The organism is Elusimicrobiota bacterium, assembly GCA_028718185.1.
Lineage (GTDB): Bacteria > Elusimicrobiota > UBA8919 > UBA8919 > UBA8919 > JAQUMH01.
Genome location: JAQUMH010000007.1, coordinates 57,672 through 115,342 on the forward strand (window position 1 = coordinate 57,672; position 57,671 = coordinate 115,342).

The 57,671-nt window shown below is 30.4% G+C and carries 47 protein-coding genes and 1 pseudogene; 5 read left to right on the forward strand and 43 right to left on the reverse strand.

Annotation, left to right across the window (positions count from 1 at the left end):
* Nucleotides 1-43: 43 nt before the first annotated feature.
* The 43 genes and pseudogenes from PHE88_09255 to PHE88_09465 all read right to left on the reverse strand — a co-directional run bounded on the left by PHE88_09255 (nt 44) and on the right by PHE88_09465 (nt 50,645).
* The gene (locus tag PHE88_09255; GenBank protein MDD5688002.1) at nt 44-1,360 is read right to left on the reverse strand and encodes a glycosyltransferase family 39 protein; all 1,317 of its coding nucleotides are present in this window, start codon (nt 1,358-1,360) and stop codon (nt 44-46) included.
* A complete protein-coding gene (asnB, locus tag PHE88_09260; GenBank protein ID MDD5688003.1) occupies nt 1,332-3,218 on the reverse strand; it encodes an asparagine synthase (glutamine-hydrolyzing) in 1,887 nt (628 codons plus the stop codon). The genes PHE88_09255 and asnB overlap by 29 nt, the downstream gene beginning before the upstream one ends.
* A complete protein-coding gene (locus PHE88_09265; GenBank protein ID MDD5688004.1) occupies nt 3,218-4,228 on the reverse strand; it encodes a glycosyltransferase family 2 protein in 1,011 nt (336 codons plus the stop codon). The genes asnB and PHE88_09265 overlap by 1 nt, the downstream gene beginning before the upstream one ends.
* Nucleotides 4,225-5,685 carry a B12-binding domain-containing radical SAM protein gene (locus PHE88_09270; protein ID MDD5688005.1) on the reverse strand — a complete coding sequence of 487 codons (1,461 nt, stop codon included), beginning with the start codon at nt 5,683-5,685 and terminating at the stop codon, nt 4,225-4,227. Before PHE88_09270 ends, PHE88_09265 begins: the two co-directional genes overlap by 4 nt.
* A gap of 21 nt (nt 5,686-5,706) precedes the next feature.
* Nucleotides 5,707-6,738, reverse strand: a complete 1,032-nt coding sequence (locus tag PHE88_09275) for a class I SAM-dependent methyltransferase (GenBank protein ID MDD5688006.1) — start codon at nt 6,736-6,738, stop codon at nt 5,707-5,709.
* Entirely contained in the window at nt 6,735-7,760 is a 1,026-nt protein-coding gene (locus tag PHE88_09280) for a glycosyltransferase family 2 protein (protein ID MDD5688007.1), read from the reverse strand. The genes PHE88_09275 and PHE88_09280 overlap by 4 nt, the downstream gene beginning before the upstream one ends.
* A gap of 51 nt (nt 7,761-7,811) precedes the next feature.
* A complete protein-coding gene (locus PHE88_09285; GenBank protein MDD5688008.1) occupies nt 7,812-9,032 on the reverse strand; it encodes a glycosyltransferase in 1,221 nt (406 codons plus the stop codon).
* 25 nt (nt 9,033-9,057) lie between these two features.
* A complete protein-coding gene (locus PHE88_09290) occupies nt 9,058-10,776 on the reverse strand; it encodes a radical SAM protein (GenBank protein MDD5688009.1) in 1,719 nt (572 codons plus the stop codon).
* Nucleotides 10,773-11,999 carry a glycosyltransferase gene (locus PHE88_09295; protein ID MDD5688010.1) on the reverse strand — a complete coding sequence of 409 codons (1,227 nt, stop codon included), beginning with the start codon at nt 11,997-11,999 and terminating at the stop codon, nt 10,773-10,775. The genes PHE88_09290 and PHE88_09295 overlap by 4 nt, the downstream gene beginning before the upstream one ends.
* A gap of 7 nt (nt 12,000-12,006) precedes the next feature.
* Entirely contained in the window at nt 12,007-12,873 is an 867-nt protein-coding gene (locus PHE88_09300) for an SDR family NAD(P)-dependent oxidoreductase (GenBank protein MDD5688011.1), read from the reverse strand.
* Nucleotides 12,870-14,825: a cobalamin-dependent protein gene (locus tag PHE88_09305; GenBank protein MDD5688012.1), complete on the reverse strand. Its 1,956-nt coding sequence runs from the start codon at nt 14,823-14,825 to the stop codon at nt 12,870-12,872. Before PHE88_09305 ends, PHE88_09300 begins: the two co-directional genes overlap by 4 nt.
* On the reverse strand, nt 14,822-16,201 hold the full coding sequence (hemN, locus tag PHE88_09310; protein ID MDD5688013.1) for an oxygen-independent coproporphyrinogen III oxidase: 1,380 nt from the start codon (nt 16,199-16,201) through the stop codon (nt 14,822-14,824). Before hemN ends, PHE88_09305 begins: the two co-directional genes overlap by 4 nt.
* A 20-nt stretch (nt 16,202-16,221) precedes the next feature.
* Entirely contained in the window at nt 16,222-17,646 is a 1,425-nt protein-coding gene (locus PHE88_09315) for a radical SAM protein (protein MDD5688014.1), read from the reverse strand.
* 5 nt (nt 17,647-17,651) lie between these two features.
* Nucleotides 17,652-18,977, reverse strand: a complete 1,326-nt coding sequence (locus PHE88_09320; GenBank protein MDD5688015.1) for a radical SAM protein — start codon at nt 18,975-18,977, stop codon at nt 17,652-17,654.
* 162 nt (nt 18,978-19,139) lie between these two features.
* On the reverse strand, nt 19,140-19,718 hold the full coding sequence (locus tag PHE88_09325) for an NUDIX hydrolase (protein ID MDD5688016.1): 579 nt from the start codon (nt 19,716-19,718) through the stop codon (nt 19,140-19,142).
* Between the two features lie 8 nt (nt 19,719-19,726).
* Nucleotides 19,727-20,686 (reverse strand): NAD-dependent epimerase/dehydratase family protein, encoded by a 960-nt coding sequence (locus PHE88_09330; protein MDD5688017.1) that lies wholly within the window; start codon nt 20,684-20,686, stop codon nt 19,727-19,729.
* Nucleotides 20,683-21,669, reverse strand: a complete 987-nt coding sequence (locus PHE88_09335; GenBank protein MDD5688018.1) for an NAD(P)-dependent oxidoreductase — start codon at nt 21,667-21,669, stop codon at nt 20,683-20,685. Before PHE88_09335 ends, PHE88_09330 begins: the two co-directional genes overlap by 4 nt.
* A 21-nt stretch (nt 21,670-21,690) precedes the next feature.
* A complete protein-coding gene (locus PHE88_09340) occupies nt 21,691-23,259 on the reverse strand; it encodes a UxaA family hydrolase (GenBank protein MDD5688019.1) in 1,569 nt (522 codons plus the stop codon).
* Nucleotides 23,260-24,071: 812 nt separating this feature from the next.
* Nucleotides 24,072-24,992, reverse strand: a pseudogene (locus PHE88_09345) (GDP-L-fucose synthase).
* Between the two features lie 12 nt (nt 24,993-25,004).
* Nucleotides 25,005-25,514 (reverse strand): type 1 glutamine amidotransferase, encoded by a 510-nt coding sequence (locus PHE88_09350; GenBank protein ID MDD5688020.1) that lies wholly within the window; start codon nt 25,512-25,514, stop codon nt 25,005-25,007.
* Between the two features lie 21 nt (nt 25,515-25,535).
* Nucleotides 25,536-26,438 (reverse strand): transketolase C-terminal domain-containing protein, encoded by a 903-nt coding sequence (locus tag PHE88_09355; GenBank protein MDD5688021.1) that lies wholly within the window; start codon nt 26,436-26,438, stop codon nt 25,536-25,538.
* Complete coding sequence (locus PHE88_09360) at nt 26,399-27,304, reverse strand: thiamine pyrophosphate-dependent enzyme (GenBank protein MDD5688022.1); 906 nt, start codon at nt 27,302-27,304, stop codon at nt 26,399-26,401. Before PHE88_09360 ends, PHE88_09355 begins: the two co-directional genes overlap by 40 nt.
* A gap of 15 nt (nt 27,305-27,319) precedes the next feature.
* Nucleotides 27,320-28,330 carry a GDP-mannose 4,6-dehydratase gene (locus PHE88_09365; protein ID MDD5688023.1) on the reverse strand — a complete coding sequence of 337 codons (1,011 nt, stop codon included), beginning with the start codon at nt 28,328-28,330 and terminating at the stop codon, nt 27,320-27,322.
* Nucleotides 28,317-29,255, reverse strand: a complete 939-nt coding sequence (locus PHE88_09370) for an NAD-dependent epimerase/dehydratase (GenBank protein ID MDD5688024.1) — start codon at nt 29,253-29,255, stop codon at nt 28,317-28,319. The genes PHE88_09365 and PHE88_09370 overlap by 14 nt, the downstream gene beginning before the upstream one ends.
* 13 nt (nt 29,256-29,268) lie before the next feature.
* A complete protein-coding gene (locus PHE88_09375) occupies nt 29,269-30,429 on the reverse strand; it encodes a DegT/DnrJ/EryC1/StrS family aminotransferase (protein MDD5688025.1) in 1,161 nt (386 codons plus the stop codon).
* The gene (locus PHE88_09380; GenBank protein MDD5688026.1) at nt 30,426-31,442 is read right to left on the reverse strand and encodes a kinase; all 1,017 of its coding nucleotides are present in this window, start codon (nt 31,440-31,442) and stop codon (nt 30,426-30,428) included. Before PHE88_09380 ends, PHE88_09375 begins: the two co-directional genes overlap by 4 nt.
* Nucleotides 31,443-31,444: 2 nt before the next feature.
* Nucleotides 31,445-33,055, reverse strand: coding sequence for a murein biosynthesis integral membrane protein MurJ (gene murJ / locus PHE88_09385; GenBank protein MDD5688027.1), 1,611 nt, complete (start codon nt 33,053-33,055; stop codon nt 31,445-31,447).
* On the reverse strand, nt 33,052-33,582 hold the full coding sequence (locus PHE88_09390) for a hypothetical protein (protein ID MDD5688028.1): 531 nt from the start codon (nt 33,580-33,582) through the stop codon (nt 33,052-33,054). The genes murJ and PHE88_09390 overlap by 4 nt, the downstream gene beginning before the upstream one ends.
* 47 nt (nt 33,583-33,629) lie before the next feature.
* Entirely contained in the window at nt 33,630-34,778 is a 1,149-nt protein-coding gene (locus tag PHE88_09395; protein ID MDD5688029.1) for a glycosyltransferase family 4 protein, read from the reverse strand.
* Between the two features lie 72 nt (nt 34,779-34,850).
* Complete coding sequence (locus PHE88_09400) at nt 34,851-36,473, reverse strand: YfhO family protein (protein MDD5688030.1); 1,623 nt, start codon at nt 36,471-36,473, stop codon at nt 34,851-34,853.
* 14 nt (nt 36,474-36,487) lie between these two features.
* Nucleotides 36,488-37,270, reverse strand: a complete 783-nt coding sequence (locus PHE88_09405; GenBank protein MDD5688031.1) for a glycosyltransferase family 2 protein — start codon at nt 37,268-37,270, stop codon at nt 36,488-36,490.
* Between the two features lie 36 nt (nt 37,271-37,306).
* Nucleotides 37,307-39,199: a hypothetical protein gene (locus PHE88_09410; protein ID MDD5688032.1), complete on the reverse strand. Its 1,893-nt coding sequence runs from the start codon at nt 39,197-39,199 to the stop codon at nt 37,307-37,309.
* Between the two features lie 7 nt (nt 39,200-39,206).
* Entirely contained in the window at nt 39,207-41,018 is a 1,812-nt protein-coding gene (locus tag PHE88_09415) for an O-antigen ligase family protein (protein MDD5688033.1), read from the reverse strand.
* 168 nt (nt 41,019-41,186) lie between these two features.
* Nucleotides 41,187-42,746, reverse strand: coding sequence for an O-antigen ligase family protein (locus PHE88_09420; GenBank protein ID MDD5688034.1), 1,560 nt, complete (start codon nt 42,744-42,746; stop codon nt 41,187-41,189).
* Nucleotides 42,740-43,351 (reverse strand): tetratricopeptide repeat protein, encoded by a 612-nt coding sequence (locus PHE88_09425; GenBank protein MDD5688035.1) that lies wholly within the window; start codon nt 43,349-43,351, stop codon nt 42,740-42,742. Before PHE88_09425 ends, PHE88_09420 begins: the two co-directional genes overlap by 7 nt.
* On the reverse strand, nt 43,352-45,295 hold the full coding sequence (pilQ, locus tag PHE88_09430; GenBank protein ID MDD5688036.1) for a type IV pilus secretin PilQ: 1,944 nt from the start codon (nt 45,293-45,295) through the stop codon (nt 43,352-43,354).
* Complete coding sequence (locus PHE88_09435) at nt 45,279-45,899, reverse strand: hypothetical protein (GenBank protein MDD5688037.1); 621 nt, start codon at nt 45,897-45,899, stop codon at nt 45,279-45,281. Before PHE88_09435 ends, pilQ begins: the two co-directional genes overlap by 17 nt.
* 3 nt (nt 45,900-45,902) lie before the next feature.
* Nucleotides 45,903-46,445, reverse strand: a complete 543-nt coding sequence (gene pilO, locus PHE88_09440) for a type 4a pilus biogenesis protein PilO (protein MDD5688038.1) — start codon at nt 46,443-46,445, stop codon at nt 45,903-45,905.
* 36 nt (nt 46,446-46,481) lie between these two features.
* Nucleotides 46,482-47,045 (reverse strand): PilN domain-containing protein, encoded by a 564-nt coding sequence (locus PHE88_09445; GenBank protein MDD5688039.1) that lies wholly within the window; start codon nt 47,043-47,045, stop codon nt 46,482-46,484.
* A gap of 4 nt (nt 47,046-47,049) precedes the next feature.
* Nucleotides 47,050-48,216, reverse strand: coding sequence for a type IV pilus assembly protein PilM (pilM, locus tag PHE88_09450; GenBank protein ID MDD5688040.1), 1,167 nt, complete (start codon nt 48,214-48,216; stop codon nt 47,050-47,052).
* A 171-nt stretch (nt 48,217-48,387) separates the two neighbouring features.
* Nucleotides 48,388-48,975 carry a hypothetical protein gene (locus PHE88_09455; GenBank protein ID MDD5688041.1) on the reverse strand — a complete coding sequence of 196 codons (588 nt, stop codon included), beginning with the start codon at nt 48,973-48,975 and terminating at the stop codon, nt 48,388-48,390.
* A 29-nt stretch (nt 48,976-49,004) separates the two neighbouring features.
* Entirely contained in the window at nt 49,005-50,162 is a 1,158-nt protein-coding gene (locus PHE88_09460) for a DUF362 domain-containing protein (protein MDD5688042.1), read from the reverse strand.
* Entirely contained in the window at nt 50,163-50,645 is a 483-nt protein-coding gene (locus PHE88_09465) for a hemerythrin domain-containing protein (protein MDD5688043.1), read from the reverse strand.
* A gap of 106 nt (nt 50,646-50,751) precedes the next feature.
* Between PHE88_09465 and PHE88_09470 the strand changes: the two genes are divergently transcribed.
* The 5 genes from PHE88_09470 to mfd all read left to right on the forward strand — a co-directional run bounded on the left by PHE88_09470 (nt 50,752) and on the right by mfd (nt 57,670).
* Nucleotides 50,752-51,153 (forward strand): NUDIX domain-containing protein, encoded by a 402-nt coding sequence (locus PHE88_09470; GenBank protein MDD5688044.1) that lies wholly within the window; start codon nt 50,752-50,754, stop codon nt 51,151-51,153.
* Between the two features lie 259 nt (nt 51,154-51,412).
* Complete coding sequence (gene gatB, locus PHE88_09475) at nt 51,413-52,876, forward strand: Asp-tRNA(Asn)/Glu-tRNA(Gln) amidotransferase subunit GatB (GenBank protein ID MDD5688045.1); 1,464 nt, start codon at nt 51,413-51,415, stop codon at nt 52,874-52,876.
* Nucleotides 52,877-52,915: 39 nt separating this feature from the next.
* Nucleotides 52,916-53,203 (forward strand): DUF1805 domain-containing protein, encoded by a 288-nt coding sequence (locus tag PHE88_09480; protein MDD5688046.1) that lies wholly within the window; start codon nt 52,916-52,918, stop codon nt 53,201-53,203.
* A 6-nt stretch (nt 53,204-53,209) separates the two neighbouring features.
* The gene (rlmD, locus tag PHE88_09485; protein MDD5688047.1) at nt 53,210-54,577 is read left to right on the forward strand and encodes a 23S rRNA (uracil(1939)-C(5))-methyltransferase RlmD; all 1,368 of its coding nucleotides are present in this window, start codon (nt 53,210-53,212) and stop codon (nt 54,575-54,577) included.
* Between the two features lie 111 nt (nt 54,578-54,688).
* The gene (gene mfd / locus PHE88_09490) at nt 54,689-57,670 is read left to right on the forward strand and encodes a transcription-repair coupling factor (GenBank protein MDD5688048.1); all 2,982 of its coding nucleotides are present in this window, start codon (nt 54,689-54,691) and stop codon (nt 57,668-57,670) included.
* The last annotated feature ends 1 nt before the right edge of the window (nt 57,671 follow it).

Sequence of the window (57,671 nt, forward strand, 5' to 3'; positions counted from 1 at the left end):
TCAAGGTAGTTTTTATTAATTTTTCTTACAAAAACAATTATTCCTATAATTCTCTTGTTTTCCTGATTATCAATTTTAATACTGAATGAATAGGTTCTGAATAAATATAAACCAAAACATTACTTACCACCCAAATAGTAAAAAAAGAATATCTATAAATATTCTTTTTAAATCTATCAAAAATAGAATATATTCCAATAGCTGCAAAAATAATAATTTCCGAAGAAATCGGACTTCTAAGACGTTCATTAGTATAAAATACCAGAGTTGAGATAAAATAAGTAATAATTAATAATAATAATAATAAACTTTGTATATTTCTTAATTTGACTGCAAAATACATACCTAATATCCAAAACGGTAGAATAATTCCAAAGGTTAAATCATATTTTGGTACTGGCTTATTAATACGTCCTTCAAAAAAAGGATAAAAGAATACAGAAGTTTTGAGTAAATATAATTTTATAATCTGTAAAAAAGATTGATTTTTCAACCACATTAGACCTTCATTAAAATATTTATTATTCTTCTCAAGTTCAGATAAATTACTGTATTTTCCCCAATCTGGACCATGTTCATTCCACTTTCCTCCTGCGAGAGAATTATTTGCACCCCAAAAAACCATACCGGCTTGAATGTGTACAGGAACAAAAGCATGATGAACAAGATAATTTCTCATTGTCCATGGTAATAATACTAATAAAAAAAGAATACTAGTTAAAAAAATCTTTTTAATCATTGCTTTTAGCGGGTATTTCAAAAAAAACCAGAAAAAAATAAAAAAAGGAAATACAAGTGTAGTGGAACGAGTTAAAGTAGCCGTTCCTAAAAGTATAGGAGCAACAATTTCATATATAGGCTTTCTATCCATCCTTAAATAAAACAAGATAGAAAGAGATAATAAAAAGGTAAATAATGTCTCAGTAAGAATGTTAGATGGCATTATGTATAAACTATAAAAAAAACATGAGAAAAAACCTGAAAAAACAGCTACGCTTTTATTGCTTATTTCTAAACCGATAAGAAAAATAATTATACAGTTAAAAGCACTAATTATTAATTGTATTATCTGCACAATAATAAAAGAATGTCCAAATATAGCATAAACACCTGCTAGAAAAAATGGATACCCAGGAGGACGAAAACTGTGAATACCATTATTTTGATAACCATTACCACTAAGTAAATTTACAGCATAACTATTATATTCTGTTGCATCTGGACCATATATACACTCCAAATCGGAAAATTTTAAAAAATAAACTAATCTTACCGACAAAGCAACTATAAAAATTAATAATATAATATTTTTATCACGTAATTTCATGTTATTAAGTAACTCTTTTATCCAGATAAACATTATGCCATATTTCCAATATCAAAAGTGCCCACATGCGATAACCATGATTTCTTTTCCCTGAAATATGTTCATCAAACAGCTGTTCTAATGACTCTTTTCTGAAATATCCACGGGATATTGCTTTTGATGATAAAACAGTTTCTTGGAAATAACTTTTCCAGTCGTTTTTAAACCATTTCCCTATGGGAATTCCAAAACCCATTTTCCTCCTGTATAATATTTCCTTCGGTAAAATATCCTCAAATGTTTTTTTTATAATATATTTTGTCGTTAAACCGTGTAATTTCCAGTCAGATGGCAGAGATGCAGAAAATTCCATTAATTTATAATCTAAAAACGGGCTTCTTGCTTCGAGCGAGTTCGCCATTGATGCTATGTCCATTTTAACTAAAAGACATTCCGGTAAATATGCTTTTATATCAGTATAAAACGTCCTGTCCATTATATCATTTGCAGGTGCATTTTTAAATATATTTTCCATGTAGCTATATTTACTATTATACAATTTTTTTTGCATATTGTCAGTATATAAATTTTCTTTTGCTTCATTTGAAAAAAAGTAATGCCACTGTATGTTCCTCAATGCTACCGGTTCAGAAAGTGCTGAAATAAGCCGCCATAGGTATCTGAAATATTTTTTATTTTTAAAAGGTATAAGTGAAGCAAGGTTTTCTGTTAATTTTTTTCCTAATATTTGAAATGGAAATGAAAAATAGAGTGACCCTTTCATGGCTTTATACCGCAAATATCCTCCGAATGTTTCATCACCGCCATCGCCATTTAACGCAACAGTAACATGTTTCCTGGTTTCTTTTGAAACAAAATATGACGGTAAAGCAGAGGAATCAGCAAATGGTTGACCGTAATGCCATATAAGTTTTGGAAGAATATCAATAAAGTTTGGTTTAACTATAAGTTCGTGATGGTCCGTTTTAAAATGTTTAGCAACAATTTTTGCGTATTTTAATTCTGAAAATTCAGATTCCTCAAAACCGATAGAAAATGTTTTTATCGGCTGAGTTGATAATGAACTCATTAGTCCGACAATTATGCTCGAATCAACACCACCTGATAAAAATGCCCCCAAAGGGACATCTGATATCATTCTTAATCTTGTTGATTCTATCAACAAATCTTTTGTTTTTTCACATGCATCTTTGAAAGAAATATCACTTTTTCTTACAAAATCCAAATCCCAGTATTTTTCTATACGTACACTTCCATTCTTATCGCACGTTAGTGTGTGCGCCGGCATAAGTGATTTTATGTTAGAAAAGATTGTTTTAGGAGAAGGAATATACTGATAAGTTAAAAAAAGATCAATTGCTTCTAAATCAATTTCCGGTGTCTTATTTATATATTCTATTATAGATTTTATTTCAGAAGCAAAAACAAACGAGCCGTTAACCAAAGTATAATAAAAAGGTTTTTTGCCAATTCTATCTTTTGCAACGAAAAGTTTTTTGTTTTTTTTGTCCCATATTGCAAATGCAAACATTCCCCTAAGATACTGCACACATTTTTCACCATAATCTTCGTATAGATGCACTATAATTTCCGTATCAGTTTTTGTATAAAACTTATGTTTTTTTTCAAGTTCGGTTCGCAACTCTAAATAATTATAGATTTCGCCGTTAAGAACAATCCAAATAGTATTATCTTCATTATGTATCGGCTGATCTCCTGTCTTTAAATCAATGATGGCTAACCGTCGTATACCTAATCCAATCTCATTTTCTAAAAAAAGACCTTCCGAATCAGGTCCCCGGTGCTTTATAATATCACACATTTTACTTAGAATATTTCTTTCTATATGTTTATTATTACCAAAATTATAAATACCGGTTATTCCGCACATTATATTTCTCTTCCTAATTCCTTAAACCATTTTTCCGTTTTTCCAAATTCTTCCGGAGCAAATGCTTTTAATTTTAATGTTCTATATTTTTTATAAAAAAACCTTAAAATAGCTAATACGAACTTAGGTGTAAATGAAAACGCATAAAGTAAAAATGTTTTATAATTATTCTTTTTATTCCCAATTTTACCTATACATTCCCTTGTTTTTTCTCCAAATCCATTTTTTAAATATATAACAGCCTGATTATAATATACATAATTTTTTAATGTTTCGGATACTTCAGGCGGAGGATTAGCTGTATCTAAAGATATTAAAAAATCCTCCAAACCTTTTTCATATTTTAAAGTTAAACTTTGCGGATTTTTTGATAATGAGTGAATTCTATATACGGAAAGCGGTTCCGGTATATAATCTACCTTATAATATTTAAGAACTTTAGTATACAATTCCATATCCTCAAGATGACTCATATCTTCCCTGAAATAACCGATTTTAGCAATCGCTTCTTTTAGAAACGCTACATTTGTTGTTACATATGGTAACCAGTAATTTGAAATTGCCATATAAGGATATAGTTTTCCGGTAGGTATTTTTCTGTTTTCTCTGAAAAATTTACCTATAATAGTGTTATCTTGAAATATATATCCGTTAGAAAATATAAATCCAGTGTCATTATTATCTATAGAAAGTTTATAAAATTTTTCTAATCTACCGGGCAACCACACATCGTCGGCGTCAAGAAATGTTAAAAATTTGCCATTTGCCTGTTTAATTGCTAAATTTCTGCAATATGCCTGACCTTTATTTTTTTCAAGTCGTATAAAATTCCAGTTTTGATTATCTGAATATTTTTTAAAAACTTCTGATGTTTCATCGCTGGAACCATCATCTATGACAAACGCCTCATAATCACTAAAAATCTGCATTTTAAGACTTTCTAATGTCTGGTTTAGCAGATTAGCTCTATTATATGTCGGAATAATTACTGAAAAAAACGGTTTTTTCATATTTTTAATATTATTGTCTTTATTCTGCCAAAAATGCTAATATCATTAAAAATGCGTTGGATAATATTTGTTGCATAAATATTTGCGATTATATTAGCAAAAACTCCTTTTATGTGTTTATCGCTAAGTTTTTTAATATAAATATTTACTTTTAGTTTTTTGGCAGAATCTCTTGCCAGTTTGAGCATAGATTTGCGTGATTTTATTGTAAATTCAATAGTTTCAAACACCGGAACATCCATATTTGAATTAATTTTATTCAAATAATATGACGGCGAATAAAGAAAATGACCATTTTTCTTTATCCAGTCAAACAATTCAGTTCCGGGATATGGAATTAAATTGAAAAAGAAAACATTATCTACAGGGTATTTAGAAGCAATTCTGATAGAATCTTTAACATCTTCTTCGGTTTCGCCCGGAGAACCAACTAAAAAAAATAAATCAATATAATACCCGATTTTACAAGCATCATTTATCGCTTTTTCAATTGTTTCTATAGTTTCATGCTTTTTTAAATTTTTAAGTATTTTATTGTTCCCGCTTTCTACACCGAACCCGATATATCTGAATCCTGCTGAATACATCTTTTCAAGAAGTTCATAATCAATTTTATCTGCACGGATCCCGTTTGGTAAATTTAATATCAATCCTTTTAAGTTCTGTCTCTCTATTTCTTCACAAAGTTGCCATACTCTTTCTCTAATTAAAGTAAAATTATCATCGACAATTGAAAATCTTTTATAGCCGATGTTATACCAGTACTTTATTTCTTCTGTGATATTATTTATATTACGGTAGCGAAATTTTTGCCCTATAGTTGTCTTTACCGGACAATAAATACAATCATGCGGACATCCTCGTGAGGTTACAATCGGGATGACTCTTTCGCTTAACAGAGATTTTCTTAACGGATAATTTTCTAATTCAAAATTTATATATTTCGGGAAATTAAGTGTATCTAAATTCTCCCTAAAAGGTTTCATTTCATTATAAATTATTCTATTTTCGTCACGATAAATTAATCCGGAAATATCTTCATATTTTACACCTGCACAAAGTTGGACAATTACTTCTTCTCCTTCACCTGCAATAGCAAAATCTATTTCTGTGCACTCTTCAAGAACCGTTCCCCGAAATGTCGTAACATGGGGACCCCCGCAGACAATTACAATATCCTTAAACCTTTTTTTAATAATTTTTATAATATCATAGCTATATTTATATTTATAAGATAAAAGAGTGATACCTATGATATCAGGATTAAATTGCTCTATTTTTTTTAACAAGTAATTTACGTTATATCCTAAAGAAAGATCTACAACTTTGTAGCTTATATTATTATCATACAAGACTTGTGCTATATAACCCAAACCAGCCCGCAATACAGCTCTCTTTTTAAAAGCAGAAGTCTCATGCGAAGTTAAATTTGCTAATATTACTTTTTTAAATCTCATAAACTTCATCAACCTCGTTATCTAATCTTTTAACTGTGCTAAAACAAAAATGCTACAACCGTGGTGTTTTATTAATCTATAATATAAAGTGAGCGATATAGTTATCGGTAGCAATAAAACATAGAAAAAGTTTTTAATAAATTTAACTGTAATTTTTCTTAAAAATAAGTTTCCGAAAAAGATATTAAAAATACCTACCCTATGCTTAATTCTATCATCTTTTTTGTACAATTCCTGAAAATCAGTTTTCTCAACTTTTGCCGCATTTTCAATAAATAACATTTTTTTTATTTTCGTAATTACTTCTTTTAGAAACTTTTTAAATACTATTCCAAAAACTTGATTATAAATATGTTCTATTGGCAAGTAAGAATCTTTAATATCAATAATTTTAAAACCTTTTAATTCTAATAATTTACTTAACGATTGACTGGTCCAGCGAGTCAAGTGATGCGGTGGATAATCCCATACTTCTCTCTTTAGAAATATTGGTCTTAACTCATTAGGGACTTCTATAGCTAAATATTTACTTGACTTAAGTATACTTCTACACAATTCTATTACATGGTTCGGGTCAGATTGATGTTCTAAAAAACCAAAAACAGTAATTATGTCATATTTCGCATCTTTATTATTCTCACAAAACTCATCTAAACCAATAGCGTAAACATTTTCTAAAAATAATATTTCTTTTGCCTTTAATATTTGCTGTTTACTGAAATCTATTCCTGTAACATTGTAACCTGATTTTTTTGCAGTATAAATAAAATTTCCATATCCGCAACCAATATCAAGAAGTTCACCAGACCTAGGAATATTTAACTTAAAAAATGTTTTAAATCGTATGTTTAATTTTGTTGTTACTAATTCTTCTGCTTCATTATAATAATCACATTTAGCATACCATTCTGGACAAGGTGACTTCAACGGATTGGCAAATGATACACCACAATTTGAGCATAAATAGATTTTATATTCTTCATTTTCGATTGAATCACAATGTGTTTCAATCAATATTATTCCGGTATTTTCAAGACATATAGGACATTTCATAACTTTTCGGGCAGAATTTTTTCTCTTAATTTTGAAATAAAGTTAATTTTAGAATATAAAGCAAATAACTTAAGATATAAACCCGGCTCTAATAAAGCCAAAAATAATGTAATTTCTTTAAATATTACATATTTAGTAATGGGATATCTAAATATTGTCAAGAATGCTTTAATTGCTCTATAAAATTGCATCTCTTTTCTAAATAAAATAATCTTTTCCTTTATAATCTCAAATTCCTGTTCTCTTACAGCAGGTGCAATAGCATATTTACCAGGCAATATTATTTTTAAATTATTTTCAAAGATAGTGTTTACTCTTTCAAGTACTGATATATGCATCTCCAGCATTTTTAAATTAGAATACCTTTTAGCATACCAGTTAGAAGTGTGAATTCGATGTGCAGTAAATGCATTATTTATATTATATATTCTGCTATATAACAGTGTATTCCAGTAAAGATATTGATCTGCAAAATTACCCATTTCCTCCGGTTCAGGCAGAATTTTCACTAAATATTGTTTTCTAAAACTTAGATTGCTTGTTCCATAAAAAAACGTCCGATAATTTAGAAAATAATCCAAATCATAAAATTCGGGTAATTTCCAGGATGTTTTATTAATCACTTTGTTAGATATATCTATATGTATGGAGGGGTGCTGTACAAGACCTACGTCAGGATATTTTTCAAATATATCACAAACTGCTTTTAACTTATTAGGATACCAGTAATCATCTGCATCTAAAAGACATATTATATTGCCTTGCGCACAACCGAATCCGGTGTTGAATACTCCGGCTTGACCTTTATTTTTCTGATAGATATATTTTATTTGCTTCTCATATTTTGATATCTTTACTTTCGTATCATCAGTTGAACCGTCATCTATCACTAATATTTCCAACTGATCTTTCGGGAAGTCCTGATTAAGAACACTATCAACACATTGTTCTATAAATATTCCATAATTAAACGTATCTATAATAACTGTAACTAGTGGTTTTAAGGACGATGTCGTTGTCATTTATTTAATAATTATAAACCAAGATTTTCTGTAATATATTTAAATATTATCCTATAATCCAAATAGTTTATTATATCTACTTTTTATTACTCTAATTAGTCCACTCCCAAAACCTTTAATAAAAATATAAAAACCATATTTAAATAATGTAAAAAATGTTTCTATTATATATTTAATTTTACCGTGTTTTATCATAGCAAACATCGAAAAAGTTAAACTGTTTATTTGCTTAACCTTAAAATTAGTACTCATGAATATCTCAGTTCTTCTTATGCTTGTAGTTACCACATCACTTCTTCTTAAAATATCTTCAAGTTTTTTTAATGTTCTAGGCAAAGATATTTCGATTTCATAATTATTAATTGCCCGCTCATATCCTAATTTAGCAATTTCTTCTCTTTTTTTATCATTAGCAAGATAATATTTTACTTTGTCAAGCAATTCTTCTTTATTGTTAAAAATATCTATTTCTTTTCCTATTCTGCAAATAATATTTAGACTCGGAGCATACTCAGAAAGACAGAAAGTCTTTGTTAAGGCAATCTGACTAAAATGACCTTTATTTTGCCTGACCCTATTTAGCAAAGGTTCATCTTTAGTAAACCAATTTAGTTTATCCAATTTATTAAAAGTTATATTTATTTTACTCATTGAACATATTTTTGAAAAATCTGCCCAGTTAATGAAACCATTTTTAGAACCCTTTCCAAAAGTTTCTAAGGCAATACCGTTTTTAAGCAAATAATTTATATATTCCATTCTGTCACTTTTAGTACAATCTCCTATAAAACAAACATCAATATCTTTATTTAAATCAATAGGATAATAGTCTTTTTTACTATGAGCTGGTGGAAAGAAAATTGCCGGAATATCAAACCTTTTATATCCAAAAATTGTAAAATAATCTGTAGTCATAACAGCATCTGCCAATTGATTATAATATTTAGAGAAAACATCAAAAGCCAGATCATCATCATTCGCTACTATAACAACCTTAACCTTATCTTTCAATTTAGCATAAAAATCAATTGACAAATCATAAACTGTTCCATAAGGAAAACATAAAATCCAATCAATTTTATTATCAAATATAAATTTTTCTATAAAATTCTCAGTGTTTTTAATACCATTTTTATTAAAGTAATCTAAATAATTAAAAAAATTAATGTACGCAAAATAATATTTTAAATGATTACGAAGTGTATTAAAATACTCGCTATCATTAAATGGAAACAATGCCAACACCTTTTTATTTATTATTATTTTCTTCATTAGCTCTTATACAAACAACCCTGTCTTATACTCCATTTCTTAAAACAGTCGTATGAATATCGTCTTTCCTTATCGTAATAGGTATACTTTTGTTGATTTCTCTAAGCGACTTATTCAGGTTAGAAAAATAATATTTCTTTTTTGAAGAAAGTTTTTTGAAAATTACCCGGAAGATTGCTTTAAATCCAAAATATCTTACGATTCCAAGATATCTCAATAAATATTTTCTTAATTTTCTTGGAAAAATCATATATATTAATCCATATTTGTATCTATTTGCTTTTTTAAATTTTAATGTTCTTAAAATACCATGCTTTCTCATATAAGCAACTACCAGCTCTAAAAATATATAGTCTTTCCAATAGGCAATTTCTTCTTTTTCATAATCTGTAAAATTGAGATAGCGTTTTATATCATTGGCGTTCACATTATAAAGCCCTTCAATATATTTCTCTTCATCGTCAAGAGATAAACCGACAAAACCTATTCTTCTTGCATATTCATAACCTGGTGTACCTGGAACTGCCTGAAACCAATTAAAACACATCTCATAAGGAATATTTATGTCATCAGGTATAACGGTAGATAAATTATTTATTGTCTCTTCTATTGTTTCCTCTGTTTCCCCCGGCATTCCTATAAGCAAAAGTATTCCTGAATATAAATTATATTCAATGCATAATTTAATTGCATTTAAGTTTTCGGTTACGGTAGTTCTTTTTTCCATTATATCTAGCATTCTTTGAGAACAAGATTCAATACCAAACCCTATGTATACACATCCTGCATCTTTCCATTTTTTTATATTATCTTTATTAATAGTTTTTGCTTTCACAGCTCCTGCCATCCAATTTATTTTTTTCTCTTTTAAGTAATTTATTATTTTATCAGTCACAACGGAATTTAAACCAAAGTTTTCTTCAGCAAAAAGAATTAATCCAATATCATATTTATTTATTAATCCTTCAATATAATTTATTACAACTTCAGGTTGCATAACTTTGTAACCTTTAAAAAATCTATGACAAAATGTGCATTTATTTACACAACCCTTACTCGTAGACACATTAGCAATTTTTTTCTTCACATTATCCGGATGAAATAAACTAAAAAAACTTTCTATCTCATATTTATTAATTCCTCTCCTGAACCGTTCTCCATTAACTAATGGCATATAATGTTCTATATTTGTATATTTTGAAATCAAATCGTAATTCATTTGACGCATTCCATTTGCAGATTCTTCCGCATATCCGATAAAATACGGTATATCATTTAAAAGAAAGGCAAGTCCTTTAATATCCTTGAAGACTTCACGATGAGATAAATCATACTTGTTTTGTTCTAATTTAGAGATTAAATTACTGAAAGTCGGCTCAGATTCACCTGTTACGCAGAAATCAATGTTAGTTTTTTGAAGTATTATATTGGATATTACTGCCATTTCACCGCCTAAAACCTGAATTGTATTCGGGAATTTATCCTTTATAAATATTGATAATTTTTTTAAAGCTGCATATGAATGAGTTAGAATTGCACTAAATCCAATTATTTGTGGTGAAAATGCACGAATTTTATTTTCTATTTCAACCAAAGATAAGTTATAATAATATAAATCTAAAAAATCTATATCACAATTTAACGAAGGTTCAATCCCTTCAATTACCCTTGATATGCCAATAGGTACATCTTCTGTAATATTCTCACCATATGGTATTGTAATCAATAATATTTTAGTATTCATTGTTTAGGCTCAATTATTAGTTTTAGTATTGACTTTATCTTAGGAAATTTATCAAGTATTTCTTCAATAAAAAAAATGCGAATTTGATACAAATCCAGTTTCCTGTTCTTAAGAATAATTTTGAGTTCTTCAAATGCAAGTTTCCACTTTAATGATTTTATAAATTTTACAAACAAAAGCACTCTAAATGTAGTGTAATTTCTAACAAATTCTTCATCAAGATAAATAATTGATGGTTTATATTTTTTTATTTTCCTCAATTCGTCTATTGCCGTTATCACTTTTGGAACAGCTGATTTTACATTATAATCTTCTTCATTAATTACCCTCTCATAACCTTTCTTAGCAATTTTTTCTCTTTCTTCTTCATGTTTGAGATAATACCTAACTTTTTCAAGCAGTTCTTCTTTATCACGAAAGATTACTATTTCTTTACCAACCTCAAATAGATTTTCAATTCCATATGCATATTCTGACAATACAAATCCTCCACAAAACGCTGCTTCAAAAATATTTGCTTTAATCTGTTTCTTTCTTCTATTAATTTTATGATTTTTAGTTAACATTGTTTCTTCTGTTACTCCGGTCAGTACTAAGTTTATCTTACTTCTGTTAAGAATTTCTGTTTTCTTCTCAATAGTTATCAAACCAACCGAAGAACCATAACCAAATATTTTTATATTAATGCCATTTTCTAAAAGATAATTGATATATTCTAATCTTCCGACTTTACCTTTTAGTTGTCCTATGAAAGAAACATCTATTTCCTTAGATGAATTATCAATTTTTTTGTATTGATTAGTATCAAACCAACCAAAATAAATTATTGAATTAATACCAATTTGTCGTAACTTTAATTCTGTAGTATAATTAGTAATCAATAATAAATCCATTGCTTGAGCGTAATATTGATCCCGTACTTCATAAAAATGTGAGGTGTCGCTCGTTAATACGACTATAAATATATTTTTTCTTAATCTCTCAAGAAAAGTTACATCAAAGTAAAAATCTGGAGCCGAAAATATTATACAATTAACTCTATTTTTAACGGCATAGTCTTCTATATAAACATGGGACCCTTTATATCCATATTTATTATATATTTCTATATAATCTAAATATAAAGCACCATTAGATATTAAAGTTTTTGTAAAATTGTTTCCGGTTACAATAGGTACTTCGTCTACGATATGACCAAGATATAATATTTTTAGTTTATCCATGATTTCGTTATTTTTTTTTGATTTTTTTTGACTCAATAATATTTATACCATCTACCCGTCTTAAAGTAAATAATGAAGAATTCATTATTTTTGAATTATTTTTATCAAAATTTCTCCAATTATCCCATACTGCACTTATTAATTTTCCGGTAATACCGTTTGATTCATTAGAAGCTAAAAATACTGATAATTTTGCAGATAATTCAGGAGAATTTCCGCCTTCTTTTTTTATTCTAATAGCTTCTTCATAATCATTTTTACTCACTTTATTACCTTCCCTAATAATTTCTTTTAACATATTTGTATAAACGGAACCAGGTGAAATGGTGTTTATATCAATCCCATATTCTTTTGATTCTTCCGCAATTGTTTCTGTAAATCTTACAATAGCAGCTTTTGACGAAGCATATGCGGAAAAATTAGGTCTCGGAAAAGTTGCACCTCCACCTGAAAAATTAATAATTTTGCCGCTCCTTTTTGAAATCATTACTGGTAATACGTATTTAGAACATAGCATAGTTCCAATTATGTTAATTTTAATGTTTTCTATCCAATCTTTCTCGTCTACTTTTACCAGTGTTCCAATAGGTTGCTGAACACCTGCTACATTCACCAATATATCAATTGTTCCGTAGATTGATATAGTTTTATCAACTAAATATTTCACCTGTTCACTATTTGATATATCAGCATGAACACCAATTAGCGTATTTTTCTTGTAATATTTTAATATACCTAATGTTTTTTTTAATTCTAAATCATTTATTTCTGCTATAACAACTTTCGCACCTTCTTTAAGAAATGCTCTTACAATTACTTTTCCAATCCCGCCTGAACCACCTGTAATTATTGCAACTTTATTTTTTAGTTTCATTGCTTTATATGTTTACAATCGTAAAGATATGCTCCTCTCTTATATCCCCACCAAACAACTTCCCTACACCAGTCTTCCCAAGATAACCATTTTTTTGTTGAACAATCTATTTCATAATAGTACTTACCTTTTTTAAGTGAAATATCTTTCCCGACTAGCTTAGCATTATAAATATCCCAAATGTTATAAGATAGACTCATTTTAATATTTTTATCTTGAAATGGCATTTTCAATAAATTTTTATTAAAAGTAATTGTTTCGTGTAGAATGCTTTTATCGCTGTTTTTTTTCCTTTGCACTAAATATTTGCTGATTAATTGCTCTGCTTCTTTGTAAAATTCCTGAAATTTATTTTCTGTGCATAATTTAATCAGCATAAATTCATCTGCAGGCCACCAAATATTCAGCCACTCTTTTGATTTACAAAACTCAGTCCCTCCACATTGAATATCTTTAGCTTTACTATAAAAAAATGAGTATATATTGTCTATTATCGGTAAGCTTTTATTGTGAGTCATAAAGATTTCAATTAACTCCTCATATTTTAGCGAATAAATTCTATTTAAAACGATAAAAGGAACTTGCAGAAGTTTATTAAAGTACAATAAAGATACCATCCATCCAAATATTCTTGCTCTAATCCATTCATCTTTTGGCATAGATTTTGTTCCAATTACTAAACGTTGTGTTTCCTGAACTTCATCCGTATCTGATATACTACCGTGAATATTTATAAGTTTTGTTTCTATTATCTTTAAACTATACTTTTTCTGATAATTCTTATTGTCCATTTCAGAATTTGTAAGTATAGATAAATTATTGAATTGAATTCTATTATGTTGTCCATTTTCAATTATAGAAGAAACACCTTCTGTAAAAGTTTTATATGTTTCACAAGGAAGCCCTAAAATAACATCAGTGAAGGTTTCAATGTGTTCTTTATTAAACAATTTTTGAAGTTTATAAAATGTTTCTATTGATATATTCGTTCGTTTTATACTTTTGAGTGTTTCAGAATTAACTGACTGAAATGCAAGTGAAACACCCTTACTTAATCCGGCATCTGACATTATTTTATAAATATTATATATTCTCATTGTTGAATTTTTAGTATTTTGAACTGAAAATACGATAGGGTACCCATATTTCTTTTTATTTTTTGCTAAATATTTTACTATTTCAATATCTTTCGGAAAAATCCCATAATTTGCATCACAACAAAATATAAATTCTATTTTATTACGACTGAACCAGTCGATTTCACTACTAAGACGTTCAAAAGAATATGTACATATTTTATTCTGAATAACAGATCCCCACACGCAATAAGTACAAGAAAATGGACAACCACGATTTGTTTCCCACAAACCAACCCAATTCTCTTTAGGATTCGCGTCCATTAAAGGTTTAAATATGTCATTAGTATATGGTGAAGGTATTTCATTAAGATCTGAAATCCTCTCACATGTTAACTTTTTTATATATTTTCCTTTATCGTCAATGTATGCTATTGATGGTACTTCTTCCCAATTTCGTTTTTCGTAATTACGCAATATTGATAAAAAAGATTTTTCACCTTCACCTATACATGCAATATCAATTATTGTGTTTTTCTTTAGAAAATATTCAGTATTATTTATAGGTATTTCTGGTCCACCAAAAACAATAATCGTTCCAGGTTTGTTTTTCTTTACCATTTTTGCTATTTCTAATGATATTTTGATGTTCCAAGTATATACACTAAAAAATACAATATCCGCATCGGAAAGTTGCTGTAAAGCTAATTTAATTGGAATTCTTTTATAAATAGGAATTAAAAATTCATAATTAGTTTTTCTGGTAAGATATTTTTCAGCATATGCTTGAAGAATACCAACTGTGTATGGAAAATAATTTTGGTTTGAAAAACTGTTATTAATCTGGACTAAACCAACCTTAACTTTATCTTTCATTTTCTTTTTGCATATTTATCAAAAACACGACAGACTTGAGCTGTGAAATGTTTTCCAAGCTCTGTAAGAACAATCATCTTTTCTGAAATATTTAATAAACCATCTTTGATAAATTCATCTAACATAGTTATTTCTTTATTAAAATATTCCTGATAATCAATATCATATCTTTTCTCTATTTCATCAAAATCAACAGAAAAATATGTTCGTAAATTATGTATGACGTCACGTCTAATAATATCGTCATTATTTAGTTTATAACCACGATAAATAGGAAATTTGCCTTTCGTAATATCAGTTTCATAATCTGCTAACGGATAAACATTTTGGAAATAATATTCAGATGTAATAGTGCTTGCACTGCCAGAACCAAGTCCAATTATATCAGAATATCTTCCTACTGTATAACCCAAGGAATTCCAATGTAATGTTTTGTCTTTGAGTGCTTTTGCTAAATCATCTGTAGGTTTTGTAAAATGTTCTAAACCTATACGCATATAACCATTATTTTCAAGAGTTTGTATAGTTTCATGAAAAATACTTATTTTTTCCCTTTCGCCGGGAAAATCAGATTTATTCATCAATCTTTGATGTCTTTTAATATCAGGTGCATAATGAAGTTTTAAAAGTGAAACACGATCGGGAGATAGTCCTATAACACTATTAATTGTTTTTTTGAAGGATTCCTTGGTTTGTCGTGGTAATCCCCACATAATGTCAAAATTGATTCCATGAAAATATTCTCTAATTTCAGAAGTCAGCAAATCTTCAACTAATTTTTGAGGTTGTATTCTGTTAATAGATCTTTGAACATTAAGATCAAAATCTTGTATTCCAAAAGATATTCTATTAATACCTTTTGAGTGATAATATCTTAACATATCTATTGTAACAGCGCGAGGATCTATTTCAATAGCGAATTCACTTAATTTTTTTATGTTAGCTATTGTTTTGAGTTTTTTTAAGAGTTGATTAAATTCTTCTTCATGCAACATAGTAGGAGATCCTCCACCCAAGTGGATTTCTCTAAAATTAGGAGTAATTGAATATTTATCAAATATATTATGAAGTAAATCTATTTCACGATAAAGATAATTCAAATAATTTTTCACACATCCATAATCATTTGTAACAAAGGTATGACAAGTACAATAAAAACATTGTTTTTGGCAAAACGGAATATGTACATACAACAAGAGAGGAATATCTTTTTTTAATATATTTAAATTTTTCAATGCATTTCTATATTCTTCATCTTTAAAATTATCAGACCAAAAACTTTTATGCGGATACTCTATATACATAGCATATAAATCACTATATTTTTTAACTAATCTTGTTATCACATTTACATCTATTTTCTTAACTATATTCATATTTTTCTATCTAAAGATATTTACATATTAACAGATATCGCTTTCTTTGCTTTTTGTTCAGCAATTAAATTATCACATTTAATTCTAAATTCTTGCAAGTATTTTATTTCCAATTTATATGGTTTAATAAAAAACTGTCTATAATTTATCATATAAAGAGCATCTGACTTATAGAAATCATTAGGATCAATACCAACAAATAGATTGTCTTTTAATGCTTGATTAAATAATTCTGTGCCAGGATATGGTATAATATTTTGGAGGTATATTCTGTCAACGTCTATTTCTCTAATCATATTATAGGTATCCATTAATGTCTCTTCTGTTTCTTCCGGCATTCCAATAATAAAAAATGCTCTTACATATAATTGCTTATACTTTTTTGTAAGATTTACAACTTCATAAATTTTTTCTTTATTAAGATGTTTCTTCATTACTTTATTTCGGATAAAATCAGAACCACTTTCTATTGCTAATGAAATCCTCACCAAACCTGCTGAAACCATAATATCTAATATTTCCTCATCCATAGTACCTGTAGCAATCCCATTTGGCGTTTCAAATTGAATATTCAATTTTCTTTTGATAATTTGATTGCATATTTCAATTACATGTGATTTTTTAAGAGTAAAGTTGTCATCCATAAACGAAAAATGTCTATGGTCATATTTATTATACAAATATTCTATTTCATCTACTACATTTTTAGGTGATCTCGCTCTCCATCTCGGTCCCATAACCATAAACATAGAACAAAAATTACAATGATTAGGACAACTCCTACTAGATATAATTGGAATTGAAGTATTAATAGAAAGTTTCTTAGGATTATGCCAATTCGAAGTATCAACATAATAGTCTTTTAAATCTATTATATCGTATGCCGGAAAAGGAATTGTATCAAGATTTTTAATGAAATGTGTTTTAGGGTTAACAATTACTTTTCCGTTTTTTCGGAAAGCAAAACCATCTATCTTTTCAAATTCATAACTTTTATCTTTCAAAGTATTAACAAGTTGCAATATTGACTGCTCTGCTTCACCTAAAACAAGCCAATCAATAGATGGACAATTACTTAATATTTCAAATGGATAAATGGTAGGATGAATCCCACCTATTACTACAGGAATATGTTTATATTTTTCTTTAATTAATATTGAAAATTTTAATATATCAGGAAAATGACCGGAAAACAAACATCCGAATCCAATCAGTTCAGGATTAAAATCTGAAATTGTATTAATTAATAAATTCTCGTAAAACGTGTAAAACTTTTTAGGATTTTCCAGCTCCTCAAACTTAAAAGTTTTCATATCTAATATTTTTATTTCTTCACCGTTATTCTGTAATACAGCAGCTAAATATAACAGACTAGAAGGAATATAATATTCTCTACTATTATAATATGGTAATGGTGTAGGTGGATTAACTAAAAGTATTCTCATAAATTTTAAATATGGGCTAATCCCGCTTCTTTGAGTTTTGTTTGTAATTCCAAATAGTTATTAATTATTTTTTCTTTATTGAAACCCTTACCCCACGGTGCATGTTCTTTATATTCGAAAGTAAGAGTAGGCATCTCATTTTCATATCTGCCATACATATGCATAGTTTTTGTCCAATCAGTATTTATCTTTTTAATTCCAAATTTATCCGGGTTGTTATATATTTCTGTTCCCGGTCTTATAGTTAATAGTGATAAATAAACTATGTCGGGAGAAGTATCTTTAATAAATGCCCATGTTTGCTCAACTATATCTTCAGGTTCCCCTGGTAACCCAATAATCATATAAATTCTGCATTCAATGTCATTTTGTTTTAAAAGTTTTATAGATTCTTTTGCTCGCTTAATATCTATTTTTTTATTTATATAATTTAATGCTTTTTTAGACACACTTTCAACACCAAAACACATTGTTACACATCCTGATACTCTTGCCAACTTGGCTAGCTCGGGAGTAATTCCATCTACTCTACACTGACCGCGCCATATAATTCCAGTTTTACCAATTGCTTCCAAATACGAAATCGCTTTTTTAGGATTTGGTGGTATACCAATTTCATCGAGTAAACTAATACCTTTCAAACCATAATCGCGTTTCAAATACTCAATCTCAGATTTGATAAGTTGAGGCGTTCTATAACGTATCCCCGGACTATATTCTTTTACTTGCGGCATAGCACAAAAATAACAATTATATGGACAACCCCTACTAAATATCACAGTCGTGCCTAACAAATTCTCGTATCCTTTTTTATTTTTTAAGGTCATCAGTCCTTTTCTGGCTATTGTTGATTTTGGCAGATATTTTCTAAGCGGGTATGGGTAAAGGTTTATATTTACAGATGATGTCTGTTTATAGATTTTATTTAGCTTTAAATTCATTATGTCTGTTATTGCCTGAATTATAGAATTTTCACCATCTCCGATAATAAGAGAATCATAAGTTTTTAAACATTCCTTTTGAAACATAGTAGCATGAGGTCCACCTGCAATATGTTTTGCTTTAGGATATCGCTCACGCAAATTATGGACTATTGACAACTGTTCTTCATAATCAAGCGTATAAACAGAATGAAGATATGCATCACACTCCGGTATGTGATAAATTGCAAATTCCTTTTTTATTCCTCTCAAATCAATTAGAAATAAATTAAGTTTATTGCCAAAATGAGATTCCAAAACAGTTAATATCTGAAAATGGGTATGAGGATCACCCTTAAAAGGATCATATAAATACTCACTGCTTGGCAAAATAAATCCAACATTTAACATAGTATTTTTTTATCTAATGAATCTCCCTGCGGCTTGCCGCAGGGTATCAAGGTATTACCCCGCACAGTTTTGTCTGCGACAAAACTAGACGTGGGGGTTCTCCTTTTCTTTATCCCCGTAGCAAGCTACGGGGTATTGTGAAGGAGAATAAATTGTTTAATATTATGCTTTGTTCAAAATTATTTTTGAAAGTAATAATGCAGTAATACTGCCTATAGCAATAATGTCTCCTTTTTTTATTGCATTAATGGTTTCTTGTTCATCCATCAAAATAATTTTTGTTTCTTCAAGATCTTTTGAAGTCGGTTTTGCTATTTGTCTAACATTTGCAGCAAAAAAGAAATTAACTTTTCCACAACCATAGTTATTATGTAAAGGAAAAGTTCCAAATGAATACCATTCTTCTGAAGAATATCCAGTTTCTTCTAATAACTCTCGCTGAGCTGCATGTAAAGGAGATTCCCCTTTTTCTATTACTCCTGCAGGCAAAACAACGCTAACTCTACCAAAACCATGTTGATATTGTTCTAACATAACTGTCCTGCCTTCTTCATTTCGAGATACTACTACAACACACTCAGGCAGATATATCTGATAATAATCATCTATTATTCTTCCATCAGGTAATTTTATGCGTTGGACTGAAATAGAAAGTCTATTTTCAACAACAAGAATATCTTTAGTCTCAATAACTTCCCATAAAACATCCGGATTTTTTGACATAATTTCATCTTTATCCATAAAATATTTTAATTTAATTTAAAATAATTTCTATACCATTTAATAGTTTTATTTATTCCGTCATCCAGGGATACTTTTGGTAACCATCCGAACAGATCTTTAACTTTACTTATATCAAGACAAATCTTTGTTTTTATGCTGGGTTTTGAAAGATCGTATTCGATTCTGATATTATTACCTGAATATTTAATAATTTTTTTAACCAAATTGCCCACAGAAATTGCACTGCCGTATCCTACATTAAAAATCTCATATTTGTTTTTCTGCTGCTTAATTGCTATTTTAATAAAATCCACCAGATCTGAAATAAATAATAAATCCCGTTCTTCATTACCATCTCCCCAAACTATAATTTTACCACCTTCCTTAGCTGTCATAACTTTTGTTATTGTTGCACCAAATACGTGTGACTTCTCAAGGTCATATTTATCAAAAGGACCATATATATTGGAATGTCTTAGAACAGTATATTTAGTAGAACCAATTCGTGAATAAAATTCACACATTTTTTCATTATAAACTTTTGTCCAAGCTCCGCCAAAATAACTTGGGTTGATTTCATCATTTGCATTAAAATCAGTCTCTTTAACAGGAAAATCGCTTGATTGATACATAGTCGTACAACTTAAAAATACAACATTAGATATATTATAATCACAAGCTGTCCTAAATATAAGAGCGTTCATAATTGCATTATCAGTAACATGATAATATGGTTTTGAAACAATTTCCTTGGCACCGGATGTTGTTGCAGCTGCCTGAATAACAATGTCCATTCCTTTTATCACCGATTTAACATCATTATTATTGGTAAGGTCAGTTTTAATCATATTTATTTTAGAATTTTTTAGCGGTTCTGATTTGAAATATGTTCCATAGACATCATAATCACCGATGTCTGCCAATGTTTCAGCAATATTTCTACCTATAAAACCAGTACTGCCACAAATAAGAACTTTTCTTTTCATTTTTTCCACTTTTTTTTGTTCTCAAGCCACCACTTAACAGTTTTTCCAATACCATTTTCGGTAGTGTATAATGGTTCCCATCCAATATTTTTTTTCGCTTTTGAGATATCAAGTGCCCTGAATTTAATTGTAGTCGGTTTATTAAGATCATATTTGATTTTAGAAGGTTTGTGTTCGGCATATTTCAGAGACCATTTAACAACTTCACCGACAGTAGTTTTATTTCCTGAACCGATATTAAAGGTATCATATTTTATTTTATCATTGTTCAGGATCATAACAATTGCTCTCGCAAAATCTTCGGAGTAAAGAACATCCCTTGTAACATTAGAACTACCCCAGACTTCAAAAGGGTCCATCTTATCAACTGCTTTTCGAATGATTGCCGGGATAAAATATGATCTTGATAAATCAAAACTTGCATAAGGTCCAAAAATATTAGATGCCCGGACATTAATAATTTCCATTCCTGTTTTTTCATGCCAAAATTGGCAAAGTTTTTCTACAAATCTGGATATCCAGGCTACACCAAAATAAGCAGAGTGTGGATCTTTGTTCATATCTAATTCTTTTTCTTTAATATATCCTTCAAACTCCTGATATATGGTTGCTGTGCCTATATATACTACACGCTTAACATTTTCAAAATAAAACGTCTCAAGCATTTGAGTGTTCATTATTACATTGTCATTTATATACACCCATGGCTGAGAAGTCATCAGTTTAGAACCCGCTGAATTTGATGCTGCCATAATTGCACAATCACATCCTTTTACCATTCTTCTGCAATCTTCTTTTAACCTCAAATCACCTTTTATATATTCAACTCGCGTGTGTTTAATAAAAGGCATTGTTTGTCTATAGGATGCCTTAATTCTTGTATTAGGATAATTATCAATAAGGTACTGCATAATAGCAGCGCCAACAGAACCGGTAGCTCCTGCTAAAAAAACTAACTTGTTATTTAAATATGTTGATTTCATAATGCTTTCTTTATAACCAATTTACAAAGATAACTTTCCAGCTGTCCATATCTGAAACGACCTTTTCTGCCAAAACTCAGAACGACTTTTTTGACCTGAAGAAACATTAATAACCAAATCAAGCAGTTCATAACTAAGTTTATCTAATGAAATATTTTCATCTAATAAACGACCAGCATTAAAATCCATATCTTCTTTTACTTTTCTATAAATTTCTGTTCTTGAAGGTATTTTAATAACCGGAACAATTAAATTCCCTTCCGTTGCACCCATACCAGTTGAAAAAAGTATCATATTTGCTCCTGAAGCTACCATTCCAGTCAATGATTCTAAATCATTACCCGGACCATTCATTAAAGATAAACCTTTATATCTTATATGTTCGGCATAATCTAAAAAATCTACAATTGGCGTGTTTCCACCCTTTAAAATAGCACCTAAACTTTTCAAAGTTGAATTTATTAATCCCCCTTTTTCATTGCCTGGAACAAAATTCCCAGCTATCGAAACATTGAGTTTTTTGGCTAATGTTTTGTAATACCTCACCCCTTCTACAAATTTTTTAATAATTTTATCAGAAACCATTCTTTTAATTAAACTCAATTCTGCGCCCATCATCTCGGGAGTTTCTGACATTATAGCCGAACCGCCTGCCATAATTATTTTATCAACAGTTGACCCAATTACCGGGTTAGCTGTAATACCGGAAAACGAGTCGGAAGCACCACATTTTGTTCCTATAATAAGATGTTTTATTGAAATCCTCTCGCGTTTTATAGAATTTGCTTTCTTTAGTCTATTTAAAACAATAATTCTACCCTTATTAAAAGCCTTGCCGGTGCCACCCAAATCTTGAATTGATATATAATCTACCGGTTTTCCATATTGTGTTAACTTGCCTAAATATTTATAAATAACTTTACAATTTGTTTTTTCGCAACCTAAATCAACAATTAACACTCCGCATACATTTGGATGAATTATCGTATTTTTTAATGTCAACAATAATCTATCTATAATTTCGCCGCTACTGCAACCACAACCTTCTGTATGAGCCGCCGCAACAATGCCGTCTATGTTTCTATATTTACTTTTCAACAAATTATCGTCATCTAAACTGTGGGCAATCTTAAAAGCTACATCACTAGAACATAAAGATGTAGGTAATACAAGATAAAAATTTCTGGTACCTACCATCCCATTACTTCTTCTATATCCTAAAAATGTTTTATTGATTATTTGATTACTATCTGTATCTTTTTTATATATACCCTTTTTATTTCTTAGAATTTTAGATATTCCTGTTTCATAATTAGTTACATAATTGCTAATATTATGACCATTAATTATTTGTCCTTTTTTTATTCCATTGGATATTCCAAATGGATAACCGTATTGTTTTACTAATTCTCCTTTTTTAATATCAACTAATGCAAACCGATGTCCTTTGGGTATGAAATTAAAAATTTTTATCTCTTTACCTAAATATCTTATTATAGTTTCTTTTTTTATATCTTTTTTGCTTACTGCAACATTATCGATATTTGACATAACAATTGCAGTTTTTTCAAGGATATTACTTTCTTTCATATATTCTATTTATCCTTTGTTATTGTTTTCAACAAAACGGTTTTTTCTACAATATGTATATCTTTCACATTGTGTAAAGTGTCACTTTTTTGAGTATTCCCGGTATCCAAAATAATACTATTATCTCTATCAAGCAACTTTCCTTTACAAGATGTATAAAGTGCATTCTCACTTATTTTATAATATTTACTAAAATCATCGTTATTCATGAAAACCTCAAATGAAACAATAAACTTATCAGTTGTGAAAACACTTTCTTTATGAGAATTTACTTCTTCAAAATCAAAATAATCGTAATTTTGTAAATCAGATGTTTGCATTTCTGTTATACCTTCATAACCCAGTGCTTCTCGTCCATATTTATCTTCGAATCGCACAAGATCAGTTTTATTTGGAGGAGTTTCTATTTCCAGTAAATATATTCCGTTATCAGATAAAACTTTCGTAAAATGGAATACTCCTTTTTCCATAATTAACGCATCACCGCCTCTTAAATAATTTCTATACATAAACGTATTACTCATTGCATTTCCAGACAGAACAATTAAAGACGTTTTTTTCTTAGGGTGACAATGCATGGATGTTGAATTTCCTTTTTTAATATGTAAAAGCCAAACACCTACCATATCGTTTTCGAAAACCAAAAATTCATATCCCCAAGGTTTTATGACTACTTTATTTTTGTAAGTACTCGGTTGAGTTTTAATAAAAATATTCCTATTGGATGATTTAACCTTGTTTAAAGCATTGATATCTTTTTCACATAATTTTATATCATGTATTTTTGAAACCCTTATTTCTTTTTTTTCCAACTCATTCAAAAAAGAATCATAGGTAATTTTAATCCCATCAACCAAATCAGTCGCAGACTTCCATCCCAAATTCCTTATTTTAGATATATCTAATAGTTTTTTATTCACTCCTTCAGGTTTTGTTTTGTCGAATATTATTTTACCCTTATAACCGACAACTTTCTTTATTGTCTCGGCTAATTCAAGAATGTTGCATGCTTTTCCTGTGCCTATATTAAAAAAATCTGCACCTGTATAATTTTCAATCAAAAAAATACATGCATCGACAAGATCATCTACAAACAAAAAATCCCTTTCCGCCAGTCCAGTACCCCAAATTAAAACTTCTTCTAATTTTGATATTTTTGCTTCATGGAATTTTTTCACTAAAGACGGCAAAACCTGAGCATTAAGTATATCATAATGCTGGTTAGGTCCATAGACATTAGGTGGAACTATAACAATAAAATCAGTTCCATACTGACGGTTATATGATTCACACATTTTAATTCCGGCAAGTTTGGCAATAGCGAAAGGTTCACATGTATCTTCAAGCAGTCCGGTTAATAGATTATCTTCTTTTATGGGTTGTTGATAATTTTTAGGATACGCATCTGCCGATGAAAAAAAAAGTAACTTTTTTACTTCATTTAGAAACGATTGGTGTATTACATTGCTTTGAATCATTATATTTTCATAAATAAAATCTGCACGATAGGTATTATTAGCATAAACACCACCCACTTTTGCTGCAGCCAAGAAAACATAATTTGGTTTTTCCTTTTCAAAAAATGATTCTACCTGAGATTGATTACATAGATCTAAATCCGAATGTTCTTTTGTTATAATATTTGTAAAACCGTCTTTTTTCAGCCTCCGTAGAATAGACGACCCGACAAGTCCGTTATGACCTGCAATATATACTTTATCATTTTTATTCATAAGTAACTCTTTTTAAAGATTGAATTTTTTAAGAGTCTCTCTCATCCAATCGCCGTTATATTTATAATGCGGTGATGATATTATATTTCCGTCAACTACTACAGGAGCATCCACATATATTGCACCGGCATTGATTATATCGTCTTTTATCCCTATATACCCGGATATTTTTTTCCCTTTAACTATGCCTGCCGAAATAAGAATCCAGGGACCGTGACAAATAGTAGAAACTATCTTTCCTTTTTCATACATTGATTTTACAAAATCTAAAACCTCTTTAATCTGCCTAACCCTATCAGGCGCTTCGTGACCACCTGGTAAGACCACTAAATCATAATCGGATTCTCTAAGGTCCTTTACATCAATAGTCGGTTTAACCGGTAACCCGTATTTTCCTTTTATGAGTTCCTTGTTTTTTACTGCAACATCAACATAAAATCCAGCTTCTTGAAGACGATAAAAAGGATAAATAAATTCTTCATCTTGAAAATTCGGTCCTGTAATTATTACTGCTTTTTTCATAAATTCCTCCAAATTGAAGTTTTATTTGTTATGAAACATTTCTACTACCGTTTCATAAATTCTTTTTGCATCAGGTGCCGGATTTATATCCGGTCCACAAAGATATTTAGTACGGTCATATAAACCAAGTGCCTTAACTCTACATCCGGTCAACTGGTTCAATTGGTATGCAATTGATTGCGATGCCCCTGCTATCTCGTGCCCGGAATCTATAACCAATCCAAGTTTTGTTTGATTCAATGGTTGTATTAAACGTTTAGTAATATAAAAGGGTTTTAACTGGAATATATGAACTATATTACAATTAATATCAACCTTTTTAAGCATTTCAGCCGCCTTTTTAACCTCAAATCTAGTGGATGAAATTGCATACAATGTTATATCCGCATTTTTATTAAATTCGTCTTTTAGCTCTTTAGTATTTGAAAAACTTACACGATGTTCGCTGCAAATTACAGGGTCATCATGACTCATAAAATCTTTCCAAACTTCTTTATACTCTTTGGGTGTCATGGGTGCCCATACACGAAATCCTGGAAAATGCATAAAAATGCTATGCAAAACACCTGAATGAACAGGTCCGAATCCTTCTGCTGCGATGGCTCTGACAAAAACAGGTGCACTTTTACCATGCAATTCTTTTGTTTTCGCCGCAAAAAAAATCAGAGGACTTCCGTTTAATATAAGAAAATCCTGAAATCTTATGACAAAAATCGGGCGTCTTCCTACCAGTGCGGCTCCAACTGCTATTCCTGCTCCCGCTACATCTGTCATTGGTAGTTCCACTATCCCCTTACAGTCAGGAACAGTATTGTTAACCCACCCTACTGCACTTATTGATTCTCCCAAGAGAAGCCCGTTGTTGTCGACTAAATGCTTTCTTATTATTTCTTTAATAGTTTCTGCAACAGTTTTTTGTCCCATAATTTTTCCATTGACATTTTAACCGTATTTTCAACATATTCTGCCTTTTTTAAAAGCCCTATTTTTTTTAATTCATTTTTGACAATATGGAACCTGTCCCATTCAGGAGGACCATCCGTTCCTATACTATTATGCCAATATGCTCTGCAAGTATAAATATTTATAAAAGCCGGAAGATTATTTTTTAATTCTTGTGTCTTTTTATATATTGTCCAAGGGTCATCTGTAACATCAATTCCAGGCATTCCAAACGCTTTTGCCACATTAGTCATACTCCAAGACCTACGCACACTGAGAGTTGTAAGAATTGATAAATTATTATCTTCACAAACAAATAATACTGGTAATTTGTGTGTTGCTGCAAATCCCATTGAAGCAAATACATAATCCTCTTCCGCTGCCCCATCCCCGAAAAAACACACAACCGGTTTACCGCTTCCCAATGCCGCTCCTACACCTAATGGAACATTTTCACCAATTAACCCATGATGTCCAAACATTGTAATATTATTTTCATGGCACTGAATACAATTTGAACCAGCCCTTCCACCGCTTGTTCCGGTAGATAATCCTAATAACTCATCACGCAATTTTACAGGATCACCCCCGAACGACAAATATGCAGCATGACATCTATGCTGTGAAAAAATGCTGAATTTCGGTATAACTAATGACATCGCCGCAGGTATTGTTTCTTCTCCCGAAGACAGATATATGAATTTTTCAATAAATCCCGTTTTTACCGATTCAATTGCATTTAATTCAAAATATCTAACTATGCATATCCGACGAAACATTTCAAGTGTAATGTCAGTTTTTATTTTTTTTGATATACCAGGGATTATACCGAAAGTAGATGATCTCATATAGTTCATGTCTGCTTAATACTCACGATTACATTTCTCTTTTTCAACTTCTTTCCTGCAATAATCAAGCAAATGTTTAACACTTTCCTTAAAATTATATTTTGGATGCCATCCAGTTTGTTTAGTAAATTTTGATACATCGGGTATCTGTAATGTTACGTCTGATGGACGAAACAATTTTGGGTCTGGTCTTGAAATTATTTTACATCTTGCCAGTTTTTCGAGTATTTCCAAAAACTCACCCACTTTTATTACCGTTGAACCGCCAATATTATATACTTCTCCAAATTTACATTTTGTCGTAGCAATCCAATATGATTCCATAGCATCCCTGACATCAATAATAGTTCTTATAGAATCAAGATTACCATGTAATAATTCCTTTTGTAATCCTGCTTCTATCTTTGCTATCTGCATAGCAAACGCCGTTCCAAAAAGATCAGCTCTTCTTGGATTAAGATATGCGAACATTCTTGTCCTTATAACTTTCATATTCCAATTTTTAAAATATGTATATCCTAATAAATCCTGGGTTACCTTTGAAACAGCATACGGACTTGATGGATTTAAAGGACAATCTTCTTTAATCGGAATATTTTTAGGATCTACCTGACCATATACTTCGGATGTACTGCACAATTGAACTACCGGATCTATTTTGGCTACTCTGATTGCTTCAAAAAGATTAGCTGTCCCTATGATATTATTATTCAAAACTGAAAGCGGTGTAATAAATGAAGTTCTAACATTAGCATATGAAGCAATATGAAAGATAGCATCCGGTTTAACAATTTGTAGAACCAAAAAAGTAGAACTAAAGTCCGTGAGGTCACACTCATGTAAAATAATTTTATTTATTGAATTATTTAAATTTTTATTTGAGGTTGTACTATGCCATCTTGAAATACCATGCAGCTCAACTTCCGGATGGTTTTCTACGATATAATCAGCAAGATAACTTCCGCCGGAACCTGATATTCCCGTAATAAGTGCTTTTTTGATTGTCCTTTTTTTAAGCGTTTCCATATTTCGAGTTTTTTATTATCTTATATCCCTTGATTAGTTCTTTTATGCCCATATCAAGAGTAAATTCAGGTTTGAAACCTGTTTTTTCTATTTTTTCATTTGATACAATATAATCTCTTTTATCAGTATCTTCACCAACAGGTGCTTCTAAATATACAAAATCCGGTAAATATTTTTTTATAACTGCACAAAGTTCAAATTTAGAAAGATTTGCATCAGATAACCCGATATTATACGGTTCATTTTTCATTTTCTCGAAATTCTCAATTGCATGTACGAATGCCCGCACAACATCCCTTATATATATAAAATTTCTCTTAAAATGCCCCTCAAACAAAACAATAAACCTATCATTAACAGCACGATAGACAAAATCATTTACCATTAAATCAAGACGCATTCTTGGCGACATTCCAAAAACGGTCGCAAGACGAAAACTTATTGAATTTCCCCTTTCTAAAACAATTTTTTCCGCTTCCATTTTTGTTATTCCATAGAACGATATAGGATTCAGGGATGTCTCTTCCGTACAAAATTTATCTTTTTGTCCTATTCCATATCCACTGTTTGTTGTAGGAATTATTATTTTTTGGTTTTTACTTGTGTTGTTTACTATTATTTTTATAGCATCTGTATTTATAGTCTTGGCACCAATTTTATCACTGTTGCATAACGAAGCACCTACAAGCGCTGCCAGTGGTATAACGATATCTATGTCTTTCAAAACCGACTTAATTAGTGATTCATCCCTGACATCACCGCGTATAACTGTAAAATTATCATCGAAACAAACATCTGCAAGCGAATTCTGACTGTACATAAAGTTATCAACAACTGTTACTTTATTGCCCAGTGCCAATAGTTTTGGAACTAAAACAGATCCGATGTAACCCGCTCCGCCAGTAACCAAAATTTTATATTTCATAGTATTTTTTCCATTAAATATTTTTAAGGGTTTTGTATAAATATTCTATTTTGTCTTTTATGTCAAAAGGATAATTACCCACAAAAAACCCGTTGTAATGTGCAATATCCGCATTTTCTGATTTTGTATAAGTGTAATCGAAATATTTTACTACATCATGTCTCAACATGCATCCGCCGGTTATAATTCTATGTTCTATATTTGCCTTTTTTAATTTTTCAAGCACTTTTTCCCGCGATATATCGCTTTTTGGATTTACTATCATTGTGAAACAAAACCATGAACTTTCACCGGTCTCGCTCTGTATAATAAATCTGTTGTCGTTTTTAAAAAGCTTCTGAAAATACCTTGCATTTGCTCTTCGGATTTTCAAGAACTTATCCAATTTTCTGAGTTGTACTTTTCCTATTGCTCCGTTGAGTTCGCCGGGACGAACGTTATATCCTGGTAAAATAAACCTGTATGCCTCAAAAAAATCATCATATTTTTTTTTATATAACCCGCTATTATGTTCCAATCCCCTTGTCCATCCGTGCGTTCTTAAAGATTTTGCGAGACAATATAATTCTTTATTGTCAGTTAAAATCAATCCCCCTTCCATAGTTGATATATGGTGAGAAAAAAACGTGCTAAAAGTATTTACAAGGCCAAATGTACCGGTATAACGACCATTGAATTTAGCACCCATTGACTCGCAATTATCTTCAAACAAAATAACGTTATTTTCATTACATATTTTCTTAATCTCATCGAACCGGCAAGGATTGCCTAATATACTTACAGCAACAACCATTTTAGTTTTTTTAGATATTGCTTTTTTAAGCTCATTAACATCCATATTCAATGTCTGCAAATCAACATCCACAAACTTTAGTTTTAGCCCGTATTGATAAAGCGGATAAAAAGTTGTACTCCATGAAATATTCGGAACTATTACCTCATCTCCTCTTTTTAAAGGATTTTCCTTTTTATAAAACAAAGATGCAGTTGCTATCAAGTTAGCAGATGAACCGGAATTAACCATAATTGCATATTTCATTTTAAAGTATTTTACGAATTGTTCCTCAAATTCACGAACATGTCTACCCATAGTAAACATATCACTATTAATAACTTTTATCATCGCATCTCTTTCTTCTTTACCAAATGTTGAGCAAAGCAACTCGTATTTCACTTGTTTTTCCTCAATATATGTTCGGAATATGGCTTATAAAATATTATTTCTGACCCGGAAAAATCAAATTCAAAAGGTATGTTTAACATTTTATTTAACGTTTTTCTTAATTTAGATTGGTTTTCAGGTTCAACATAAAATAGCATAAATCCCCCGCCACCTGCACCCAATAACTTTCCACCTAAAGCCCCATTTTTCAATGCTGTTTCATATATTTCATCTATAAAATTGTTACTTATTTTTGTTGATAGACCTCGTTTTAATTTCCATGTTTCATTAAGAAGTCTACCAAAATCCGAAAAATCTGTTTTATCAGATGTTACTACATTGTAAGCATCATCTACTAATTTTCCCATTTGATAAAGTTCTTTCTCATTTTTATGGACATTTTCTATTTGGTCCTTTGCAATATCAGAAGCATTTCTAGCTATACCCGTAAAAAAAATCATAAATTTACTTTCGAACAATGACAAACTTTCTTTTGACATAATAACAGGGCAAACCATTATTTCACCATTTTGTAAAAAATCAATTTTATTAAACCCTCCACAAGATGCAAAAACCTGGTCTTGTGAACCAACATTCTCTTTTATCAAATCCTGCTCTATATGAATAGCAATTTTAAACAAATCATTTTTCGATATTATTTTACTTTCCATAGCATACATTGCTTTTAACAAACCAACTGTAAAGGCAGAACTAGACCCCATACCAGATCTTGCTGGAATATCACTATCATGGTGAACTGATAAACCAGATGAGCAGTTCAAATATTTTAATATTTCTCTTACCGAAGGATGATTTATTTCATCAAGAGTATTAACATTCTCTATCATAGAATATACTATCCTGTGTTTATGTATAAAAAATGGCGGCAACTCTCTTACAGTCAAATAACAATATTTATCAATTGCAGTACCGAGGACTTTCCCACCATGCTTTAAATACCAAGAAGGATAATCAGTACCTCCACCAAAAAAAGATATTCTATGAGGCGTTCTCGTTATTATCATAATTATACCTTATTATAACCTATTTTTAATATATTTTGCAATTTAATTTTCACTAAATTACATATTTTATCTGCTTCTTCAATCTTTAACAATAAGGACATTACTATAAAAGCAACTACTCCTATTAATGCTGAAGCAACAATCTTCATAGTTTGAATAATAAAGGTTCTAGAGAATAGTGCAAATGTGATTGGTGATGTAATAATAAAACCATTTAATTTTTGAAATATTATAAATATTATTACTCCGGATAATATAGCGAGAAAAGTTATTTTACTTAGTGACTTAAGTATAGATACGCCATGAAGATAACTCAGTCTCTTTTTTAAATAAAAGAAGTAAAGAAAAGTGGTAACAAGACATCCTACTGATGAAGAAAGAGCAATTCCTGCAGCTGGTGGATTAATTACTTTTATAAAAATTAAATTTAAAATAATGTTTGCTATTGTGTTTACAATAATTACCTTAAAAAGAGTTAACATATCTTGATAGATAAAAAATAGTCTTTGCATCATAACCATTGCATAACCCGAAAAAAGTTGAATTGTATAACAGATTAATATTTTGGATGTTAAATCCGTTGCTTGGGAATTAAATGCACCCCTCTGATATAAAACTTGTATTGTGGGTTTAGCAAGAATAATCATAATTATAGCTAACGGAATAAATATAAATCCCATCATTTTTATACTTGTTGCAAAAGTATTTTTCATGTCTTCAATTTTATTTTCACTAATCTGGGTTGCAAGAAAAGGATAGACTGCCGTAGATATAGAACCCAACAGGATGATAGAAGGAACCTGAACTAATTTATCTGCATAATTAAGTGCCGCAATACTACCTGCAGGTAACCATGACGCCATTGTCCTGTTAATAAACGGATTTATTCCGGAAAGAATTGCCAAAAAAAGAAGAATAACAAGGAGTTTTAATATTTTTTTAATTTCCGGATGGTTCCATCTAAAATCAAAATAATACTTATATCCTTGTCGCTTAGCAAATGGAATTAGAAAAACAAATTGAACAACTAAGCCAACAAGTAATCCCCATGCAAACACATAAACTCCCCATTGTTTTGCAAAAAATAAAATAAATAATATGATACTTATTGTAATGAACATCTGTGAAAATGCGGGCCACAAAAAACGTCCATATGAATTAAGCACTCCGGTCAATACACTTATCAATCCTGTAAAAACAGTAGTTACAATGACTATCCGTAATATTTTTGTAGCTAAAACACTGGTCTCATAATCAAATCCAGGAAAACCATATTTAATGATCCCGGATGAAAACATAAATATAACTACAGTTGCAAATAAAACGAAAAGAAGAATATAATTTACTGCAATACTTGTAATTCTATTCGCTTCTTCAACATCCTGAAGCTTATATTTAATAAATAGCGGGATAAAAATAACATTAAAAGGTGAAAAGGTAAAATTAAACAGATAATTAGGCACTGTAAGGGCAGAACCAAAAGCATCCATTGCTTTAGTTACACCAAAATGGCTGGCTACGAGCATTTCCTTGCTCATACTCAATAAATTTCCCAAAATACTCATAACAGCGAGTATTAAGGATGCCTTAGCAATTTTTAAGTTAGTGCTCAAATAAATTTCTCCCTTTTGGGTAACACTGACTTCAAAACAGATAACATCGGGGCCAATTTTGATATTTCTTTTATCGAAATTTCTTCCGGAATATTTCTTGTAATTTTTTGAAAAATGTCCTGCATTTCCCTAATCTGATATAATCTTTGTTTTTGAGTTTCGCTTAATGTATTTTTTTTCTCAAAATCTCTGATAGCTGAATTAAAATTGTTTAAAATCTTTTCAAATCTAACCTTTATTCTTTTATAAATAACGTTTATAAAATCCGTATTGGCTTCATAAAAATCTTTGCGGGAACCACTTACCCATATTTTTTTGACTGCACCCCAGTTTTCCAATTCACGAATGTTTAAACTAACACTGCCTTTACTCATTTTTAATGCTAAGACTATAGTGTCAAGTGATAATGGCTTTTCATTTATATAAAGAAGTCCATATATTTGACCTACACTTCGGTTTAAACCAAAACTAACGCCGAACTCGCCAATAATTCTAATAAAATCCTGATTAAAAATATCACCATTCATATCGTTTAATATGTATTAAACATTCTAAATATATTATAAAGTATTTTTTAATTTTTGTCAAGTACTTTCTTATAGAGTTGGTAATATCGGCTGGTAACCTGGCTGATTGAAAATCTAGCTTCTACTGTCTGTCGTGCAGTAATTCCTATTTTTGAATATGAATCAATATGAATGCTCACCTTTGTAAGTAAAGAACTAAATTCTTTCGTATTATCAATATTAACGAGAATTCCATTGGTTCCATTCTGGATTATTTCCTCGTTTGCGGGTATTTTGCTTGCAATTACAATAAGTCCGGATGCCATAGCCTCAAGAAGGGAGTTGGAAATACCTTCTGCGAGTGAAGGCAAAACAAAAATATCGCTAAATCTATAATAATCCCGTATTTGAGATGTCGATTTTATAAAAAAAACATCTCTAATTTTTTCATTCTCTATAAATAACCTGAGCTTCTTTTCTTCTTCACCCTCTCCTACTAAAAAAAGTACTGATTCTTTTACCTGAACTTTGTGTTCTTTCCACGTTTTTAAAAGAAACAGAAGATTTTTTTGTGGAGTAAAACGCCCGGAAAAAATGAATATTTTTTTACCGGCTAATTTTTCTTTTTGTTTAATTAATTCCTTTTCTTTTTGTTTAACAGGATAAAAATATTCCGTATCTACACCATTTGGAATATGAACTATTTTATTAGACCAGAATCCCTCTTCTTCTAATTCCTTAGTTATATCTTTAGAAATAGCTATAAAATAATCAAAACCTTTTTTAATACAATACAATTTAAAACGGCGCCAAAATCCTTTTGAAGAAGTAGATATTTCTCCGTATCTTCCGCTTGCACCCATTTTTAATATTATTTTTTTTCTTAGTCCATATTTTGCAAAAACTGCTGTTAATGACAAAGAAGTAGCCATGTGTACATGTATTATATCGTATTTGTCGGAATTTAAAAAAAGAAATATCAAGGTAGAACAAAATAAACCAAAAGACGGGAAAAATGGAAGAGATAATCCGGGCAAATAATATATCTTTATTCCGTCCCTTATTTCTGTAAACGGTGATTTTTTTTCTTTCTGTGTTAATATAATAACCTCTACTTCCTTTTTAACAAGTTCTTTTGAAAGCAGCCAGCATTGCTTTTCTGCTCCGCCAATTACTGAAAACAAACTGGGAATTAACATACATACTTTTGGTTTCATAAATTTAGCATTCTGACAACCCGACATATCGTGTTTTAGTTAAATCATATTGCCTTTTAGCGGACTATCTAACTATATTTTCTGCTCTTCTGGCACAAAATATGGATTTAAAACTAAAATCATTATACTAAACATTGTTGTGCATAATCCTATTAAAAAATAGATATATTTGGGATTATAAGTATGTGGTATAAATACCTTATTTTTCGCAATCGAAATCTTATTTTCAAAAAGATTTTTAGTTATTTTCTTCCAATTAAAACCCATATTCCTATTTGTTATTACATATCTAATATCATGTCTTGCAAGATGTTCTGCATTTAAGTTTTTTTCCATTTTTTCTATAAATTCATCCATTCCCTTTGTGGTTAACGGATCGTAACCGCTTGCGTTATATATATGATACGGAATATTTATGTTTGTCGGCAAAGTATTTATAAAATCATAGTAATTTTTATTAGTTGAGTAAGCATCTGATAATACAAGATATTTTTTGCCGTTAGAAATATTTTGTAATTTTTCCATATTTTCTGTCTTTATATTCATATATTTAGAAGATATATCCGGATTCAATTTAAGAAAATTGAAATACAAATCAAGTAAAGTAAAAATTGTAATTAATACCAGATATTTGTTAATTTTAATAATGTTCATTTTACTTTTAATAGTATTAGTGAAATTTACCTGTGAAACCATAAGACACAATACAAATGTAAAAAGAAACATTATAGCAGCAGGGTAACGAATTCTGGAAAACGGCATAAAATACTTATAAAGCAACCAATATACTGGAGTGTTTCGTCCTAAAGCCAGAATTATTATAACCAAAAAGGGTAAAATTAATTTTTTATCACTATTCAAAAAATAAAGAAATATTAAAATCAGAGGAATAATTCCAACATAAAAAGATTTTAACCAGTAATTCCCGGTTATATCAATTTTTTTTTGCGGCAGGAGATTCCTGAATATTTCATAAGGTTTAACCGAAACACTGGAAGCTTCTTCATATGTGAGTCCTTTTGACCTGTTAGAATTACTAATATATTCTGTAAATGGAATTAACTGAATAGCTGATAAAAGAAGAACAAAAACAAGTGAATATATTAACATAAATATCCGTTTTTTGTTTAAAAAGAAAATCAGAAATATTACTGAATAAAATAAAACTTGCGGATGCCCTGCAAACAACTGAAAAGATAATACTAGTCCTAATAATACTTTTTTATTTTTTACTAAAAACATTAAGACTACCGGAAGCCATATTGCTGCTCCCAAAATGCTTATAAATTCAACACGTGCAGTAAAATATCCGCCAAATGCCCAGCATACTGAAGCAATTATTGCATAAGAATTTTTGGCTTTTAAAAACCTGACTAATAAATAAAAAAATATTAATGCAAGAAAAAAATGTAAAACAACAAATATTTTATATGCAGCCACAAATTTAAAAATATAAAACAATATTGTAAAAGGATAAAAAAGCGATGTCTCCGGATTTGCCAAAAAAGGTTGCCCGAAAAAAGTGTATGGATTCCAAACCGGCAATATACCATTTTGGATATTTTCCGCAGCGAACAATCTGTATGGCATAAAAAGATTTAAGATATCTCTGAAAAAATATATCTTATCTGTAAATATAATACCATTAAAAAACAATATTATTAAAATCATAAATAAAAATATGCGTTTTTTCATTTCATCATTTCCGGTTAAACAATTATAATTTTTAGCTTATTCCCTACCAATTTAAACTTCAATATAAGAACAAAATACCTGATAATTGTTTTAACAATTTTTATTTTACTTTTTCCTCTTTTTAAATCATACCGCAAAACAAGTCCAACCTCATCTACTGAAGCATTGATTTTTGACAACTTTATCAAAATCTCAACCATACAAGTAAAACCAGATTCAGCTATTAAATTATCCCCGTAAAAATCTTTTGCCCTTATAAGTATTTTACCGGAATATGCGCGGTATCCACTTGTATAGTCACTAATATTTGTTCCTTTACCATTATCTTTGTTGCCTGCACTTATCGGGAATAACAATTTCAATATCATTGATATCCCCTTACTCAATATTTTTCTTATTTTTTTTAAACCTACTTCTTTACCGCCGGCAGCATATCTTGACGCAATTACAACATCAAACCCATCTTGTATCTTTTTTGAAAGCTGTGGAATCAAATCAGCTGGATGAGTATTATCAGCATCCATAGTTATTAAAATATCATTTTTATCAATAACACTGGAAATATAATTTATACCCGTTTTCATTGCCGCACCTAATCCAAGATTATTTTCATGATTTAATATTTTTAAATTTATTTTTGATTGTATATTATTTAAGATATTTAAAGTATCATCGGTAGAACCATCGTTAACGACAACCAAAGAATACGATTGATTTGGAAGTCGTGATGAAATATTTTGTAGTACTACGCTAATTACATTTGCTTCATTAAACACCGGTAGGAGTAAATATATCACAAATTCCCCCTCTTTTCTTTTCAGGAATAAACATTTTCAACTGTTGTCGGTTTTTTTAAACAATATCATTATACATACCGAAATTAAGGAAATCAACATTCCTATTTTAAAAGATAAAGGACTATATAAAAATATTATTTTATAATTTTGTGAATTTTCTAATTTTATCGAACGGAAAATATAATTTTCCCTTTTTATATCTACTATTTTACCATTGTTAAATGCTTTCCAGCCGGGATAAAACGTATCTGAAAGAACAAGCAAACCGGAATTCGCAGTTTCGATCTCTATTTTCCCAGGCGCATACAAAATAATTTTTACGCTTTTTCTTATTTTAGCATTATTGTTATCCTGAACATAACTTCTTTCAATATATTTTTTGTTTCTATAAATAAAAAGGTGACTTTTATTTACCAAGTTCCACTTTTTTGAATCAAAGCTATAATCACTCAAAAGATATTTGACATTCATCATTGATAAAAGTTCATTTGCATTATCTGCACCTTTTTTTTTCTGGACTTCGTAAATTAAATCAGCTTGTTCTTTAATCTCAATTGGTTCTCCAATTCCACCTGCATCATATAGATGATAAGGAATTGACCCAAGACCTGATAACCGGTCTTTTAATATATACCAACCGATATCCCCATAATCAGGAACTTTTATCTTGTCTGACCATGCTGTTTTAGGCGTTAAAAAATACCGAAATAAATCCTTATCTTTCTGTAGAATATTTGCAATATACCCTTTTTCAAAATAATAATTATGTGCTATCGTAGGATGTATCTCATATGAATAATACAAAAGTTCAGCAATAATCAGAGCAAGAATTAGAAACGGTATTTTCTTTATATTATTAAATCCTTCGGCTATAAATATTATAAAAATAAAAAATGGTATAACCAAAATATGTGCAGGATATCTAATTAGATTAAACCCCGGTATGTACTTATAAATAAACAGATAGACAGGCGTTTTATTGCCGAGTGAGAAAAGTAATGAAAACATTACTACTATTAAATACATGGCAATTCTTTTTTTTTTCAATTTACTGGTAAATATTCCAAATAACATAACAAACGATGCGAAAAAGCCTACCCAATATGATTTTAACCAAAAATATTTTTCCCCGGTAAAAAGCCCGGTTGCTTCTTTTTTTAAGAATACCGGAGATATAAAAGATATTAAATCACTATAATTTGTTGACCATATTGCAGCATCAGATAACATTAAACCTTTTTGTCGTATAGAATGAAATACCAGTTCTATAAATGGCAATATTTGAATTGAAGATATAATCATAGAAAGAAATATTATTAACGCTAATTTTTTTATATTATTTTTTAACAATAATTCTATGAAAACTAAAATCATAATAAACAATAAAACCGGCGGGTATCCGGCAAAAAGAGCAAAAGAAATCGATAATCCAGCAATGGAAATATTTGATTCAGAGCAAAGCATAATTATCAACGGGAGCCATACGACTGTACCGAGTAAACTTAAGAACTCTGTCTTGGTTATTAAATATCCCCCAAATGCAAAAACCAGCCCAGCTGTTACCGACGACATACTATTGAGTTTTTTACTACGAATATACAAGAACATGAAAAATACAGCAATAAATGTATGGATTATAGTGAAATATTTCAATCCTTTAATAAATCCAAAAATGTAAAATAATACGGAAAAAGGATAAAATACTGCTGTTTGTAAATTAGCCATAAGCGGCATTCCGCAATAAGAATAAGGATTCCACAATGGCATTTCACCTTTAATTATTGCTTCACAAACTGCAGTTTTCCATGGATAAAATATATTTGTTAAATCTCTTATAAAAAATACTTTTTCATGAAAAATAATTCCGAAATATTGAAAAATTACTATAAATAATATTAAAATTATCCAGATTTTGTCTTTTTTTTGCATAATCTAGTTATTTTAACCCTTTAAGCTTATTCTCCAATTTTGTAATTTCTTTTTCATTACCAAGCTTTTTATATATTAAAATAAGATTTTTAAGGTGAATCGGCTCTTTATCATCATAATGTACGGCTAGATTGGCATATTTTAATGCCAAATCATAATTTTTCTGTAAATAATAAAATGAAGCTATATTTGAATATGTATCTGAATTTGAAGAATTTATTCCAATAGACATATTATAATTGGCAATAGCATCATTAAATCTCCCTATTTTCATATAAAGAAACCCCAATGAATTATAAACCTCAGCCATATCAATTGAAATCAATGTCTTATCATAACCTGACGGTGAGTTAATATCTTTAAAATATTTGTTTATTGATATAATATTTTTATACTCGCTTAACGCAGAATTATTATCATCTTTTTTCTCGCTGGTTTTTGCTAGAAAATATCTTGCGATAAGATAATTAGGTTCAATTTGTATTACTTTTTTTAAATAAAAATCTGCTTTGCTAAATTCATTTGCATCATAATATATTTTTGCAAGCGACATAATTGCAAATGGATTGTTAGGATTTAACTCTATCGCTCTTTTAAGGTTTTCAATTGCATCGATTCGGTCATTGTTTAAATAGAACATTTCCCCAACAAGCCGCCTGTATTCGAAATCGTTAGGAGAATATCTTATTATTTTCTTGTAAATATCAACTGCTTTTATAGATTCCTTATCAGTAAGTTTATCTAATTTATTTTTATATTTTTCTGCATCAAAGGGTTTGAAATAATAATTAAATAAATTAAAAATAAATAGCACTGCAAAAAACACCTTAATATACTTACCATAACCTGCTTTTAAATTAAAATTGTTTCCTGATTTATCATATAAAACATTTGCTGTTAAAAATATGAAAACTATTGCAGTTGCAGGAAGATGTAAATTAAAATCAACAAGCGAATGTCCTAACAAACATGCTAAAACCGCTGTTAAAGCAGCGGTCTTTACTGTTGCATTTTTGAATATAACTATAAGAATAAATATATATGCTGCAAAAACAAAGATTCCCCCTTCTACTGCTATTTGCAGGAATTCGTTGTGTGCAAATCTGGTAGATTTCCCGTATCTTGCTATTGACCTGATGCTATCAACTGGAAAATTATACTTGTTAAATAATATCTCAAAGTTACCGGGACCCGAACCTGAAAGAGGGTTCTCTTTTATCATATTTATTGCAGCCATCCATATTTCAGGTCGTTTTAGCGAATATTCATCACTTCCGTCAATCTTCATAGTATTTACTACTGTTTTTTTGGGTAACAATATAAAGATGCTAAGTACAATTACGGCAGATATTATTATTCCCCACTTTTTATATTTTAATAAAATAGTAATAAAAATCCCGCAAAATAGTGAAAAGAGTCCGCCTCTTGAGTTTGTAAGTATAGCTCCGTATAAAAAAAATAAAAAAAACGCTAAATAAACTATTTTTATCTTAAATGTTTTATCACTATAAATCAAAAAAGAAAAAATGAGCACTGCAGCACAGACGATATAACCGGCTACCAAATTAGGATTAGGGAAGGTTGCTTTTGGCGTCTTTCCGAGACAGGACTGGACTATCACAATAAATGAAAGCACAAATGAAACAAAAATAAGACTATAATATACATACTGTTGATATTCTTCATCATATACAGATACTGCTAAATAAAATAGAAGACAAAAAGAAATCAACATTATTACAACGGTTATTGTTGAATTTAGATAAAGCGTCGTAAATGTAGATATAAAAGTAAATATAAAAAACAGTAAAATAGGCATATCTATTGCAGTTTTTTTGATATTAAAATATTTTATATAGATAAAAAATATGATAAATATTACGTTCTCGAATATAAACAGAGGTATCGGATCTTTCAAACCATTAAAAAAAGGAGACAGTAGAAAAACAGATAATAAGGAATATTTGATGAAACGCATATAATCGCTTTAATATATTCTTTTTAGCATATTATAATAATTTTTTTCATTATAAAAAGGAATTGGCGATGATTTGTATGCCTTTTTCATCCAATAAAGTGCATTTTTTATATCACCCTTTCTATAATAAATATTGTATAAATCAAAATAAAACTGACTGTTGTTTTTCTGTAATTTTATTGCTTTTTTCAATTCAATTTCTGCTTCATCTAAATATGTTTGATATTGACTAATTTCATAATATTGCTGATAAACGCTTGATAGATAATAATATGTTTGAGAATTATTATTATCATATTGTAATGCTTTTTCTAAATGCATTTGTGCAACACCATATTCCTTTTTGTCAAAATGGTACTTTCCTATTGCGGTCTCTCTATTTCCCAAAAATATATTTATAGATAAGCATAGTATCGCTATAATTACAAAACAAGAAATCCATTTTAAAATTATTTCTTGGTTTCCTGAAATTGGAATAATAGATTTTTCATCGTTCTTTGATACAAACCCCAGCAATACCCAAAAGAAAAGAGCATTTGCAGAAATTAATAAAGCATAATCAAAAAGCCCATGAAATAACATTGTAACAATTGCTATAAAAAACGGAATATTTTCTATTGTTCTTTTTTGTTTGAACAATTTCAAAAAAAACCACACAAACATAGAAAACCCGATAATTCCGACTTCTGCGGCAATCTGTAAAAAATAGTTATGTGCATAAGTTGAATTAAGACCACTCAATTTATATTTCTGATACGCATCTGCAAATGCTCCTATACCAATACCTGTAATTGGTTTTGATAATATCATCTTTACTGCTGCTAACCACCATAAAACGCGATTAAAAGATTCGGGTTCAAGAATTTTTATTATAAAAAAACATAGAAATATTATACCTGCTAAAAAGATATATTTCTTAGGTATATAAATTATTTTAAGATACCAATAAACCATAATTCCAAAAATCAATGATAGAAAGGCAGAAACTGAACCTGTTAACAAAAGAGCTACTATCAAAATAAACACTAAACCAATATGAATATTTTTCTTACAAATAATATTCATATTATTACAGACAAATATTTGCTTATTTTCTCTTGAAAAAGCAAAACCCATGTTTAGACATATAATTCCTACTAGATATCCAGCAAATATATTTGGATTATTCATAAGAGAAGATATGTTCCCGCCAAAGAAGATTTTCTGATAAAATCCATAAAAAGATAAAAATATTCCACTTATCAAAACTGGTATCAAAATATATTTTTTATCGACACTTCTCGCTAAATAAAATATTGCCATATAATTTAAAATATTAAGAAATCCATTCTTTGATTCATAAATATTTATTGAATTAAAAACTGATATTAGGCAGAAAAATAAAAATAGAAATAATGGAAAATAGAGAGAAGTATTAGAAGGCAGTTTAACTTCTTTTTTTGAAAATATTAAAATCAAAAATGTGATAAGTGTTAGAAGATGAATTATAGTTTGAGCCCACAAATCCCATGAGGCGTGAAATAACGGTGAAATAATCAAAATTATAGTTAAAAACGATTTAATTACCACTGTTTGCTCTTGGATGGCTTTTTGGCGGTTAAAAATTTATAGATAAGGTAGATAATCAATATTAATATTCCGAGTGACTGTAACATTTTTAACTTGGGTATCATTGTCCCCAAAAGCAAAGGAATTATTCCTACAAAAGGAAAAATATAATCAAGAAATATTTTCGCACAACCTTTTTTCTCACTCCCGCCTTTCACGTTTGGCGGAATACTAACAAGTGAAATAGTTGTTAACCTTTTTACAGAATCAAGGAGTATCTGATTGTCGGGGTCTTTTTTAAGTTTTTCTTTATATTGTTTTACAAGTTCATCAATACGGGATTGCTTAATACCAAGAGATATTATTGAATTATGTGCTTCCGGATTATTTGGTTCTTTTGTTAATACTTTTTGGTAGGTATTTTGTGCAAGAATATAAAAAGCAGTTTCTTTCTCTCTGTCACCTTTAATTTCGTAGATTTGGCCAAGTTTAAGAAGTACTTCAGTGTTTTCCGGTTCTATTTTTAGCGCTTTTTGGTATTCCGAAATTGCAGAATTAAGATTATTTTCCTTCTTATAAATTTCCCCTTGTTTTATGTGATTGATAACATCTTCATTAGTGGACATTTATTGTTTCATTATGTACGGAGTCACAAATATCATAAGTTCGGTTTTTTGATTGTCATTATGATAATTCTTGAAAAAATAACCCAAAACCGGCAAATCACCGAGAATCGGTATCTGGGATGCATCTTTTCTCTCGCTGTCAGTTATCAAACCGCCAATAACAACAGTTTCACCATCTTTAACTAATACTGTCGTTTCTGCTTCTTTTGTTGTAGTTTCAGGACCAATTGCTGAAATCCTTGTTACATTAGAAACAGTAGGTTTTACTTTCATTGTTATTCTGCCATCAGCATTAATCGTAGGTGTAACTGTAAGCTGAATACCAACAGTCATAAAAGCAGTTGATTGGGTTGAAACACCTCCTGCTGCTATTGATGTTTGTGTATACGGTATTTGACCACCAACAACGATTTTTGCTTCTAAATTATTAAGAGTAGCAATTCTTGGTTGTGAAAGTATTTTTGCTTTTCCTTTTGATTCTGCTGCTGATAACCGCGCTGTCAAAAGTAAATCGCTTTTCAAGTATCCAAAAGTAAATGCACCAACTGTACTCTGTGCGGGCGCAGCAACACCGACACCTCCGCCAAGCGGTCCTGTTGGTTCCCTCATACCATCCGGTGTGGCACCGTAATCAACAGCATTTCCTACTGAAGTACCTATACCCGCTTTATCACCACCGCCAACATTTCCAGCTGCCAGGTTCCACTCAATACCTAAATCCTTGGTATCTCCTACGGTTATTTCAACAATTTTTGCTTCAATTACAACTTGTTCAGGTCTTACATCTAATTTACCTATTAGAGCAGAAGTCGCTAAAAGCCCTTCCGGTGTTGAGGTGACTATTATACTATTTGTTCTTTCATCGTTTTGTATACTTAATTTTTGTCCTTCAGCATTAATAATAGCGATAATTTTAGCACCTATGTCTGAAGCTTTTGCATAACTTAACCTGAAAACTTGCGTTACTTGTACCGAATCCGCTCTTTCTTTGGTAAGCGTGGCAGGTGTCATAATACGAAGCACATTTGTTCCGACCTGTTGAAGAACCAATCCTTTCATCTGAAGTATGATATTCATCGCTTCATTAAAAGGAACTTTTTCGAGATGAAGTGTAAGTGAACCAGATACATCGTCACTACAAATTATGTTCATACCTGTTTTTACAGCTAATATCTGAAGAACATCTTTTATATCTGCATCATTAAAATCAAGCGTTACAAGATCTCTTGAAAACTCACTAGTTTTCATTCGTTGTGCTGTATTGAATACCTTTTTATTTTGAACCGGCTGCTTTTCTTTTACTACCTGAGATTTTTTGATTGTAGCACTGGATTGAGGGCTTTTCTTTGTTTCTGCTTCTTGTGTTTCTGCTGCTACGGGCGGAGTAGCAACTGTTTCGGTAGATGTATTAACAGTACCTTCTGCACCCACTTTTGGTTCTTCTGTTTTTTCAGGAGCATTAGCAGCCGGCGGTTTATTCGCAGTAACAGCAGATGCAGTCTTTTTAACTTTTAATCGTGGTTTTACCGCTTGTTTTGCTTTAACGATACTTATGGTTATCTCGTCATTTGTTGATTTTGTTGAATAACTAATAGATTTACTCAATTCTGCTACGATTCTTACTTTTTTAACAGGTGTTTCTTTATATTGTCCGCCTCGTATTTCTTTTATAAACTGTGAATCTAATTTTAATTCTTTCTTATCAGTTGTATATTCACAATTATTCAGTTCTATAATCAAACGATTAGGTTCTGTTAAACGAATTACGTTATATTTTGTCTTTGAAGAAACAAAAATTGAAATCGTGTCACTATTTACATCAGATTTTACAGTAATATCTTTAACTTCTGAAGCAAAAGAAGCAGTAATAACAAGCATAAAACACGCGACACAAAAAATTGAAAATTTAGCTGCTAAATTTAATAGTTTACTTTTTATCTGCATTTTTATCCTCCCCGGTCTTTTTTAGTTTTAATTCAATTTTCATATCATTACTGAAAAGTGTAACGGAATTTTTACCTATTGTCCCTGCAACCCCTTTGATAATTCTATGTTTTCTATCGAAAAGTTTCCCTTCTTTCAATATATATGAACTTCCGGTAGTGTCACTTATAATAGCAATACCACCTGTTTTATCATCTTTGAAAATTCCTTTAATCTGCAAAGTAGCAAGTTTTTCATTTGTTAGTATCTCAGTACCTTCGGATGATAAACCTGAAATAGAATATGCAGAAGATCCACCTCCGGGTATAAGGGGATCACGATATGCTCCTCCTTTATATGTATATTTTTTTGGAGGTACCGGAGGGACATATTCAGGAATCTTAGGTTTAGGTCTTGGTGTTACTTGCTGGGAAGCATCTATTTTGTCAGACGATTTTTTTCCACATGCAATGAAGAAACAAATAAAAAATAAAAATGTTAAATTAAAAGCTAACATTATTATTCTTTTAGCAGATAACATTCCCTGAGATTTACTCTGCAGCCGAATACCCTTAAAACAACCTACCTCATTTTTTTTAATTTTTAATTTTATTTTTTTAATCATAATCTATTTAGCCATATATGTTACGAGCTTCAAAGATGCAGACATGGAATCCGGAGATTCCTTAGACGGCACCTTAGGAGTTAAAACAACATCATATGTATTTATTACACGTTCATATTGCCCTATCTCGGCAAGAAAATTAGCAAGATTATGATAACTTCCTGTTAATTGTAACGTTATCGGTATTTCAGAAAAATAAGGTTTTGGCATTTCTTTGCCAGGAACAAAACTCTGTACACTCAATCTATATTTTTCCAAACTTCTCGTTATGTCTCTGATAAGTTTTGGAAGTTCTTTTGATTTCGGAAGTTTTTTCTCCATTTCCCGTGCCTCAATTTCAAGAATCTTAAACTCAGCTTGTAGAACTTCCAGTTCCTGTGCTGCTTGACGGGTTGCTTCAAGTTGCGATTGTTTTTGTGATAGCTCTTCCTGCAATTTGGTAATCTCGCTTGTTATGGGTTTATAAAGATACTTCCAATATACCCAAAAACCGGCAATAATCAGAACTCCTATAACAGCTTTTTCTTGATTATTTAATTTTTTCATAATAATTAAAAATACAAATTATACTTACTCATTATTTTACTTCCATTCCTGATTAATATAGTTTACATTTATTGAAAACTGCTTTAAACTAGCTCCTTTGTCACTGGCTGCTGATGTTATTCCGCTTATTTCAGGATTCTTAAATATTTGTGAGTCTTCCAATGCCTGTAATAAATCCGCAATAATATAATTATCATAAGCAGTCGCATTAAAAGTCAATAATGTTGATGGATCTCCGGTTTTTGTATTAAGATTTAGGAGCCATGTTCCTGCAGGTAGTATTTTTACAACATCTTCCATTAATATAGGATAAACAAGCCGTGTTTTAATAAGTCCCTCAAGAGCGGTTTTTTTGGTATTAAGCGCATCTTTTTGTGCTTTTAACCGCGCAATCTGGTCAATAGTAGTTTGCAGTTGTGCAAGTTCATTTTGTACTGCTTCAATTTCTCTCTTAAGTGCAATTCGTTTCTTTACTTTTAAAGTATAACTATATCCTAGGACAATTATTAATAAAGCTATACAGGATACCGCCAAAATTGTTAATTCAGGATAGTCTTCCTTTATTATAGCTTCTTTGGGAATTAAATTTATTTTCGTCATAATATTACTTTACATCGCCTCTTCTTCTGGTTGCAAGCCCTACCGCTACCGCATATTGTGAAAATCTTTTAACATCACCGGATGAAAGAATAGCTTCATCTGCTATCTTTGAAAATGGATTTAATATTTCAACAGGCAAATGGATCTGAGATTCAATATACTTATCGAGCCCTTTGAGAAGTCCGCCTGCACCGCACAAAAATACTTTATTTATTTGTTTTTCTGTTGTTGCTTGAGTTTGATAAAAATCAATTGAACGTTGACATTCTGCAACTAGTTCCCTTGCCGGCGAAATAAAAATTGTTGAAAGTTGTAATGCTTCATCATTACCTTGTGAGAGTGCCGCTTCTTTTTCCTCCGGTGTCACAAGAATCCCAAACTTCATTTTCTTTTCTTCTGCCTGTTTCCAGTCAATCTGAAGATTCCGTTGAACCGCTTTTGTAAAACTTAACGATGCCGTGAAAACATCCCTTACTACTCTTGAAGTACCATCTTCAACTATGCTGATGTTAGTTGTTGTAGTCCCGCAGTTTATCACAAGACAAACATTTTTAAGTTCTCCCTCTGTTGCATTTATGTCAAGTGCATTTTCAAGAGCAAAAGAATCAACATCAACCACAACCGGTCTCAGTCCGGCTTCAAGCAGAATCTCAATTTTATTTTGTATAACTTCTTTTTTAGCAGCGACAAGGATTGTTTCCATTTTCTGAGAACCGTCTTCTATCACGTCACCTAATATCTGAAAACTTATATTTACATCTTGAATTGGAAACGGAATGAACGGTTCGGCTTCAAATTGAATTGTCTTTGAAAGTTGTTCAGGGGTTAGTTTAGGAAATTTTACATATCTTACAATTACCGAGTTGCCGGATACTGAAGTTGCTGCATCTTTTACGGTAATCTTCTGCTCGGCTATAATTTTTTTTATTGCTTCAATTGCAAACTGTTTTTTCTCCAACGGGGTAACTTCCGCCGAGTCAGGATTGGTTGCAATTGCAGATGCATATTTTTCAAGAGACCATTTTCCGCCTACCTGTTTTAACTGTACAACTTTTACGGAATAATTTCCGACATCCACTCCGACAATTTGCTTTGTCTTAGAAAAAGGAATAGGAAGTTTTATTTTTTTAAGTTTTTCTGTTATACCTTTTAATTGTATCGGTAATTCCATAGTGTTATTATTATAAAGTATTTTACAGGTTTTGTCAAGTCTTTTTTTTAATTTTGTATTTTTTTTTACTTGGGGTATGCATAAATAGTATTTTATGCATAGAATGCTATTTCAGTCCTTAGAAGATATTTACTATTAATATTTTCATAATATTTACATCTACACTAATAGTTATATTTTAAAACTTACAGGTGAAACTGCGGAAAAATTAGATATGTCTTCAATTTTTGAAACAATTAAATTCTTATCTTCCTTCGTTATTGTCTCTTTTTCTTTCAAAATTTTCAATACTTCATTTAAATGAGCTCTGGCTTCTTCGTGAAACTGCTCGGATACAAGCAGCCTGGTTCTAAGATTTGATACCATAGCATTTAATGCATCGGATAATTCCTTAAACTCGTCGTTTTTCCTTAAGCGAAACTGTTTAGTGAGATCCCCTTCGGAAATCATAATTAATAAATCTTTTTCAAGTCTGTAAATTGGTCCTGTAACTCTATGAGAAAAATAAATTGTTATACCGGCAGCAAGCACCATAAAAACAAAAGATTTAACAATAAAAACAACATAAAAAGCAGTAAGATTCCGACTGATTTCATCAGCAATAAAAGCTTTTGTAAATATGGTTTTTATTGCATAATAAAAATCTCTTCCCATTATAACAATCATAACAAACAATAAACCCATTATAATTGCAGTATATTTTATTTGAACTCTCTTGTTAATTAAAATCTTTTTTCTTTGTATTATTTTATTATCCATAAATAAATAGCCCCCAAGGCGGAATATATTTATATCTTAAATTTTTTAATTTTTCTTAAAAATAAAAAAAACCTTACAAGCAAAGAATATTTTATTTGCACAGCATCCTGAGGGCAGAGCTCGTTACAGCAAAGGCACAAAATACATTTAGTTTTATCAACTTCCGGTATTATTTTTAAATTAATTGCTTTTACCGGACAAGTATTTATACAGACCATACATTTTGTACATTTGTTTCCATTTACTTCAGGAACCGCTGTTATAAACTTTCCCAATACTTTTGCAAGCTGTTTTGGCATAAAATGTATATAAAAATTTGAGGGTATTTTAAAATTCTTTAATTTTACATTTTCTATCTTTTCACCAACAATACTGATTTTTTCTAAACTATTATTACCAAGTCCAAGTTCAAAGGCAGAATTTAAATAAAATATTTTTTTAGGATTAAATCCTGCTATTTCACTCATTACAGTATCCATAGCAACTGCATCATCGGCAGCCATTATCAGCCCAATTTTTTTTATTTTACCGGAAGAAGGACCGTTACCTTCCATTCCGACAACAGCGTCCATGATTGAAAGTTTTGGTTTTACTATAGCTAAAATATCAACAATAATTTCCGAAAAATCTTCAGGATGCGGAGCGAATTTATGATACATTGATTTTCTTAAACCGGGTATACAACCATATAGATTCTTAACTGCACCCGTAAGAAAAACGAAATTGTGTGTTTTAAATTTAGGAACAGAAATTACACAGTCATATTCAAGACAGGGTTTTGCTATTTCCAAAACCTTTAATGTTTTGTTTTTGTGATTTTTTGAGGGGACGCATACTGTTCCTGTTCTTTCAAAAAATAGCATCGGACATTTTTCTTCTTCACAGACACTTTTTATTCCGCTCTTTTCCCAAAATCTTTCCGCTCCACCAATAACACCACCAGGACTTTCTCCTACTGAAGGAAATGCTCCTGATGCTTTCACAATTCTAATAATTGCTCTTATAACCTCAGGATGAGTAGTTACTGCTTTTTCCGGTAATTTTGCTGAAAGAATATTTGGTTTTATCAAAACCTTCTGTCCGCTTTTAAAAAATCTCCCCGTACCGCCAATATTCTTTATTGCTTCTGCTATTGCAGGTTCAACACTGCTATACGAATCGCATTTTATTATTGATACTGTTGACATTTAGATTTTTAAATATTTGAAAAACAAATCTTCGACCTTTTTGTAGTTTTCAGATGTAAAAAATTGTTTAATCAGGGGAAATAACTTGTCGTCTTCTTTTTGCGCGTGTGCCAGCAAATTTTCAATTATATCCTGCGATATTTCAATAAAATCTTTTCTGGTATCCTTTGTGAGCAATTTTGAATGTTTCTCCGCTACTTGCTTAAATATTTCTATTTTCTTTAAAATAGATTTATGTTCTCCTTCAATTTCAAACAAAATTTTTTGTTCACCTTTTGGAAGAACTTTTTTTGCCACGGGAAATAAAATATTTTCTTCAATATGAAAATGTACTTTTATTTCTTTTTCAAAAAAATCAGAAACCTTCGAAACATTATCCCACACAAAAGCGTCCGAATCAATCATTTTAACAATCTTATCTAACAAATCCAATCTTTCTTTTACCAAAACATGTCCTACAATTAACTTTTCAATCACATCCATATAATATCCTCATACCGGCAACAACTTGACCTATTTGTATAATATTATAAAATTGACTGAACAAAGTCAATTGATTTAACTAAATTAATTTTGTATAATTCTACAAATGAAAGAATTTGCAGCAGGCGGTATAACAATAAGAAACAAAAATGTTTTAATTGTAAAAGTTATTAATTTACAAGATAAAGTCGTTTGGACATTCCCAAAAGGACGTATCGAAAAGGGTGAAACAACCAAAACTACTGCATTACGGGAAGTAGAAGAAGAAACCGGCTATGCTTGTAAAATAATTAAACCGATTGGAAATGTAAAATATGATTTTATGCGGCAACATAAAATCATAAATAAAAAAGTTAAATGGTTCTTAATGACTCCTTTAAAAAAAACAGGTCAACACGATTCTGAAATTCTATTAATCCGATGGATAAACATAAATAAAGTAAAAAAATATTTAACATATCCAACTGACTTAAAAGTATTAGAAAAGGTCGCCCGTGAGTTAAAATAAAAATGTTCTAAAGTTATTCTGTTCTTAAATGTACTTCTGTTCTAATGTTCTAATGTCTTCCTATAGTTATACATAAATAACACAAGAACTCAAGAACATAAGTTAATGCTCGGAGTTCGGACCCACTGGACCGAACGAGTTAATGCTCGGAGTTCGGACCCACTGGACCGAACGAGAACATAATCCCTAAGCATTAAGGGAAACATAATCCCGAAGAATTGAGGGAAACCATAGAACGCTTTAGTGTTATGAGGTAATTATGTCAAATTATGAAACAGTTATCGGACTTGAGGTTCATGTTCATCTAAAAACGAAATCAAAACTTTTTTGCGGATGTTCAACTGAATTTGGCAGTGAGCCGAATTCAAATGTTTGCCCTGTATGTACCGGGCAACCCGGCGTTCTTCCGGTTTTAAATAAAAAAGCCGTTGAATTTGCTATTCTTACCGGACTTGCAACCGATTGTAAAATTGCAAAACATTCTATTTTTGCCAGAAAAAATTATTTCTATCCTGATTTACCGAAAAATTACCAAATATCACAATATGAACTTCCACTCTGTGAAAAAGGGGTTTTAGAAATAGTAATTAATGATAAAACTAAACCTATAGGAATAACAAGAATCCATCTTGAAGAAGACGCCGGAAAACTTTTACATTCTATCGGTTCCCAGGAACTGAATTATTCCCTGGTTGATTTAAACAGAACAGGAATTCCTCTCCTGGAAATAGTATCAGAACCGGAAATTTCTTCTCCTGAAGAAGCATATCAGTATCTTACCAATTTAAAAACAATTTTAAAATATCAAGGAGTTTCTGATTGTGACATGGAGAAGGGTTCTTTAAGATGCGATGCTAATATTTCTATTCGTCCTGCCGGAGATAAAAAACTTGGAGTAAAAGTAGAACTTAAAAACATGAATTCTTTCAAAGCAATCCGCGATGCACTAAATTATGAAATTGAAAGACAAAACAATGCAGTGAAGATGAATGAAAAAATTATTCAAGATACACGGCTCTGGGATGAAGAATCCGGTACTACTATTTCTATGCGTTCTAAAGAACAAGCCCATGACTACCGGTATTTTCCTGAACCTGACCTGGTACCGATTGAAGTTGGTGAAAAACTTCTTGAAGAAATTAGAAAAAATTTAGTTGAACTTCCAAAAATCCGCAAAAAAAGATTTATGGACAAACTGGGACTTTCGGAATATGATGCCGGTGTTCTGACTTCTGAGAAAGCTCTTGCAGATTATTTTGAAAATTGTCTTAACTACTTTCCTCTTCCCACGTCCAACATCCAGCTGATTGCGAAGCAACTAGCCAACTGGATTACTACTGAATTACTGGGTAAACTTAACTCTGAAAATAAAGATATTGATTCCTCCCCTATTTCTTCAGAAAATCTCGCTGAAATGATAAAACTTATTTCAAGTGGTACTATTTCCGGTAAAATTGCAAAGACAGTTTTCGAGCAGATGTTTAATACCGGCAGAAATGCTTCGGAAATAGTTAAAGCACAAGGACTAATCCAGATTTCCGATGAGAAGGAAATTGAAAAACTTGTTAATGAAACAATTGCTGAAAATCAAAAAGCTGTTGCTGAATACAAATCCGGTAAACAGCAGGCAATTGGAGCTCTTGTCGGTGCAATAATGAAAAAATCTAAAGGTAAAGCCAACCCGAAATTAGTTAACGAACTGCTGAAAAATAAATTAAAATGATTTGTATATTAATAATTTGTATTTTAAAAAGAGGAATTTATGAAAAGTGTTGAAGTTAAAATCGGCAATAAGAAAGCTACGGGTATTGAAATTCCATTTCAGAACGCAGTACTGGTTTTTGTCCAGGCAGACAAAGGTTTTGTTATGTGCGGGTATTTAAATATGGAGACCGCAGAAAAACTGGATGATGCAGCATGTATGGTAAGAGGTGTAAAAACCGTAGATGACCTATTAGTAGCAAAAGTAGTTGCGTTGACTTCAAAAGCAAAGGATTTTGGTATAGAATTAGGAATGACTGGTAAAGAAGCTCTTGAAAATTTGATATAATTTACAATGATTACTGTCGGACAAAAGATAGATGTTGAAATTGGAAAAATTATAACTGGTGGTGATGGAATTGCCTCATATGGGAAACTTGTTGTAATGATTCCTTATTCAGTTCCTCAGGACAAGTTACTTGTTGAAATAACTGAAGTTAAAAAAAACTTTGCCCGCGCAAAAATTATATCCGTAATTTCCCCATCCCGCTATCGCACGAACCCTCAATGCCCCTATCACTTTTCGTCAAAAAATACTTATGCAACCTGTCTTCATTGCGGGGGTTGTAATCTTCAAATGATAAACTACGCAAACCAGCTTGAATTAAAAACTGCCATAGTCCAGAGTTTTTTTGATATAAAAGTTAATAAAATAATACCATCAAATAACCAGTTTAAGTACAGAAATAAAGTACAAATGCCCTTTGGAGGTCAACCGCAAAAAATTACTCTGGGATTTTTCCATCCGCAATCACACCGCATTGTTGATATTAAAAACTGTCTTTTACAGTCACAAAAAGCTAATGAAATAATTACAGAAATAAGAAATTTAGTAAATGAATATAAGATTCAACCATATAATGAAGATAAAAGAAATGGAATTATAAGACATATAATTTTGAGACAATCTTTCGCTTTTAATGAATTTATGCTTATATTTGTCTCAAAAATAAATTTTATACCTCATATTAGAGAAATAGTCGGAAGAATAACAAAAAGGTTCCCGGAAATAGTATCAGTTTATCAAAATATAAATTATGAGAAAACCAACGTTATTTTGGGTATTAAAAATTTTAATCTTTTCGGCAAAGATACTATAAAAGAAAACATAGGAAATACGATTTTTGAGATTTCCCCAACTTCATTTTTTCAAATAAATACACAGCAAACAGAAAAACTTTATGAAACTATTAAAAACTTCTGCCAGCTCAAAGGTAATGAAAATATTATTGATGTATATTCGGGAGTAGGCGGTATATCATTATACCTGGCGCCTTACTGCAGAAAAAGCACCGGGATTGAAGAGGTATCTTCCGCAGTTTCAGATGCAATAAGAAATGCAAAAATTAATAAAATAAAAAATGCTTATTTTATCAGGGGTAATGCCGATTACACTTTGAAAAAAATGAATTTTTCCCAAAACGATATAATCATATTAGATCCTCCGCGTATAGGATGTTCAGCAGAAATGCTTAATATACTATTGAAAATTCAACCGCAAAATATTATTTACACTTCATGTAATCCGGCAACGCTTGCAAGAGACATAAAAATACTTTCTCAAAAGTATAAACTTGTGGAAATTCAACCTGTAGATATGTTTCCACAAACTGCACATGTTGAATGTGTAGCAAAATTAACACTCGGGAGCAAATTTTTTTGAGACGCTCCCTTGCGGTCGCTCTAACATTTGCTCCTGTTGGGTATAGGTCGCAAATTCAGGCTCTTCAATCCCGCAAAGCGGGACTCCTTCGTTTTGGAGTATTATAGTAAAATGTTAAACTCACTTGAACTTTCCGGCGCCTTAGCTTATTCTGTTATAAAAAAACAACATTTATATAACAACATTCTTATTCTAATGAAAAATGATGAGGATGCTGATGATGTATCTCAAGATATTTTAACCATTTCAAGAATATTACGACAACCGCCGCTTAAGGTTGCTGTTTTTCCCGAAAACAATATTTACCTGGAAATGAAAACACTTTCCCAGATTATTCCGAATGAAAAAATCTGTTTATGTACAACAGCCAACATATTAGATAAAAAGATATTTTCACCTGAAAGTTTTAAAGAAGCAATAATAAAAATTAAAAAAGGTGATACAATAAATCAGGATTTTCTGGTTTCAAAACTATCAGAAAATGGCTACGAGAGAGTTGACATAGTTACAGATATCGGCGAATTTTCAATAAGGGGTGAAATTATTGATATTTGGGTAGTAACCTTTAATTTACCGGTCAGGTTCGTTTTTAATATAACCGAAATTGAAACAATAAAATATTTTGACCCGAACAATCAGCGTTCTGTATCTGAAGTTAATGAAACTGAAATAATACCTGCTAAAGAAAAAGAAGAAGTAACTATTCTTGAATATTTAAAACATGATATGGACACTGCAAATAAAAGAATAGATAATGGTGTGCATACCATGCATACTTTTACAGATTCTGATGTTGTTTCTTACTTACCTATATCAGAATTTAACGGCAACTTAGAACTTTTTAGCGAAAAATTTTATAATTGGCAAAAAGAAGATTTTGAAGTTTTCATAGTAGCTAACAATGAAGGCGAGAAGAACCATTTATCTGAAACTTTAGGGACTGACTTTAAAAATTTTATATTTATAGGACAACTCTCTTCCGGGTTCATCATTGATGATGATAAAATTGTTTTTGTTACTACAAACGAAATATTTTCCAGATATAAATCGAGAATCCGCACATCTAAATTCTTCAAAAAAATCGGGACACCGTTAGAAACTCTTTCAGATATTAAAACCGGCGATTTTGTTGTTCATGAAAAGTACGGAATAGGTATTTATGACGGTTTAAAGAAAATAACTTCCGGTGAAATTACTGCAGAATACATATCCGTCCTGTATGCTAATAATGACAAACTATTTGTTCCCATTAATGATTTTCAAAAACTGCAAAAATACTTTGGCCTTAGTAAAAAACCGCCAAAGATAAACTCACTTGACAACACCGCTTGGGAAAGAACAAGAGTTATTGCCGATGAAAATGCCAGAAAATTAGCTCAACAACTATTACAAATTTATGTTGAAAGATTTAACGTTAATAGACAACCGTTTTTAAAAGACTCACAATATGAAAAAGAGTTTGAAAATGAATTTATTTACGAAGAAACTCCTGACCAGATAAAAGCAATTAATGACGTTAAAAACGATATGACCGGTCAATTCCCTATGGAAAGGTGTATCTTCGGAGATACCGGTTTTGGTAAGACAGAAGTTGCAATGAGGGCTGCATTGAAAGCTGTTCTATCAGGTAAGCAGGTATGCCTTATGGCACCGACTACTATTCTTGTCCAACAACACGAACAAACGTTTTTAGAAAGGTTTGCTGACTGGCCTGTAAAATTAAAAACTCTTTCTAGATTTAAAACAAAAAAAGAACAAAAAGAAATTATTGAAGAATTGAAAAATGGTAAAGTTGATATAATTATCGGTACTCACCGGTTATTAAGCAAAGATATCTCTTTTAGTGATTTAGGACTTTTAATAATTGATGAAGAACACCGTTTTGGTGTTGCAGATAAAGAAAAAATAAAATCTCTCAAAAAAAATGTTGATTGTTTATACCTTACTGCAACTCCCATACCCCGTACTCTTTCAATGGCTCTTTCAGGAATAAAAAATATGTCATCAATAGAAACGCCGCCTGCCGGTAGACAATCTGTTGAGACTAATCTTTTAGAATATGATGAACAAATTATCAAAAATGCAGTTATGCATGAATTTTCCCGCGGTGGTCAGATTTTTTATATACACAATAAAATTGGAACAATAGAGAAGTGTCTATATAATTTAAAAAAAACATTTCCTTTTGTAAAATTTGATTTCTTGCACAGCAAAATGACGCCAAAAGAAATTGAAAATAAAATGTTAAGATTTTTGAAAAAAGATTTTGATTGCCTGATTTCCACCACCATTATAGAGGCAGGTCTTGATATTCCTAATGTTAATACTATTATTATTGAAGAAGCAGAAAACTTTGGATTAAGTCAACTTTATCAGTTGCGCGGCCGCGTAGGTCGGTCAAAAACGAAAGCATATTGTTATTTATTCTACAAAACGGAAGAACTTACTGAAATAGCCGAAAAACGCCTTGTTGCAATAAAAGAATTCGCTAATTTAGGGTCAGGCTTCCGTCTTGCACTGAAAGATTTGCAAATAAGAGGTGCCGGAGAGATATTAGGTAAAAAACAGCATGGTTGTGTTGATTCGATAGGTTTTGATATGTATTTAAAACTTCTTGAAAAACATTCAAACGAAATCAAGGGAATAAAAACAGAAGAAGAAATAATCCCAAAAATTGACATTTCGGTAGATGCTATTATTCCGTCAGATTATATAAACAATGAAGCATTAAGAATTGGATTTTACAAAAACATTCTGACAGCGGATAGCTTAAAAAATCTTAACGAGATTAAAATAGAAATGAAAGACCGTTTTGGCAGGGTCCCTGATGAAGTCGAAAACCTCATGGCTATAGGAGAAATACGCCTTATGGCAAAAAAACTTGCAATATTGCAGATAACATCCTCTCCTTCATCTGTTATGATTAAATTTTCTAAAAACACAACAATAGAACCCTCAAAGATTCTCTCTATATTAAAAAATAAAAAATTCAGATTTATCAAAAATGACTTAGTAGAAATATTTTTTGAGGAATCATTATCTCATAAAAAAAATATTGTTTTTATAAAAAACCTATTGCAATCTTTTAAATAAT

Coding starts and splice junctions, on each gene's coding strand:
- PHE88_09255 (MDD5688002.1), bottom strand. CDS start 1,360: ATGTTTATCTGGATAAAAGAGTTACTTAATAACATGAAATTACGTGAT.
- asnB (MDD5688003.1), bottom strand. CDS start 3,218: ATGTGCGGAATAACCGGTATTTATAATTTTGGTAATAATAAACATATA.
- PHE88_09265 (MDD5688004.1), bottom strand. CDS start 4,228: ATGAAAAAACCGTTTTTTTCAGTAATTATTCCGACATATAATAGAGCT.
- PHE88_09270 (MDD5688005.1), bottom strand. CDS start 5,685: ATGAGATTTAAAAAAGTAATATTAGCAAATTTAACTTCGCATGAGACT.
- PHE88_09275 (MDD5688006.1), bottom strand. CDS start 6,738: ATGAAATGTCCTATATGTCTTGAAAATACCGGAATAATATTGATTGAA.
- PHE88_09280 (MDD5688007.1), bottom strand. CDS start 7,760: ATGACAACGACATCGTCCTTAAAACCACTAGTTACAGTTATTATAGAT.
- PHE88_09285 (MDD5688008.1), bottom strand. CDS start 9,032: ATGAAGAAAATAATAATAAATAAAAAGGTGTTGGCATTGTTTCCATTT.
- PHE88_09290 (MDD5688009.1), bottom strand. CDS start 10,776: ATGAATACTAAAATATTATTGATTACAATACCATATGGTGAGAATATT.
- PHE88_09295 (MDD5688010.1), bottom strand. CDS start 11,999: ATGGATAAACTAAAAATATTATATCTTGGTCATATCGTAGACGAAGTA.
- PHE88_09300 (MDD5688011.1), bottom strand. CDS start 12,873: ATGAAACTAAAAAATAAAGTTGCAATAATTACAGGTGGTTCAGGCGGG.
- PHE88_09305 (MDD5688012.1), bottom strand. CDS start 14,825: ATGAAAGATAAAGTTAAGGTTGGTTTAGTCCAGATTAATAACAGTTTT.
- hemN (MDD5688013.1), bottom strand. CDS start 16,201: ATGAATATAGTTAAGAAAATAGATGTAAATGTGATAACAAGATTAGTT.
- PHE88_09315 (MDD5688014.1), bottom strand. CDS start 17,646: ATGAGAATACTTTTAGTTAATCCACCTACACCATTACCATATTATAAT.
- PHE88_09320 (MDD5688015.1), bottom strand. CDS start 18,977: ATGTTAAATGTTGGATTTATTTTGCCAAGCAGTGAGTATTTATATGAT.
- PHE88_09325 (MDD5688016.1), bottom strand. CDS start 19,718: ATGGATAAAGATGAAATTATGTCAAAAAATCCGGATGTTTTATGGGAA.
- PHE88_09330 (MDD5688017.1), bottom strand. CDS start 20,686: ATGAAAAGAAAAGTTCTTATTTGTGGCAGTACTGGTTTTATAGGTAGA.
- PHE88_09335 (MDD5688018.1), bottom strand. CDS start 21,669: ATGAAATCAACATATTTAAATAACAAGTTAGTTTTTTTAGCAGGAGCT.
- PHE88_09340 (MDD5688019.1), bottom strand. CDS start 23,259: ATGAAAGAAAGTAATATCCTTGAAAAAACTGCAATTGTTATGTCAAAT.
- PHE88_09350 (MDD5688020.1), bottom strand. CDS start 25,514: ATGAAAAAAGCAGTAATAATTACAGGACCGAATTTTCAAGATGAAGAA.
- PHE88_09355 (MDD5688021.1), bottom strand. CDS start 26,438: ATGGGACAAAAAACTGTTGCAGAAACTATTAAAGAAATAATAAGAAAG.
- PHE88_09360 (MDD5688022.1), bottom strand. CDS start 27,304: ATGAGATCATCTACTTTCGGTATAATCCCTGGTATATCAAAAAAAATA.
- PHE88_09365 (MDD5688023.1), bottom strand. CDS start 28,330: ATGGAAACGCTTAAAAAAAGGACAATCAAAAAAGCACTTATTACGGGA.
- PHE88_09370 (MDD5688024.1), bottom strand. CDS start 29,255: ATGAAATATAAAATTTTGGTTACTGGCGGAGCGGGTTACATCGGATCT.
- PHE88_09380 (MDD5688026.1), bottom strand. CDS start 31,442: ATGATAATAACGAGAACGCCTCATAGAATATCTTTTTTTGGTGGAGGT.
- PHE88_09390 (MDD5688028.1), bottom strand. CDS start 33,582: ATGAATGGTGATATTTTTAATCAGGATTTTATTAGAATTATTGGCGAG.
- PHE88_09395 (MDD5688029.1), bottom strand. CDS start 34,778: ATGAAACCAAAAGTATGTATGTTAATTCCCAGTTTGTTTTCAGTAATT.
- PHE88_09400 (MDD5688030.1), bottom strand. CDS start 36,473: ATGAAAAAACGCATATTTTTATTTATGATTTTAATAATATTGTTTTTT.
- PHE88_09410 (MDD5688032.1), bottom strand. CDS start 39,199: ATGCAAAAAAAAGACAAAATCTGGATAATTTTAATATTATTTATAGTA.
- PHE88_09415 (MDD5688033.1), bottom strand. CDS start 41,018: ATGCCTATTTTACTGTTTTTTATATTTACTTTTATATCTACATTTACG.
- PHE88_09425 (MDD5688035.1), bottom strand. CDS start 43,351: ATGTCCACTAATGAAGATGTTATCAATCACATAAAACAAGGGGAAATT.
- pilQ (MDD5688036.1), bottom strand. CDS start 45,295: ATGCAGATAAAAAGTAAACTATTAAATTTAGCAGCTAAATTTTCAATT.
- PHE88_09435 (MDD5688037.1), bottom strand. CDS start 45,899: ATGATTAAAAAAATAAAATTAAAAATTAAAAAAAATGAGGTAGGTTGT.
- pilO (MDD5688038.1), bottom strand. CDS start 46,445: ATGAAAAAATTAAATAATCAAGAAAAAGCTGTTATAGGAGTTCTGATT.
- PHE88_09445 (MDD5688039.1), bottom strand. CDS start 47,045: ATGACGAAAATAAATTTAATTCCCAAAGAAGCTATAATAAAGGAAGAC.
- pilM (MDD5688040.1), bottom strand. CDS start 48,216: ATGGAATTACCGATACAATTAAAAGGTATAACAGAAAAACTTAAAAAA.
- PHE88_09455 (MDD5688041.1), bottom strand. CDS start 48,975: ATGGATAATAAAATAATACAAAGAAAAAAGATTTTAATTAACAAGAGA.
- PHE88_09460 (MDD5688042.1), bottom strand. CDS start 50,162: ATGTCAACAGTATCAATAATAAAATGCGATTCGTATAGCAGTGTTGAA.
- PHE88_09465 (MDD5688043.1), bottom strand. CDS start 50,645: ATGGATGTGATTGAAAAGTTAATTGTAGGACATGTTTTGGTAAAAGAA.
- PHE88_09470 (MDD5688044.1), top strand. CDS start 50,752: ATGAAAGAATTTGCAGCAGGCGGTATAACAATAAGAAACAAAAATGTT.
- gatB (MDD5688045.1), top strand. CDS start 51,413: ATGTCAAATTATGAAACAGTTATCGGACTTGAGGTTCATGTTCATCTA.
- PHE88_09480 (MDD5688046.1), top strand. CDS start 52,916: ATGAAAAGTGTTGAAGTTAAAATCGGCAATAAGAAAGCTACGGGTATT.
- rlmD (MDD5688047.1), top strand. CDS start 53,210: ATGATTACTGTCGGACAAAAGATAGATGTTGAAATTGGAAAAATTATA.
- mfd (MDD5688048.1), top strand. CDS start 54,689: ATGTTAAACTCACTTGAACTTTCCGGCGCCTTAGCTTATTCTGTTATA.